Below are 57,671 nucleotides of genomic sequence, written 5' to 3'. Positions count from 1 at the left end.
TCGCGGTCGGGTCGACGTAGAGGACAATGACGACAGCCTCAGCAGCGGTCAATTGCGCCTGCTGCCAGCCGAGTACCAGGCCTATTGGGGCGACCAGGCCCTATCCCTGACCGGCGCCGAATTTTCCGTGCTCAAGGTACTGGTCCAAAGCGCCGGGGATGTGGTGAGCAAAGAGGTGCTCACCGAGAGTGCCCTGGGGCGCAAACTGATGCCCTACGACCGCTCCATCGATGTACACGTCAGCAACATTCGCAAGAAGCTCGCGGATAAAGGTGCCAGCCGCGATCTGATTATCAATATCCGCGGTGCCGGTTACATGCTCACCCAGGCCAAGCAGTAGGTAGTATCAAAATGCGCAGCCTCTTCTGGAAAATGTTTTTTGGCGCATGGATCACCGCCATGGTGATGGTGGTTGCCGCCATTTACATTACCCACTTTGGCGAGTTTGGTGACCCCCGTCAGGAGGAGCGCTGGGAGGGTCCCGCACTGTTTCGAGAGGTAATGCGCAACATGCGTATCGCCCGCCGCCACGGACCGGAGCAATTTCAGCACTGGCTCGAGCGTGCGCCCAAGAAAGTCAAACGGCGCGTTTACGCGGTGGACAGCGAGGGCAATGACCTGTTGGGGCGGCCGGTGCCACAGAGTATGGCGCCGCTGATTAACAGCCTCGACTACCGCAATCGCGAGGCCCACATGCTGGTGGACAACAAACCCACCGTGGGCTTTTTCCTGCCACTACGCACTGGTGACCCGTTGCGTATCGCCCTGGTTGCCGGGGATAGCAAAGAGGGACTATTGCTGCGATTCCTGTGGCGCAACTTCTGGCCTATGTTGCTGCTCTCCATGATCGCCTCCGGTATCGCCTGCTATTGGCTGGCCACCTACTTGAGCCGCCCCCTGGAACAGTTGCGCGCCGCCACCAAGCGGGTTGCCGCCGGTGAATTGGATTATCGGGTCGCTCCCAGCCTGCACAGCCGCAACGATGAGCTGACCGATCTGGCGCTGGACTTCGATTCCATGACCGCCCAGCTACAGGAGTCCATGTCAGAGCAGCGCCGCCTGATCAAAGACGTCTCCCACGAGTTGCGCTCTCCCCTGGCGCGATTGCAAGTGGCCTTGGCCATCGCCCGCCAAAAGCAGGTGGCGGGGCTCGATACTGAACTGGATAAAATTGGCAAAGCGGCGGACTACCTGGAGGATATTATTGCCGACGTTCTCTCTCTGCCGGTGAGCAACCAGGAGCAACGCCCACTGGACGATGTAGTGGAACTCAACAGCCTCCTTTCAGCCCTAGTTGACGACCTGCATATCGAAGCGGCGGAAAAACACCTCAGTTTTGATATGAGCACCAGTGGCGAAGAACTTCTAGTGGCCACTCGCGGCAGCTCCCTGACCGCAGCGCTGGAAAATATCCTGCGCAACGCCATCAAATACAGTCCCTCCCATGGACTGGTGCGGGTACTGGTACAGGAGTCCACCGATAGCTGCAGCATTTCCGTGATCGACTCTGGCTCCGGGGTAGACGAATCTGATCTGGAGGCAATATTCCGCCCCTTCTACCGCACAGACAGTGCCCGCACGCGCGAGAGTGGCGGTTTTGGCCTGGGGCTGGCTATCGCACAGCGCACGATACTGCACCACGGCGGCCGTATTACCGCGCGTAACCATGCCGGTGCCGGCCTCTGCGTCGAGATCCAGCTGCCGCTTATCCACCTCAGCGACGATTAAACCGCAGAGGAACTGCTATAACCTTGACTAGCGCTGGCAATTCGCCGGCGGTCGGGGTTTTGGCCCCAAAATTTGCAAAGGGCCCCGCTATGCGCTGGATACTCTATATCCTGGTATTCCTGATACTGCTGTTCCTGGCCGGCTATCTGTTTCCCCGCGAAGTCTCGCTGGAGCGCAGTATCTATATCGACAGACCGCCCCAGGCCGTATTCCCCTACATCAATAACTATCGCAAGTTCAACAGCTGGTCCCCCTGGCGGCATATCGACCCCGCCATGGAGTACCAATACAGCGGTCCAGAGACGGGGGTCGGTGCAACCATGAGCTGGCAGGGGGAAAACTCCAAAGAGGGCAGCGGAACCCAGACCATCACCGCCAGCACACCAAACTCCACAGTGCTCAACAAGCTTGATTTTGGCGATGGCAGTGAAGCCACAGCGGAGTTCAAGTTGCTGCCTAAAAACGGCGGCACTCAGGTTGTCTGGAGCTTTAACACCGACACAGGTGGGGGCCCCAGAGAGCGCTGGATGGGACTGGCCATAAAGAAAATGGTGGGCGAGTCTTATGAGCAGGGACTGGCAAAACTCAAGCAGCTGATGGAGTCCAGCGCTAAGACGGATGGAATTAAAGGAGGGGGAAATAGCGATACCAGTAATTCGGTATCCGATATTCCCTCCGATGTTGACGACGCAATGGGCGGAGGCCCCCAAGGGGTGCAATCGGAGATGCAGAACCAGCAGCAGGAAGAGGCCGGGGAAACTCCAGAAAATGAAGATCAAAAGGAGCCGCAAAAGGAAAATCAGCCATAGGCCGAAACTTTTGCCCTACCCAAAAAAAGCCCGCTCAAGGCGGGCTTTTTTTATAAAGTATCCAACAGCGACTCAAGACTTATTGCGCCGCTGTGCCGGTACCGGTGACTTGCGCAGCTTGCGCCGCTGTCGCTCCAGGGTTTGCTTTTCCCCCTGAGTCAGCGGACGTTGACCCAGTTTGGGCAGGCCGGCAGTAATACACAGGTCGTCGATTTCCCTGGGTTCCATCTCGATCCACTGGCCCACGCGCACATGGGAGGGGATAAATACACTGCCGTAGCGCACCCGCTTTAGACGGCTTACACGAACGCCCTGGGACTCCCACAGGCGACGCACCTCGCGGTTGCGCCCTTCCATCACCACGCAGTAGAACCAGCGATTTTTGCCCTCGCCGCCACTCTCGACGATATCGGTAAAGCGCGCAGGACCATCGTCCAGCAGCACACCTTTTAGCAGTCGTCGCTTCATCTCCTCGTCTACATCACCCTGGATGCGCACGAGGTATTCGCGATCGATCACCGACGAGGGGTGCATCAATTTATTGGCCAACTCGCCGCTATTGGTAAACAGCAGCAGGCCACTGGTGTTGAAATCCAGGCGACCAACGGAAATCCAGCGACCCGTTTTCAGTCGGGGCAAGCGATCGTAAACCGTAGGGCGCCCCTCCGGGTCGTGGCGTGAGCAAATCTCTCCAACTGGCTTGTTGTACAGAATTACCCGACAGCGGTTTTCCGCGCTGGAGGGCAAACCCTGACCATCAAATTCGATATGATCTTCTCCGGTAACCCGCTCGCCGAGTTCAGCTACTTTTCCGTTAACCGTCACGCGACCCGCATCAATCGCGCGTTCCATTTCACGCCGCGACCCCAGGCCGCTGCGCGCTAATACTTTTTGCAATTTTTCGCCTGCTGGCGAGGTGCCATCACTCATGGGGTGGTGTTTTCCGCTTGCACTACATCTTGGGAATCTTCATCGACATCACTGCTTCCCCGCTCCTCTTGATCGGTGGCAGCCTCAGTATCGATATCACCAAACAGGCTGCTCTTCGGCAGTGTTGCCGCAATAGGGGCTTGTGGCTCCCCGTCTTCGACATCCTGTTCAATTTCGCTTTCATGTTCTTCTTTAGGAGTTGGTTCCTTCTCGGTGGTACTCAAAGGCTCAGAAGCCTCGGGACTCTCAGGCTGCGCCTGCACCAACTCCCGTTCATCTTCCGGTGCGTCTTCCCTGATCTCTTCTTGCACCGCTTCGGGCAACTCAGTTACCGCCACTTCTTCGCTTTCGGCAATTTCTGTCTCAATCACAGACAGCTCTGCATCGACCCCTAGTTGAATATCGGCCTCCGCAGCGATTTCCTCAAGCGCAGCCGCGACTCGGGCATCCTCCGCTGCATCGACATCCTCTTGAAATTCTTCAGACTCCTGACGCTCTTCACATTCGATTGCGCCGGCCTCTGCTTCCGTTTCCTCTCTCGCCTCCTCATCCTCTGGAAGCCCCTCGCTCCTCTCAGCGGCGAGAGCAGCGGCAATTTCCTCGGGCGGCAGCCCCTCGGACTCAAGAATCTTATTCAAACTCTCGATATCGCGGATCTCAGCCAGAGTGGGCAGATCATCCAGAGTGGACAGATTGAAATAATCGAGAAAGTCCCTGGTGGTCGCGTAGAGCGAGGGCTTACCCGGTACATCGCGGTGGCCAACCACCTTGACCCAACCTCTATCCAATAGCGTCCTCACAATCTGAGAGCTGACGGCAACCCCACGGATATCCTCAATATCACCTCGGGTGACCGGTTGGCGATAGGCGATAATCGCCAGTGTTTCCAGAGTTGCGCGGGAATACCTCTGAGCTTTCTCTTCCCATAAGCGATTCACCCAGGGGGCCAGGTCTTCCGGCACTTGAAAGCGCCAGCCGCTGGCAATTTTTTTCAGTTCAAAGCCGCGTCCGGCACAACTCTCGGCAATCTCACCCAGCACATCTCGCAAAGTTGTGGCAGAGGGGCGCTCCTCCTCATCCATCAAGGACAACAACTTTTCCTCACTGAGAGGCTGTGCCGAGGCCAGCAGGGCACCCTCCAGGATTCTGCGCAGTAACTCCGGAGCGATTGTCATTTTATTGTTTCCAACTCTTCTTCTCTGGGCTCCACCTGCCCCGCAGTGAGCGGCTCTTTATCGATCAAATCACCGTCGATTAAATCGCCATCGGTTAAATCACTGTTCAGAGTGCCCTCATCACCGGATAAACGAGACATCTCCTCCAATTCTCCATTATCGAAGTCACGCTCACTTTCGTTGAACTCATCATCGCCAACTTCGTTATTGCGGCTGGCTGCGCGCACATGAATGGGACCAAAAGCCTCATTTTGCACCAGTTCTACCAGAGACTCCTTAACCAGTTCCATCACCGCGAGGAAAGTCACCACTACGCCGAGGCGTCCCTCCTCCGCAGTGAACAGACTCACAAAGGGCACAAACTGCCCGTGGCGAATCTGATCGAGTACCTGGGTCATACGCTCGCGAGTGGAGAGTTTTTCCCGCTCCACCTGGTGGCTCTCAAACATGTCGGCGCGTCGCAACACGTCTGCCAGTGCCACCAGCACTTCCTTGAGATCCACCTCGGGGTCGGGCCGGGTGATATTGCGATCCGGCCCCTCGGCACTGGCCTGATGGATATCGCGACCCATGCGCGGGATCTCATCGAGGTCCTCGGCGGCGGTCTTGAAGCGCTCGTATTCCTGCAGGCGACGAATCAGTGCAGCACGTGGGTCCTCGCCCTCCTCCTCTTCCGCCGCCGGCGGACGTGGCAACAGCATGCGCGATTTGATCTCGGCGAGCATTGCCGCCATCACCAGATACTCCGCCGCCAATTCAAAACGCATCGACGTCATCATCTCCACATAGGCCATATATTGGCGGGTGATATCTGAGACGTTAATTTCCAGAATATCCAGGTTCTGGCGGCGGATTAGATATAGCAGCAGATCCAGGGGGCCCTCGAAAGCCTCCAGGATAACTTCCAGTGCATCCGGTGGAATAAAAAGGTCCGGTGGAAGGTCGGTAAAGGCCTCACCCAATACGAGCGCGAGAGGCCCCTTGACCTCCTCACTCTCGTGGGAGTTTGGGCTTTCCGAGGGCAGGTCAGCAGAGGCGTCGGTTTCGGCAGCCGCAACATCGGCGAGTACCTGCTCCTCCACCTCAGCTAGTAGTTCTTCACTGGACACCCTGCCCCACCCTCAAAATCGCAAACGGCCGATTATACACCAGCGCGGCGCCAATCAGCCCAGTATTTCATCAGTGACACCACACCCCTGGCGAATCAGCTCAGGCTCTTCACCGGTAAGGTCGATCACAGTGGTCGCTTCCAGCCCACAAAAACCACCATCGATCACCAGCTCCACCTGATGTTCGAGGGTGTCGCGAATATCATAGGGGTCCGTCAATGGCTGTTCATCGCCAGGCATAATCAGGCTGCAGCTCATTAACGGTTCACCCACCGCCTCAATCAATGCCAGGGCGATGGGGTTATCGGGCACACGAATGCCGATTGTTTTGCGTTTGGGATGGATCAGGCGGCGCGGCACCTCAGCGGTAGCCGGCATAATAAAGGTATAGGAACCCGGAGTGTGGTTTTTCAGCAGGCGGAACATCTGATTATCCACCTTGGCATAAGTAGCCAACTCGGAAAGGTCACGACACATCAGGGTAAAGTTGTGATTTTTATCCAGCTGACGCAGGGCGCGAATCCGCTCTACCGCCAGTTTTTCCCCAAGGCGACAACCAATCGCATAGGCGGAATCGGTGGGATAAACAATCACTCCGCCACTGGTCACTATATCCGCGGCCTGACCGATCAGGCGCCCTTGAGGATTGTCCGGATGAATTTGAAAGAACTGCGCCACAAAGCCCCCAAGCTTTAATCAATTGAAACCTCTAGCGGCGGGTTCTGATACCCGCCGGGGATTTGGTGTCGACCAATATCCACACCCCCATCTCACACGGCATGGAACGTCACACCATCAGGCAGATATCGCTTCCCCCGGTCGATCCCGGTGCAGAGTGTGCCACAGATTCCACACAGGCTCGACGTCTTCGGGCAAACGCACACAGCCGAGTTCCCTCCAGGGCTGCTCCGGTTGGTGGAAGTCACTGCCCAAAGAGCTATGCATTGGAGCGTCGCCGGAATCGCCAACTGCCAACGCCATCAAACTGCGCAGTTCCCTGGTTTGCGTGGGATTCTGTCGGCCGCAGAGCAGCTCTACAGCATTGCCGCCACTGTGTTGAAACTCTGTCAGGAGGCAAAGCAATTGGGTGCGAGTGAGACCGTATTTGAGAGGGTGCGCCAGCACGGCTGTGCCACCAGCAGACTGGATGGTTTCTATGGTTTCCTGCAATTGTGGCCACTCCACACGCACATCGCCGATCTTGCCAGCACCCAAATAACGTTTGAATGCCCGTGCAGTGTCTTCAACATGCCCGGCTTCCACCAACCAGCGGGCGAAATGCGGCCGCCCCAGCACGGAATCTCCAGCAATTGCTCGCCCCCCCTCCAAGGCTCCGTGAAAGCCTCGCTTATGTAAGCGCTCAGCAATCTTCTCGGCCCGTTCCTGGCGCAGCCCCTCGCGCAGGGCGATGGCCTCACGCAAGCCTTCGGCTGCCGGGTCAACATTCAACCCGACAACATGGATGGATCGTCGCCCCCAAAGGCTGGAGAATTCGATCCCCGTTGCCACAGTGACGCCTAACTGGTCACCTACCGCCTGCGCCTCCGCCACGCCATCCACCGTATCATGGTCGGTGAGCGCCATCAGTGTCACACCCTGGGATTTCGCTCTCGACACCAGCTGTGCAGGACTTAAAATACCGTCGGATGCGGTACTGTGGCAGTGAAGGTCTACAAGGTCTGTATTCAGATCTTCTGGCTGGAAACTCAACAGCTGGCTCTCACTCTCTCTGGGGATTAAAAGTCGCAGTATCTATTATTTGGAACGATAACCCGGTGTCGCTGTCATAGCTCAACCGGTGTTTTCAGGGATAGGGCCCGGACCATAGGTCTCCCTTGGCGGCCACGAGGAACCGGAGTCTGACAGCAGTATTGTCAGTGGGGAAGAGTTTTCCTGGAAGGCCATTGTAATGTGACTTCTCAACTAACTTCCCGCGGGCATTATCACCGGAATTGAGTATGAGCGAAACGAATTCGACCACCCCAGTCTCCCAGCAAAAGCCCAAGAAGAAAGAGGGCCTGCTCGGCAACCTGCTTCTAAATATCGTTATCCCCACTCTGGTCCTGACCAAACTCTCAGGGGACGATTGGCTTGGCACCAAATGGGCACTAGTGGTCGCACTGGCCTTTCCCCTCGGCTACGGACTGCGTGACCTCATTCGCTCCGGCAAGGTCAACTTCTTCTCCGCCCTTGGGATTATCAGTATTATGCTTACCGGCGGTATCAGCCTGCTGGAACTGGACCCGCAGTATATTGCCATTAAAGAAGCCGCCATTCCTGGCCTGTTGGGTATCGCCACTGTCGCCTCCCTCTACACCCGCTGGCCACTGGTTAAGACCCTGCTGTACAACGATCAGATTCTGGATACCGATAAAATCGCACAGAGCCTCGCCAGCAAAGGTAACCAGGGTGCCTTCGACCGTACTCTGCAACAGGCCTCCTGGATGATCGCCGCCTCTTTTTTCCTATCCTCAGTACTCAATTACGTGCTAGCAAAAATTATTTTACAAAGCCCCCCGGGTACAGAGGCTTTCAACGAAGAGCTGGGTAAAATGACAGCACTCAGCTACCCAGTAATCGCACTGCCAGCCACCATTATTTTAATGCTGGTGCTCTTCTTTCTATTTTCCCGCATCGGCAAACTAACCGGGTTGAAGCTGGAAGAAGTCATGATTGCCCAATAACAAAAAACAAAATTTCCTGATTAACTAACAAGAGCAAGATTCACAATGTGGTACGCAATCATCAGTGAAGATGTTAGCGATAGTCTCCCTTTGCGCAAAAAAGCGCGCCCCGATCATCTAGCCCGACTCAACCGTCTCAAAGACGAGGGTCGCCTGCTGGTGGCAGGGCCGCACCCCACCGTTGATAGTGAGGAGCCCGGTGAGGCTGGCTTTAGCGGCAGCCTCGTTATTGCCGAGTTCCCCTCGCTGGAGGAGGCTCAAACCTGGGCCGACAGCGATCCCTATGTGACGGCTGGCGTCTACGCCTCAGTCTCCGTCAAGCCATTCAAATTAGTACTGCCCTAATAACAACAAGCACAAGCTGTATCGCAATGAAGAAAATACTGTGCGGCCTGATCGCCGCCACACTGCTCAACGCAGTCCCAGCGACCGCGGCCGCAGAAACCCGCTATATCACCGACCAGTTACATGTTCCCATGCGAGCCGGCAAAGGTAATGGGTTCCGCATTCTGCACCGCGGCCTGCCCAGCGGCACCCAGCTCAGCGTCCTCGAAGATGCCCCGCAAGAAGGTTGGACCCTCGTGCGCACCCAGGGTGGTACAGAGGGTTGGGTGAGGCGCCAATACCTGGTCTCCGAACCAGTAGCAAAACTCAAGCTGGAAGAGGCGGAAGCAAACCTCGAGCGTTTCGAAAAAATGGAAGGCAACCTCGGCGGTGAGGTTCGCCGCCTAGAGGAGGAAAACAGTCAGCTGAGCAGCGCCCTGGAGTCCGCCCAGCAGCAGAGCCAGACGCTCGCAGCTGAGTTGAAAACCCTCAAAGCCCTATCGGCAGATGCCCTGGCTCTCAATGAACGCCACCAGAAACTCCTGCATCAGCACGAGTTGCTCAAGCAGGAAAAAACCATGGCAGAAGCGGAAATCCAGCGCTTATCCGGTAGCGAAAGCCACAAATGGTATATGTATGGCGCCCTATCGGTGCTATTGGGCGCCCTGCTCGCAATGATTGCCCCTCACCTGCGTCCGCGCAAGCGCCACTCGGAGTGGGCGAACTGATTTCGCCCACTCTCACCGAAATCGCATACTATTGAGCCCCGGGGAAAGTAGTATCCACGGGCCCCACATCCAATACAAAAGCGGCGGCACCGATGGGCTGCCGTGAAACCTAAAGGACTAAGGATGATGCGTAAACTTTTTGCAATGCTACTCTGTGCTGCCCTTGCCCTCCCCGCTCTGGCCAAAAATCCACGCGTGGAACTGAAAACCGACTTGGGCGTTATTCAAATCGAGCTCTTCGCCAAAGAGGCGCCTGTCACCGTAGAAAACTTCCTCACCTATACCAACAGCGGTTTTTACAATGGGATCATCTTCCACCGAATAGTACCGGGCTTTGTTGTGCAAGGCGGCGGCTTCACTTTCGATTTCCAGAAAAAGGAAACTCAAGACCCCATCGTCAACGAATCCGCCAACGGCCTGCAAAACCTGCGCGGCACGCTCTCCATGGCCAGGACCAATGACCCGGACAGCGCCACCTCACAGTTTTTTATCAATCTGGTCGATAACACCAGGCTCGACGCGCAAGAGGACAAGCCCGGCTACGCCGTTTTTGGTCGGGTAGTCGAGGGCATGGATGTGGTGGAAAAAATGGTGGAGCAGCCTCGAGGCCTCTACCGACAGCACCCAAGCGCCCCCAATATGCCCATCCGCATCCTTGAGGCCAAACGTATTGACACCGGTGACAACGCCGTCGCCACCAACAGCAAGGGAGAATAAGCAGTGATCGCTCTCAGTGTTAATCTCAATAAAATCGCCCTGATCCGCAATTCCCGCGAAGGCAACTTTCCCGATGTCACCGCCCACGGTCGGACATGTCTGGATGCAGGCGCCCAGGGCATCACCGTGCACCCACGGCCGGATCAACGCCATATTCGTCCCCATGACGTGCGCGAACTGGCCGCCCTCTGCCGCAGTCGCCATGGTATTGAGTTCAATATTGAGGGCAATCCTTTTGCCGAACACCAGGGGGACTACCCAGGCTTAATGTCACTCGCACTGGAAACTCAGCCTGACCAGTGCACTCTGGTCCCCGACAGCAACGATCAGCTGACCTCTGACCACGGCTTCAACCTCAAGCTGGATGGGCCGCGCCTGGTCCCCCTGATCGCCAGGCTCAAGAATGCCGGCATACGCGTCAGCCTGTTTATGGACCCGGATCTGGAACAGATCAGCCTGGCTAAGGATGTGGGTGCAGATCGCATTGAACTATATACAGGCCCCTATGCGGAGGCAGCCGCCAAGCAGAGTCCCGAACTTGAAGATATCTTCAGCGCCCACTGTGCCGCCGCCGAACACGCCCACCAGTTGGGGCTGGGGGTAAATGCGGGTCACGACCTGAATCTGGTCAACCTGCCCCGCTACCGCACCCTGCCGGGATTACAGGAGGTTTCCATCGGCCACGCCCTAACCGTGGATGCCATCGGCATGGGCCTGGAAAATGCCGTTAAAGCCTATCTGAACTGCCTCGCCGGCAACAAATGAAGACACTCAATATTATTGGTGCCGGGCGCCTGGGGAAAACGCTCGGACGCCTTTGGCGACAGGCCGGAGTTTTTCAGGTTCAATCGATTCTTAATCGCAGCCTGGATAGCGCACAGGCAGCGGCCGAATTCATCGGCGCCGGGCGCGCAGTAGCAGCGCTGGAATCCATGGAGCGGGCAGACTTCTGGCTGATTGCCTGTGGCGATAGCGAGATTGCTGCAACAGCCGATCACCTCGCTGACTACCTTGGCGAGCGCGAGGGCATTGTTGCCTTCCATTGCAGCGGCGCCCTCAGCTCCCAAGTACTCGAAGGACTGCGCCCTGCCTCCCTCGCCAGTGCCCACCCGGTACACAGCTTTGCCGACCCAATGCGCTCTCTCGACAGTCTCGCTGGCAGCAGTGTTGCTCTAGAGGGCGACAGCTCTGCCACTACAGCTTTGGAGGAGGCCTTCATTACCATAGGCTGTGAGACCCTCACCATCGAAGCCCAGCACAAGCCCCTGTACCACGCCGGCTCGGTGATCGCGTGCAACTATCTCACCGTGCTGATCGACCTCAGCCTGCGCAGCTTCGCCGCGGCGGGCATCGACCGCGACAGCGCTCTCAAGTTACTGGAGCCCATTGTCCTGCAGACTGCTCAGAACAATATGGCCCTGGGGCCGGAGACATCCCTCACCGGCCCGATCGCCCGGGGTGACCTGGAAACCGTAGCCAACCAGCTAAAAAACTTAACGTCGGTATCGCCAGAACTTGCGCACCACTATCGCCAACTGGGCCTCGCCTGTGTAGAGTTGGCGCGGCGCGGCCAGCTATCCGATGAAAGCGCGGCTAAATTGATCGAACTACTGAGTGAGCCATTGCGGTGAAAGACTCCTCTGAATACCTGAAAAAAAGAGCTTTTTTCGACAGCCTGCTAACTATTTACGGGCGCAAACCGGTGCTCGAAGCACTGGAAGACCCAGACCTCCCGGTACACAAACTGCACTTGGCGAGCAGCAACCGGCGTGATCAAATGATCAGCCGCATGGAAGCCCTGGCCGAGGAGCGCCAGATAGAAACCGCCTTTTGGGATCGCAAAGGGCTCTCCCGCATCTCGAAGAATTCCCGCCAGGATCAGGGGGTGGCACTGGATCTCGCCCTACCCAACTACGGTAGTTATAAAACCTTCCTGCAAAATCACAGGAATGAGGCTAAAACCTACGAACTTTTGGCTCTGGACGGTATTACCAACCCACAGAATCTCGGCATGATTATCCGCTCTGCCTGTGCCGGCGGTGTGGATGGGATCATCCTGCCGAGGAAAGGCTGCGCACAAATAGATCCACTGGTTATTAAAGCCAGCACCGGTACCCTGTTTAAAACCCAGATCCTGCGTTGCGAAACCCTGGCAGACGCACTGACAGACTTTCGCGAGTCTGGCGCACGTATCTGTGGTCTATCCTCCCACGCCTCAATGACCCTGGCAGAGATTACCGGTAACAAGCCAACCATTTTTGTGCTGGGCAATGAAACCCACGGTGTCAGCGATACTGTCGCCAAACAGTGTAATGAGTTAGTGCGTATCCCCATGCAAAATGGTGTGGAGAGCCTCAACGTAGCAGTTACCGCCGCACTGATCAGCTTTCGCCAACAACTTTAACCAGCCATAAGGGCGCCTTTGTACAAAAGGTGTCCCGCAGACACTTCCAGCAAGCTAGATATCCACTCCTTTTCCCTCATCTAAAGGCTACCCACAGAATCTGTGGATATCTCTGAGGATAACTATTCCCTCCGCCTCGCAAAGGCCCATGGTTGCACCAGTGTGACAATCTGAGGAAAAAATGACCAGCTTTCGAAACGCTTAAAAAATCAACGAGTTACAGCGAATTACCAGAGAGGGATGAGAGACGGGCGAACCAAATAAGGGTTACTAAAGGTGAAAGACCACAGCTGTGGAAAGTGGCACGCTTGGCGGGAAAAATAGGGAAATGGGGTGCCTTGCACCCCATTTAAGCCGCGGGATTAAACGCTTATTCCCACTCAATGGTGGCCGGTGGTTTGCTCGATACGTCGTAAGCTACACGGGAGATATGCTCAATCTCATTGATTATGCGATTGGAGACTTTCTCAATCAGCTCGTAGGGCAGGTGCGCCCAGCGGGCTGTCATAAAGTCTACGGTTTCCACTGCGCGCAGTGCCACCACATATTCGTAACGGCGGCCATCCCCCACCACACCGACAGACTTCACTGGCAGGAACACCACAAACGCCTGGCTGGTTTTGTGGTACCAGTCGGCCTTGTGTAACTCCTCGATAAAAATCGCATCTGCCTCGCGCAGGATATCGGCGTACTCTCTCTTTACTTCGCCGAGAATACGCACCCCTAGGCCCGGTCCCGGGAAGGGGTGGCGGTAGACCATATCGTAGGGCAGGCCCAGCTCCAGGCCGATCTTACGCACTTCATCCTTGAACAATTCGCGCAGCGGTTCCACCAGCTCGAACTGCATGTCTTCCGGCAAGCCACCCACATTGTGGTGCGACTTAATCACATGGGCTTTGCCGGTTTTGGCGGCGGCGGATTCGATCACATCCGGGTAGATAGTGCCCTGAGCCAGGAATTTGACATTCTGTAGCTTGGAAGCCTCACGATCGAATATTTCTATAAAGGTATTACCGATAATTTTGCGCTTCGCTTCAGGCTCATCCACACCCGCCAAGCGCGAGAGGAAGTCCTCTTCCGCATCGGCGCGAACAACCCGCACGCCCATATTGTCGGCGAACATTTGCATTACCTGATCGCCTTCGTTTTTGCGCAACAAGCCGTTGTCTACAAAAACACAGGTCAGCTGATCGCCAATCGCCTTGTGCAGTAGTGCCGCCACCACAGAACTGTCGACACCACCAGAAAGACCCAGCAACACTTTGCCTTCACCTACCTGCTCGCGCACTTTGGCGATGGAGTCCTCGATAATATTGGCCGGCGTCCAGAGTTTTTCACAGCCGCAGATATCGATAACAAAGTGTTCATAGATCCGCATGCCCTGCAGGGTGTGGGTAACTTCCGGGTGGAACTGCACACCGAAGAAATTCTTCTCAGCGGAATACATACCGGCGATGGGGCAGGAATCGGTGGAAGCCATCAGCTCAAAGCCTTCCGGCATCTGCACAACCTTATCGCCGTGGCTCATCCATACATCCAGCAGCGCTTCACCGTCCTCGTTGAGGTGATCTTTGATATCGCGTAGTAAGTTGGAGCTGCCTTCGACTTTTACCTGGGCGTAGCCAAACTCGCGGATGTTACTTCCCTGTACAGCACCACCGAGTTGATGTGCCATGGTCTGCATGCCATAGCAAATGCCCAGTACCGGCACGCCCAAATTGAACACCGCTTCTGGCGCACGGGGAGAACCCTCTTCCGGTACGGACTCAGGCCCGCCGGCCAGAATAATACCTTTCGGGTTGTATTCGCGGATTTCTTCTTCGCTCATATCGAAGGCGCGAATTTCGGAGAAAACACCCAGCTCGCGCACACGGCGGGCGATCAACTGGGTGTACTGGGACCCAAAGTCGAGGATCAGGATTCGGCTGGAGTGGATATCTTGGCTCATGATTGACTCATTAACAGAATAAATAACGGCAAACGGACCTGAAAGGTCCGTTTGCGGCTTGGTACTGAAAGTTGTTCACCGAGAGGCTTAGCGTCCGCCCACAGGGTAGTTGGGTGCCTCTTTGGTAATCTGCACATCGTGCACATGGGATTCACCCATGCCGGCAGAAGTTACCCGCACAAATTCCGGACGGGTGCGCATGGTTTCAATATCCACGCTGCCGGTATAGCCCATAGCAGAGCGCAGGCCGCCCAGCATCTGGTGCACGATGGCAGACAGAGGACCTTTGTAAGGAACACGCCCTTCGATGCCTTCTGGAACCAGTTTTTCTGCACCCTTGCTGGCATCCTGGAAGTAGCGATCAGAGGAACCCTGTGTGCGTGCCATAGCGCCGAGGGAGCCCATACCACGATAGGATTTGTAAGTACGCCCTTGGTAAAGCTCCACTTCACCCGGTGCCTCTTCGGTACCGGCAAACATGGAACCCATCATTACCGAGGAGGCACCAGCGACAATTGCCTTGGAGATATCACCGGAGTAGCGGATGCCGCCATCGGCGATCATGGGCACACCGGTACCTTCGAGAGCAGCGGAAACCTCGGCAATTGCAGTGACCTGGGGCACACCGATACCCGTTACGATTCGGGTGGTGCAAATAGAACCCGGGCCAATACCGACTTTCACTGCATCCGCACCAGCTTCCACCAGTGCGCGCGCGGCATCGCCAGTTGCAATATTGCCGCCGATCACATCCACCTGGGGGTGCATCTCTTTAATGCGACGTACACGATCAATCACGTTGCGGGAATGGCCGTGGGCGGTATCCACAACCAGTACGTCAACACCGGCTTCTACCAATGCCGCCACGCGGTCATCGGTGTCCGGGCTGGTACCTACTGAGGCACCAACACGCAAGCGACCATCGGAATCTTTACAGGAGTTCGGATACTGCTCTGCCTTGTTAAAGTCTTTTACAGTAATCAGACCACGCAGCTCGAAATTATCGTTTACCACCAACACCTTCTCGATGCGGTGCTTGTGCAGCAATTCACGTACATGATCAGAGGAAGCATCTTCGTGGGCAGTTACCAGGCGCTCTTTTGGCGTCATCACACTGGCAACACTCACATCCAGGTCGGTGAGGAAGCGGACATCGCGGCTGGTGACGATACCCACCAAATCTCCCCTATCCATCACCGGAACACCGGAAATATTGTGATGGGTAGTCAGGGCGATCAATTCGCGCACAGTGGCATCCGACTCGATCGTAATCGGGTCTTTTACCACACCGGCTTCAAATTTTTTCACGGCGCGCACCGCAAGAGCCTGCTCTTCGATAGACATACTCTTGTGGATAATGCCGATGCCACCTTCCTGGGCCAGGGCAATCGCCAGGCGCGATTCCGTCACTGTATCCATAGCGGCGGAGACAATGGGAATATTCAGGGTAATGTTGCGGGACAGCTTGGTTTTAAGGCTGACATCCTTGGCAGTCACCTCGGAATAACCGGGCACAAGTAGGACGTCGTCGAAAGTGAGGGCTTCGCGCGCGATGCGCAGATTGGATTCAGACATTGTTGACACTCAAACCTCGAATAGGCGGGATTGGGTATCGGCGCGATTATACCTCTCAAGGAAAAAAGCGCAAATGACAATTTACGGAAAATCGAATTAAACGAGCAAAGCACTTTACCTAAAAGGGGGATGCTGCAATATTGCTCCGCCAGTTTTCACTTGAGAAGCACAGATGCAATCCAGCTCCGCAGCCCCCAACACCAAGCGTAGCGTCCTCTCGGTTAGCGACCTCAACCGGGAGGTGAAGCAGCTTCTGGAGGGCAGCGTACCCTTACTGTGGATCAGTGGGGAGATCTCCAATTTTACTGTGCCCAGCTCCGGCCACTGGTATTTTAGTTTGAAAGATGCCCGCGCCCAGGTGCGTTGTGCCATGTTCCGCGGACGCAACCGCAGTGTGACCTTTCGCCCACAAAACGGCCGCGAAGTACTGATCCGAGCGCGGGTGAGCCTTTACGAGGGCCGCGGTGAATTCCAGCTGATTGTGGAGCATATGGAGGAGGCCGGCTTTGGCGCCCTGATGCGCCAACTGGAACAGCTCAAGGCCAAGCTTCAAGCCGAAGGGCTGTTCGATAGCGCCCGTAAACGCACCCTGCCCTATTTACCCACCAATATTGGCATTATCACCTCCCCGACCGGCGCCGCTATTCGCGACATGATCCATGTGTTGGGACGACGTCACCCTGGAGCGCAAATTGAACTCTGGCCAGTGGCAGTACAGGGCCAGGGGGCTGCACAGCAAATAGCCGAAGCTATTGAAAAGGCGGGGCGTAGCGGTCGCCACGATTTGCTAATTGTTGGTCGCGGTGGTGGCTCACTGGAAGACCTTTGGCCCTTTAATGAAGAAGTTGTGGCGCGGGCTTTGGCGTCCTGCCCTATTCCCACAATCTCCGCCGTGGGTCACGAGACCGACACGACGGTTTCTGACCTCGCCGCCGATGTGCGTGCACCCACCCCCTCTGCGGCTGCGGAAATTGCCAGTGCAAATGCCGCTGAGTTATTTCAACGCCTGGAACACAGCAAACTTCGATTATATCGGGCCATTCAGCAGCAAATACGCCATCAACAACAGCAAGTCATGCTGAATCGAAATCGGTTGCGCCACCCGCGCGAACAACTACAGAACCGCTCGCAACGACTTGATCACCTGGAGATGCGCCTACTGGCGGCTGGGCAACAGCAAATCCAGCAGCGCCGCAGCCAACTGACAGCAACCTTGCGGGCCTTTGCCCACTGCCAACCCCAGCGACAATTGCAGGAAAAAAGCGAGCAACTTAGGCAGGCACAAAATACCTTGCAACGTGCTGCGGAGCGCCTTTTGCTGCAAAAAGCTGACAGGCTCAATCACCAGGCACAGCTACTCAACAATGTGAGCCCCTTGGCAGTTTTACAGCGGGGTTATGCCATCGCTAAGGATTCACAGGGGCGTGCCATAAAAGACAGCCGCGCACTAGAAATTAACCAGAAGATTGACGTTCAACTGGCCCGCGGTCACTTCTCTGCCAAAGTAGAGAGCATCGACTAGCAAGAAAACCCAGCAAATGGGCTGCCGGGGCACGACACTATAATCCACCTGTAGAGAGCTTCTGGAGCTATCTATGAGGTGTCGCTATAAAACTACCAGCCCTTATTGCTGGGTTTTAATATACCTTTTCGTACTAATTTTCGCGCTTGCCGGATGCTCCCCAAAAGCACCCGAGAGCATTGAGAACAAAAGTACGAATCAAGCTACTGCCACTTCTGAAAGTAGCTCTCAAGCGAATACCCAAGCAAAGGAGAGCAAAAGTCCCCCGGTTACTCCCGCAAAAGAACAACAGGTCAATTACATTGAGACCGGCGATCTCAAGGAAATTAAAAAACACGGCACCATCCGCTTTGTTAACCTGACAGGCGCTTCGGAAAATTTACTTCCCCGAGACAGCGTAGTCAGCCTGCGTGATTTCGAGCTGGGGAATAAACTTGCCAAACAATTAAAACTGGAAGCCAAATGGATAAAGGCCCCGTCCCCGGATAAAGCGGTAGAAATGTTAATTGCCGGCGAGGCCGACATTATCGCTTACAACCTGACAGTGACTGATGCCCGCAAAAAAATTATCGACTTTAGCATCCCCATTCGTAACTCCCGCCAGCAGCTCGTCACAGGAACTTCTGGACCAGACATCAGTGACCCGAGCAAGTTAAAAAATGTCGAACTGATTGTGCCGCAGGGATCGGCCAATATGGAAACGGCGCAACAATTAATCGCCAAATATCCCAATGCCAATCTCAGCGCAAGGGAATTTGTTATCCACGGTAATCGCGATGGCCTGGTAGACATGCTCAACAAGAAGAACAATTGGGTAGCGGTTCTCGAGGATTTTTCAGCAGAAGATTTGCGCAATTACCGAGATGACTTGCGCCTGGGCGCTTATGTCAGTGAGGTGCAAAACATTGCCTGGGGGATGCGTAAAGATAACAAACGCCTCAATTCCACGGTGGATAATTTTCTTACCCGCAACCTGGTAAAAGCCCAGGAAGAGCGAATCACTGATTGGAAAGGAATTAAAAAATCTGGAGTTATCCGCCTGCTGACTTACAACGGGCCCACAACCTATTTCCTATGGAAAGGCCTACTGATGGGCTTTGACTATGACTTGGCGAAAGCTTTCGCAGACAAACACAAATTACAATTGCAAATAATTGTAGTGCCCTATGAAGAGGCTCTGGCAGATTGGTTAAGAGCCGGGCGTGGGGACTTTGCCGGATCAGAGCTCAATATCACTTCTTCCTATGAGGAAAAGGGAATGGTATTTACCAAACCCTATGTGGAATCCGCAGACCAGATAGTTAGCAGTAAAGATAAACCCCCAATCCAACAAATCCAGGATCTGAACGGTCGAAAACTGACCTTACGCGCCTACTCTTCATTTATTGACACTGCAAAAACATTGCGCGATGCCGGTATCGATGTGGAAATTCAGGTAGCTCCGCCAGATATGTCTCAGTCACAAATATTTTCTTTGATTGCAGACGGACTGATTGATGCAACCATTTCCCACTCCGGACGGGCAAAAATTGAAGCCTCGGTACAGCCAAATCTTGTGCTGGGCACTCTACTCGGCGATCCCCAACCCCAGGGGTGGCTCGTATTGCGTCAGAACTGGCACCTGCTGAAAAACCTGAATAAATTTATAGAAAGCTACAGAAAAACAGCACAATATAAAAAAGATTATGCAGCCTATTTTGAGCCCAATAAACGCTTTATGCAGAGGGTGAGTAGTCGGGTAATTCCAGGCGAAAACCTCTCACCTTATGATGATCTGGTAAAAGAATCCGCTTATAAGTACGATTTTGACTGGCGCATGATCGTCGCGCAAATGTGGCAAGAGAGTAATTTTAATCCCAAAGCAGTCTCTCCTGTCGGTGCCCAGGGGTTGATGCAGGTGATGCCGGCAACTGCAGAGGAAATGGGCTTCCCTCCACCGCTGTTTGAGCCAGAACGCGGTATTAAAGCGGGAGTCAAATATATGGATTGGGTAAGAGACAGGTTTAACCCCTCCCTGCCGACAGTAAACAAACTTTGGTTCACCCTCGCCTCTTACAATGCCGGTTATGGTCACCTTCTCGATGCACAGCGCCTCGCCGAACAGCTGGGCCTAGACCCCAATGTCTGGTTCGACAATGTCGAGGTCGCCATGTTGAAGCTGGCCCAGCCTCAATACTTTAAACGTGCGCGTTATGGTTATGTACGCGGTTCCGAACCCGTACAGTATGTGCGCAATATAAGCAATCTCTATAAAGCCTATCTGGAAATGATGAGTGATGATGCCAGTGTAACAGTGCCCCGGCGTAAATTGCCGGAACCTAGTTACTGTTCTCCACAAAATACTCCAGAGGGGGTTATTCAGCAGATACCCAACTATTCCGCACCTTAGCCAACTACATGGATTCGTCAAAGGTCACAAGGTAAGCACAATTTTTCCAACAATCTTGCCGGACTCTAAAAGCCGGTGCGCCTCGACAACTTCCTCCAGGGGGAAGTGCGCAGCAATCTGGGGATGAATTTTGCCAGCTTCAATTAATGGCCAAACCTGGGACTCCAAGGCGTGGGCAATATTGGCCTTAACCCGTGTAGATCTCGGCCGCAGGGTCGATCCGGTCAGGGAAAGTCGCTTCAACATGACCGGCAACATATTCACTTCAACACTGGCTCCCTGCAAGTAGGCAATATTTACTATGCGCCCGTCGTTAGCCGCTACCTGAATATTGCGTTCAATATAGCTACCTCCCACCATATCCAGAATGACATCCGCTCCGTGGCCCGAGGTAGCTTCCTGTACTACCTGTACAAAATCCTCTTTCCGATAATTAATCGCCCGCTCTGCGCCAAGTTGCTCACAAGCTGCGCACTTTTCTGCGGAACCGGCGGTGGCAAAAACCCTGGCACCCAGCTGGTGTGCCAACTGAATAGCGGTAGTACCAATACCCGAGCTGCCACCGTGCACCAAAAAAATTTCACCACTTCGCAGCCTAGCCCGGTCGAACACATTGGCCCAAACCGTAAAAAAAGTTTCCGGTAAAGTCGCAGCCTCCACCATGGATATAGAGCCGGGTATTGGTAGACACTGCCCCTCGGGTACGGCGACAAATTCCGCGTAGCCACCACCATTAGTCAGCGCGCAGATCTTATCGCCAACTTTCCAGCGCTCAACACCATCCCCCACCGCTGCCACCCGCCCAGATACTTCAAGCCCAAGAATTGGCGAGGCGCCCGGAGGCGGTGGGTAATGGCCTTTGCGCTGAACAATATCGGGACGATTGACCCCCGCAGCGGCCACTTCAATCAACACTTCCCCAGGAGCTGGCTCAGGCTTGGGCAGGTTCGCCAGCCGCATGACTTCGGGGCCGCCATATTCCGGCAGATCTATAGCACGCATGATTCACTCCTTTAAATTCTTCACGACCCGGTTAAGCGATGGCGACAAACTCTAAATACCATCAGGGGATACTGGGCACTACTGTACCGCTAATGAGGGGAAATTACAGGTAGGTAAAAACGATTATGGCCGGGGACACTCGCCGATTTAGTGTGCAAGTGTCCCCAGCCACATAAAGTCCATTAACGTTGAGCAAGGCCCCAGTTAATGAAGAGGGTATGCCGCGCTGTTAAAGCTCGTAGAGGAACTCCACCCCCATAACACGCCCCTTGTTTAGCGGAGTAAAGCTGGCGCCAACACCTCCCATAAGTGGCGGCAACTGAGTATTATTGCCTTCCGCCATCTCATTCAGCATATTCTTGCCAAATAGTGAAACGGTATAGCTGCCATTATCCGGTGTATAGCCGATGCTGAAATCCACCATGTCCACTTCTGACAACATACCGCGGTTGTCATCAGTGTAAGGGGCTTCATCTCGGTGATTAAAATTCACACGGGAAGTCAGGGTGCCATAGGCGCCTAACTGCAGATCGTGAATAAAACCTGCTCCGTAGGTCCAGGGAGCCAGGCGAGGAATCTCAAGACCAAGATCTGTGCCATCTACAAGGCCATCCCCATTCAGATCGCCCAGTACCTTGTCGTAATCCCCATCCACATAACCGACATTGAAAGTAAACAGCAGGTTTTCACTCAACGCCGCCATCGCCTCGAACTCTGCACCACGAATAGTGGCATCGGCGGTGTTGCGGATTATCTGAGCAACCCCAGTTACCGCATCAGGAAGGTTTTCCTCGCGCTGCATATCATCAATGGTATTGTGGAAGACGGCCATATTGGTACGCAGGCGTCCATCCAGCCAATCCATTTTGGCGCCGATCTCGAAGCTGTTCTGTTCCTCCTGATCAGTTACCTGTGGTGTATAAGGCATTTTGGTTAGGGGATTAATGCCGGCATTGCGGAAATTGTAGCCGCCGCTGCGGAAACCCTTGGTCCAGAAGGTATACAACTGTGTATCATCGGAGACGGTCCACTGCAGACCCACCTTAGGTGTGAAAGCATTCCAGCTCTCACTGTCTTCAAAGTCGTAACCTACACAACCATCCAGAGAACAAAGGTTTAGGGGAATAGAGGCAATTTTTGCGTCTTTTTTCTCACTGGAATAGCGCCCCCCCAGGGTCAAGACCCAAGCCTCATTTAGGTCAATATCGGCCTGGGCAAACACGCCATAAGTACGGTGATCCTGCTCGCCGCCACCTGTCCAGTCAATTGTCCCAAAACTTAAAAGACGATTTTCCAAGTAAGTGACATCCTGGCTAAACCAGTAAATACCAGTGGTCAGGGCGGTTCGACCAAAGCGACCAGCATAGCGCAGCTCATTACTGAGCTGGCTCTGGTCCACACTGGAATCCGCATGGAAGAGCGTGATAGGCAAGGAGTCGATATCACCTACACCCCGTGCCTCATATTCCCTCCAGGCGAGAATATTGGTGATGGTGCCATCACCAAAGGCGACATCCTTGTTGAACTCGGTAATAACCTGGCTCCACTCATCTTTCTGGTAACCTTCTTCATTTTGGGCCACTTCAAAAGAGTCCTTGCCGTTATCCCAATCATCGATGCCAATTGACGCAGCAATGAGAGGGGCACTTGGAGCAAGCTTCATACCTTCCATAGTCTGAACATAGGTCGATTCATAACCACGGTTTTGCGCTACCACACCATCGGAATCCATACGGCCGTGCTCCATGCGCACCAACAGCTCCGCTGTTTCGTTCAGCTGGATACTAAAGCTAGGCCGAATAAACCAGCTATCGGAGGCACCGGCATTATCGTTGTTAGTAGCAACATTTTCGAACCAACCCCGATCATCATTGTAATAAACCGTTAAACGGCCGTTGACCCTATCGGAAATGGCACCATTAATGGAACCAGCTGCGACAGTATCGAGATCGTCTGTCGTGGATAATTTAAAACGCGTGGTAAATTCATCCGTGGGACGCGCAGTCTTTATTACCACCGCGCCACCAGTAACGTTGCGGCCAAACAGCAACCCCTGCGGGCCTCGCAACACCTCAATACCTTCCAGGTCGAACAGATCGGTCACCACACCGGCGTTCACTCCCAGATACATACCATCCACAAACACACCAACGGTGGGGTCAATAGAGGGAATGGAACTATTGATACCCAGACCACGCACGGTAAAGTTAGCGGTGTTTTTAACAGTGCCCACATCTTCCAACTGGACGTTGGGCATTTTGAAGGAAAGGCTCTGCAGATCCTTGGTGTGCAGGGCCTCTAGCTGATCTCCGGAGTAGGCGGTGGCCGCTACGGGAACCTCCTGCAGGATTTCTGCATCGGCGCGTTTACGGGCGGTAACCTGCACCTCTTCCATAAGAGTACCGACCGAACCCTCAGCGGCAAAGCTAGGGATAGCACCACTGGCCAACCAAAGAGTCGCTACTGAACAGGCGGAAAGCAGAGCGGTGTGCTGCTTGAGTTTTGACGGACTTCCCATGTTTTCTCTCCATTGTTTTATTGTTTTTATCTACAACAACGGACTTATCGCAATCGGTACTGCCTGATCTCGCCGCTCTACTCTCTCTGTGGAGATTCCGACTTTGCGAGACTCCGATCCAAGACCGCGCTGATAAAGAGACACAGAATTCGCATGTTTTCTGTGACGCAAACAGATTACAGGCTAGCCACGCCCTGTGGAAGTCTATTTATCGCGGATAACCATAAAAATAACTCAATTAGTCCGGAAAGTTCGCTCGCAAAGCGAAAACTAAAATAGGACGAAAAAACAAAGCTAAATATGCACTATTTAAGTGCGATCTTTTAATTCCCCAAAACTGTAAATCCCGCTAAAAAAGGGGGGAATCACAATGCATGCTCACCGCGTACAATTAGAAAAAAGGCACATCAGCCACTCTCTTCCGATATACAACAGCAAACCACAACCCAATACAAAAGTACCTTCACCCCCCCAATAAATAAGACCCGACACAAGACCTAGCAGTCAGCAAAATTACTCGAGTAATAAAAAGCATTAGTAAATGGTACTTATGAATATTTTGTTAAAACAGTAAGACCCTAAACACAGATTTCTCACATTTGCGAAAATCAGGGATTGACCACCAAGTCCAATCACTTAATTGCCAGAATAAACAAGTTGCTAGCGATTGATTAGCAAGCTACGAGCTACCAGTCGATAAAGTTGATCGGTAAATCCTTATCAGTTCGATATATACAATACTGCCCAGCGATATGCCCGACTCCCCGAGTAGCCTTAGTTAGGTTGGCTTATAGACTAGGACTCCCCCTTTTCCTCTAGTGCGATCACTTTGTTTATTTCTCTCGCATCCAGAGTCTCCTTTTCCAACAGAGCTTCCGCTAGAGCATCGAGTTTTTTGCGATGTTTCTGTAAAAGATTCTGAACTTCCTTCTCGATCTCACTGACCAAAGCGATCACTTCATCATCAATAATTTCAGAAGTATGTTCGCTAAAATCCTTCTGCTGTGCCATTTCCTTACCCAGAAAGATATGTTCTTCTCCGCGTCGAAAGGCCACCGGCCCCAGTTTCCGGCTCATGCCCCAATGCGTCACCATATGTTGGGCTAAACGGGTGGCCTGCTTCAGATCAGATTCTGCCCCACTGCTGACTTCATCAAATACCACCTGCTCGGCCACCCTTCCTCCCAGCATCACGCCGATACGGTCACGCAGGTAACTCACCTTCATATTGTGGTGACTTTCCGCAGGAATCTGCTCTGTTGCCCCAAGGCTGTGCCCTCTCGGGATAATGGTGGCTTTCTCCAGTGGGTCGGCATGGGGTAGCAACGTTGCGGTGAGTGCGTGGCCAGCTTCATGATAGGCAACCGTTTTTCGATCATCCTCCCCCATTATGACTTCCCGCTCTCCACCGAGTACTACTTTGTCCCTGGCCTGTAACAGACAATCCATATCCACGGCCTCCTTGTTTTGCCTGCCCGCCAGCAAAGCCGCCTCATTAATCAGGTTCTCCAGGTCCGCCCCCGCGAAGCCCGCAGTCAAAGCGGCAAGATGCTCCAGGTCAACCTCTCCGTGTAACGGGACATTTTTTGAGTGAATTCTCAGGATTTCCCTGCGAGCGGGTTTGTCCGGTAAATCCAGGGTAATTTTGCGATCGAAGCGTCCAGGGCGAAGCAGTGCCGCATCCAGCACGTCGGGGCGGTTGGTTGCGGCAATCACTACCACCGCCTCCTGGGGATCAAAACCGTCCATTTCCCCAAGAATCTGGTTGAGGGTTTGCTCACGCTCGTCGTGGCCCCCTCCAAGACCGGTGCCACGCGCTCGCCCCACCGAGTCGATCTCATCGATAAAAATGATCGCAGGAGCCTCTTTCTTAGCTTCCGCAAACATATCTCGCACCCGCGATGCCCCAACGCCAACAAACATCTCGATAAACTCTGAGCCACTGATGCTGAAAAAAGGCGCATCGCTCTCTCCAGCCAGGGCCTTAGCCATCAATGTTTTGCCCGTACCCGGAGGCCCCATTAACAGAATTCCACGGGGAATCTTGGCCCCGAGTTTGCGGTAGTGATCAGGATCTTTTAGGTAGCCGGCAATTTCCTGCAAGTCCCTCTTGGCATTGGCAAGACCGGCCACATCATCAAAGGTTACTTGGGACTCACTGCGTTCATAGCGTTTAGCAGGTGATCGGGCAAAGCTGAAGGGGCTACCGGGAGTCATTGCCCCCATACGGGCCTGCATTCGTCGCCCTAACCAGACCAGTAGCGCTATTATCAGAACCCATGGCAACAGCAGTATCGCCATCCTCTGCCAAAATCCCCCTTGGGGCGATTCCGCTTGGATTGTTACTTGCTGTTTTTCCAATAGAGGGAGTAACGCTGGATCTTGAACCGGGGGCAAAGTGGTGGTGAAGCGCTTTTCTTCTGGCTTCTCGGTTTTATCCTTTGCTCCGCTCTTCCCTTCTGGTTGGGAATTGGTGGGCCGCTTAAAGACTCCGGTAATTCGCTGCCCTTCAAAGAGGACACTGGCAATTTTCCCCCTGCTGAGAGCATCCTTGAAGTCGCTATAAGCCAAGACTTCCCTCTCTGACCCAAACTGTCCGTTCGAGCAATACTGAAAAGTAAGGATAACCAGGAATAGGAGAATGACATATAGCAACCAGCCCAATGGGCCCTGCTGAGACTGACCAGTAAAAGGGGAGCCCGGCTCCTCCGGTGACGGGTTTTTCCTTTTTTCGTCGTCATCCTCAATTGCCATAAGTTCTCGCTGTACTTGGGATAGGCTGCCCTCCTCAAGCTGCAAGGCAGACACTTTATGCTGAAACAATCAGTATAGTTCTCCGCCAACTGTGCTGAGATGTTGCGCGTATCGACTCATGAGCATCAAGCCTACCAACAGGAGAAGGCGCTCTTAAAATGCTGGACAATCCCACCTCAAGGCCAAGAGCAACTATTTTTAAAAAGGGCTTGCAAAGTCATCTCCTACACGGCAGAATTCGCGCCCTGTCGAACTCACTGAGCCCACAGCAGAGGGCGAAAAAGTTCGATAAGTTGCGGATTTTTAAAGGATTTTCCTAAAAAATCAGTTGACTTAAGCAGCTCAACTGACTATAGTTCGCATCCATAACGCGCTCGTAGCTCAGCTGGATAGAGTACCTGGCTACGAACCAGGCGGTCGGAGGTTCGAATCCTCCCGAGCGCGCCATACAGAAAGGGCCTGTAACGCAAGTTACGGGCCCTTTTTATTTTTAGCTCGCCTTTTTACCTTTACCTTCTCAGCCTTAGCCTACTAGTGACCATTCAGCTTAGCTAAGAACAGGCTAGTAGCCTCCTCAAGGAAGAAATGGACCCAGGTAACAACCCGGCCCCCCTTTCGCCTACTTCTGTTGCATACTTTTGCAGAAAGGAAGCTAACTCATAGGCTTAATTGCAGATATTTTCTTTCTGAACCACATCATATTTCTTCAATAACTCCTTATAGCGACCGCTGCTACATAGCTTGGCAAGCCCGGTATTAAAATCATCACGCACCTTCTGGTCACGGAACCCTACGCGGAAATCGGTCATTGGAACAAAAATTGGGAAAAGGTTAACCTGATCCATTTTGTGGCCCATTTTATTACTCAAGTTCTTAAATAATTCCATGTCCACAACCGCCACAACATCTTTCATCTTCCAAAATTGCGCTACAAGATCGGGAGCTGTCGGAGCCTGAATAATATTCTGGCGCTGTGTGCCATTGGGCCCATACATTTTTTCAAATTCCGGCCCCAAATCCATGGGTCCACCCTGCCAAGTGATCACCTTCTTGCCGGCAAGATCCGCAATACTATCAATTTTCATTTTGTCGGTAGCTTTGGTAATTGCGTAGTTGGCAAAACTGATCATATTGTTGGAATAAAAAAGACCATCATCCTTCTTCATCACATTTACCGCCGCCTGCACTTTACCCTGTTCAAGGGCTGGGGCCGTTTCTGCAAAGCCCATTTGTTCAAACTGCACGGCATAACCGGGAAGCGCCTCCCGTACAATATCCACTTCCAAACCACTGGTAGCCTGGTTAATCACATAGGGCGGGGCATCGCCAGCTATCGCCACTTTTAAGGGCGCACCTCCCGACTGCGCAACCGCCGAAACAAGAACGCCGAACATTAAGCCTAAAAAAGCAATAAGGGAGCGTATAAGCATAACTATCTCCAAAGCGACAGAAAAATCACCAAGACGCCCTAAGTGTTGGCATCGAATAGTGATTAATCAAGTCGCATATCTCCACTAAACGAGAAATGTCCTGCCCATCAGGCACACATCAACAGTCAATGTTTTTTGAATCAAGGGGCTTGAAAAGGGCGCACAATTCCCCAACTATAAAATTATTAAAGGGGACGAGGTTAAAACCTCGGTGAATAAACCGCTTTTCCCCCATCTATATAATTTCGAAAAACTGCAGGGTCAAACTTGCAATATGCTCGACTTACTATATACCCACGCAAAAAAAACCGGAAAGACTCAAGTAAGGAGCCAGTCAAAATGGCGTCAGATTTGGATCGCATCATTGAGTATGAAACCATGCTGCACGACACAGGCACCCGCAGCAATATTAAAATACTGGAAAAATTGTTAAGCCCAGACTTTAGAGAGGTGGGAAAATCTGGCCGAAGTTTTGACTTTAAATTGATAACCACATTGATGCAGTCAGAGAAAAAAAGTGAATGGACAATTCACAGCCAGAATTACCAATGCTTAACGCTCTCTGAATCCGTCCAATTACTGCTGTATCAATCCGCGCACCGCGACCAGCAGGGAAATTACTCTGATTTCTGCAAACGCTCCTCTATTTGGGTGCTCAACAAAGGTCGCTGGCAGATGCAATACCACCAGGGCACGCCCTGTGAGGCCTTTTCAATTAGCGAGAATATTTCAGCTAAACAATCGACAAATAACCTATGACCGCTTTCCTTGCGATTATCCTGCTCGCCCTGGCCATCTGGCTTATACCTGTTTTTTATCGCCGCTGGAGTATCCGCTACCGTCGCGCACAAGCGCTCACACAAGAGCAGTTACAGCTGCTAAAAGAAACGCTCCCGCTATATCACCATCTAAACAGCGACCTACAACAAGAACTGTGCAGTAATATCGTCCTTTTTCTTAATGACAAAGAATTTGTCGGTTGTGACGGCTTACAAGTCAATGAAAAAATGAGAGTCGCCATCGCCGCCCATGCCTGCTTGCTGTTGTTGGGCCGCAAAAATGATTGCTATCCCAATCTCTATACCATACTCCTGTACCCGGATACCTATGTTGCCCATGAAACCCACAGGGAAGGCTATATAGAAACCGCCAGACGTAGTGCACGGGAAGGTGAAGCACATTACCGCGGACCAGTGGTTCTCTCCTGGGGAGATCTGGCGGAAGACCTAGAGCATCCCCAGCGAGGCCACAATGTTGCCCTGCACGAGTTTGCCCACAAAGTAGATGAAGAGGACGGCTACTTTGATGGCCGCCCACTTTTTGAAAAATCCGGTGATGGTGCTAACTGGGCCCAAGTAATGAGCCGGGAGTTTCATCGTTTGCGGCAAAGAGCGGAATTTGGTCAACTTCCCGGCGATAGCCCCTCCGTACTGGATTTATACGGAGCCCAATCTCCAGCTGAATTTTTTGCCGTAGCGACTGAAAGTTTTTATACAACCCCCAAAGCCATGCGTTCACTACATCCAGAACTTTACAATGAACTGAGCCATTTCTACCGGTTAGACCCAGCAAGCCTGGTCGGTGGCAATGGGAGAGTCAATCCAGGATTATGAATCATCCATTTTCAACTCTATATTGAAGCGCGATTTGACATTGACAGCTTATTGACTGCGACCAATACCAAGAAAATCTCACTACAAATGAATCCAGGAAATTGTAATGCAAGAAATTGAGAAAGCGCTCGAATTTATTATTGAAATAGAGAAGCTCAAAGATGTACAACGAAAAACGAGACCAGTGGGGTTAAAGCGCTACGAAAATTCCGCGGAACACAGCTGGCATGTCTGCCTATGCGCTTTAATTTTGAAAGATTATTCAAACGACCCATTAAATATAGATCGGGTAATAAAAATGCTTCTTATACATGATCTTGGGGAGATTGATGCTGGGGATACCATAATCTATTCAAGTGAAACAGGCGAGAAAAAAGCGAAAGAAAAGCAAGGGTTGCAACGCCTAGCTTCACTGTTACCTGGAAATATGAATATAGAGTTGGTGAATCTATGGGAGGAATTCGAATCAGGAGAAACCGCTGATGCCCGCTTTGCAAAAGCCATTGATCGTATTCCGCCCCTACTTCATAACATTTATGGCGGGGGACACAGCTGGAAGCAGTATGGCATCACCAAGGAACAAGTATTTTCTTTAAACGCACGTATTGGAATGGGAAGTGAAGTACTTTGGTCTGAAATTAGAAGCAAACTAGAGGGGGCAGTTAAAGATGGCATTCTCAAGTAGGAGCTGATCTAGACTGATTCAGCCTCATAAAAATTGGGTAGTGAACTTCCACTCGAAAAAACGATCAGTCACCTAAGCCTGTTCTACAATCAATAATATTGAAAAATTTCTCCCTTATCCCCTCCGATGTCTTGATAAATTCCAGCGCATCAGGAATTAATATCGTGCCAAAAGTAATCGCACCACTCCTCGGCATCTTCAGCCTTTTTTTGTTTCACGCAGCATCGGCTACTTCGCCTACCAGGTGCCAGCCTCAATTTAACCATCAAGATGACAAGGTTGCTCAATACAACCGGTGCACCTTGATTGATTATCAGCCAAGTGCTAAAGCCGGATCAGCGACGATCGCAATGAATCAGGATCTTAAAGGCTCTTGTGTTTATACCACTGCGGTCCAATGTGGTGATCAAGATATACGGATGCGGGATATTGCCGCGATTGATTTTAAGGTTAATGTCCCTGCAGGTAGATGCAGTCCGACGGAGTGGATCGCCGTATACATGTTTCCCTGGTGTGGACGACTGGGGGGGTGTTGGGATGGTGGAGAACGTGAGGTGGACTTTGTAGAAACTAAAGGCCCCAATGGCCCCGGCGGCTTCGCTTCTAACTGGGGAGACCGCCCCAAGCAGGCAGGCTGGGTTAATCAACAGGGTGCTATAAGAGTAAACAATGGTACTAAGCAGCATATTACGTTCACTTCCAGTCAGGTTCTCTCGGGGCCGAATAACGGTACCTACCAATGGGATATTCGAGTATGTGATGCTACAGAGACAAGATGTGACAGTTCCAACCAACTCTGGCATGCCTACCGCGAGAAAGGTCCTACAGTTTTTGACAAATCGATGATGATTGTTATCGACAATTGGGGAGTCAATGGTCCTCCCAAGAAAGGCTGTACTTTAGAAATTACAGATATGGTAATCACCAAACACTCGAGGTCTTCTGAAGAATAGAAGAGACCTCAACTGAAAATGCCAAATTTTCGATAGCAGGGGAAATTTTAGCTATCAAAATTTATTATTACGATGGGATTACTAAACATTAAAAAACTAAGGCCTGAAAATTCCCAGCACACTCCCTAAATGGCACGATAGTCTAACCAAGAAACCTTCACTGTATCGACCAATAATACCCAACCCTAACCGTAAATAATACTTACCAATTTGAAGCCACACTTCATAGATTCACCATCAAGACCAGTGACTTGAGGTGAATTTAAAAGTAAGCTTCTCCGATGAGCTAACCCACCTAGCGGCAAGGGTTGTTTATAGAAAACCTGCTGCAGCTTCCACCAAAATTTCAAAAGCTAAAAAAAGGGGTTTCAGCCATTCGAATTAAATTCCCCACAGCAAGATAGCAACGAAGGAAAACCATCTCTATAAACAACCAATAAATACAAACCATCAACTTGGAGATAAAAAATTGAGATACCCTGCAATAGATATCACTAGAGGTATTTTAGTGGTTATTATGGCTCTCGATCATACTCGAGATTTTTGGACCTCTACTCAATTTGACCCTCTTGATCTATCACAATCGTCTGTTGCACTATTTTTAACTCGATGGATTACACATATTTGTGCCCCAGGTTTTATATTCCTAACTGGGCTGAGTGCGTATTTTCATGGTAAAAAACTGAATTCCAAACAGGAACTCGCCAGATTTTTAATGGTAAGGGGTATGGTATTGATCCTGCTTGAGCTTACCCTGATAAATCTTTCCTGGCAGTTTGACTACAATTTTGCTTTTGTCCAGGTTATATGGGCTCTGGGAGTATCGATGATACTTCTTGCAGGCCTTATATACCTTCCTAAAAAGTTAACTATTGCGTCCTGCCTGGCTTTAATCGGACTGCATGGTTATATAAACGACGATTACATTCGCCAGCTGCTGGGAAATTATGAGTGGATTTGGATATTGGCGCATGTTCGCAGTGGGTTTAAGCTATTTGAATTTGATACGGGTATTTTTGCCGCTTACAACATAATCCCCCTATTTGCCTTAATGTATTTAGGGTATGCCTCTGGTTCTCTTTATGAAGTAGAAACCAAGCAGAGAGTGCGCCTGCTATTGATAGCTGCTACCGGACTAGCAACCCTGTTTGTCGGATCGAGGATTCTAAGTTTTGGAGATCCAAGCCCCTGGAATTCCGACGGAAGCATTCTTAGCCTTATAAACACTTCCAAGTATCCAATGTCATTCAGCTACATTGTCATGACGATGAGTATAGTCCTACTAACAATGGCTCTTGTAGAAAATAGAAAAAACAGAATGTTAGATGTATTTCTGATGTACGGCCAGGCATCGCTATTCTTCTATCTCTTACATGTACCGATTATCAACTTATCTGCACATCTTTGGACATATATGGAGTTTGGAGTTGCAATTAATTTCTTCAACGGTTCTAAGGTTTGGCCAGAGGGCTACGAACCAAATTTAATGAGAACCTATCTCTATTGGATTGCATTGATTGCAATTCTGTATTATCCATGCAAAAAATACTTGCAAAAGAAGAAAGAGAGTGACTCAGCCATTTACTCATATCTATAGTACTTGTATACATTGACATCACAGGCTGGCTAAATGACTGGGTCAACTTATGATCCAGTCATAGATTACCTTTAAAACGAAGTAAACAATCCAAGTTATTAACCGCCAAGTCGAAAGTAACCCATCATATACTTATTGATAACTTTTAATAACTACCACTAATTTCAAATTAATAATCTTTCTTCCACTGTAATTCCACACTACCAGAACCACTATCACCTTGGTCAGCCGTTTTAAACTCAAGATTAAGATTATCGCGAATTTCTATCTGCATCTCGGCCTGCCAGGGGCTTAAGGGGTCGGTACTGCGCTGTAACTCCACATAGATCCGGTTGGTGATGTATTTACCCAAACTAAGGGCATACTCATCCCCCTCATCTCCTTCAGCTCGCTCGATATTGAGGGTGTCTAAACGCAATAATTCACGGGTTTTAGCCACAGGATCCAGAGATGCACGGCCAGTTTGCAGGCTTCGTATTACGCTGACCAAACGCACAGCTTGCAGCGGAGAAATATCTGAAAGCGACTTGCCGAAAAGCAGTTGCGCTAAGATTTCATCCTGGGAGGCCGAAGGGTCGGAGCTAAAGTTAATATCCAGGTCGGAGGTATTGCCGGAGATCGTTGCGGTAATCTCTCCACCACTGTGTTCATATACCCCCTCGACATTAACGGCAACCTCATTATTTTCGAAGCGTATCTCCCCTTCTTGTAAATCAAATTTCTTGCCGAGTAAATCGAAACTGCCCCGCACAATGGTCAATTTACCTGAGGCCTCAGGCTTGGCTGCAGTCCCTTGAATATTTACCTGGCCACGCAATTGGGAATTGAGCCCCAGGCCGCGCACGTAGGATTGCTGATCCAAAATTACTTCTACAGCTAAACCTAATTTGCTGAGTAGTGGCGGAGTGCGTTCCATCTGCTCGCCATCTACTTGAACTTCCGTCACCTGTATTTCCGGCACAGTACTACCGATCCACTGTTCAATTTGTACAGATAAAGGACGCAAAGTGAAGCGACCTGCAACCTGAGCATTCTCCGCTGTACCGGTCAGAGTCGCCTGCCCGCTAATAGCACCGCGCACCGCAGGTGTGTTCAGTAAATGGGCCCGTTTTAGATTCAGGCTGAGATCCATCCTCGCCGGGGCCTGTCCGGGGAAAAATATGACCCCGCCCAGGTTTATACTGCCACCATCGACAACAGTGGCGCTCCCCCTCTCAATACGCCACTCCTGTGGTGTCAGGCGCGCATAAAAATCAATATTGGCGATACGGGTATGGCTGGGACGGTGTTCATAGCTGGCCCCACTCAGTTCTATCGCGCCATTAAGGCGGGGATTGCCCAAAGTGCCGGTACCATCAGCAGAAAAGCTCAGCAACCCTCGCAAAACATTTACCCTGGGGTCCATAAATTCCGCAACCACCGACAAGTCCGCAGTACCACCACTTACCAATTGCAGAGGTACTTCGCTCATCGGCTCGGTTGGGTTATCGGCGAACAGTCGCTCAACGATCGGCGCAATCTGCAGCTTGGCGCTACTATCTATCGCACGCCGATTGTCGTGATCAGCCACCAGTGACAGCTGTAACTCCCCACCCTCGGTATGCCATTCCAGGGCCATAGAGAGCGGTTGTACCTGAACCTTCCCCTTCTCCCTACCAGGCATATAGCCGCTGAGGCGAAGATCACCCTCAAGTTCGGGCTGCTGAGGACTGCCGGTTACACTTGCGTGCAGGATGACTTCACCTTGATTGGGCATATTGAATGGCACCTCCTGGGAGAGGTCCTCCAGGGAGGCCCGGCCCTGAATTTGTAAGTCCAGGCGCTGCTCATTAAGGCTGCCGTGGGCCCACAATTGATTGCGCCCCGCCCATAAAAATTCCAAGCCTTCGACAACCAAACTCTTGTCGGCATAATCCAAGGTTCCCTGTAATTTCCAGGGCTCATAGCGATAGCCTCCCTGGGCCAGCACACTAGCTCGCACCTCTGGATTGGTCAGTGCTCCGTTAATTTCGCCATCCAGGCTCAGCTCACCTTCAAGAGTATTGGGTAGTGGCAACCCAACCACTTCCACCAAACTCAGGGGCAAGTTGCGCACATTCACCCCCACTTGGAGCCGATCTTTCTTTGGTTCGACTACTCCCTGTGCCTCTACCAGTACAACGCCCTGCCGCCCCAGACGCTGAGCTTCCTCGGCCAAGGCCGTCAGACGACTCTCGCTCTGTGCGGGCTGTACGGCTCCCTTCTCAATTCCTGGAATAATCACTGGCGACTGAGGCCCGCGAAACTGCCTCGAGCCAAAATAGTTCAAGGTGCCGTTGGCAAAGAGCTCCAAGCGCAAACCCTGCAGATCAATTTTTTCCAGATCTCCACTGGCATCGCCTTTCAAGTTATAGCGATATTCTTGAACCAAGCCATCAGATTCCAGGCTGGCATTCAGGCGTGGATTGGACCAGGGGCCCTCCACACCGACCTGCCCCTGCAGGCTCAGAGTTACCCCCTGCGCAGAAGTCAGGCCCAGATCTTCATAGGGATGGAGGTTTCGAATATCCAGTTTGAGCTGTAAATTTAGCGCTTTCGCCTCGATATCCACAGTGCCACCGCCGAGGACATTCAGCTTTTCGCCCGCCAAGCTCAGGTCTGTAATTGTTAGTCCCTGCAAGTTGCCATCGATCTTGGCCGACAGCTCATTGTGTAAATCCCGATAGACGGTAACAGCGCTCAGGACCCCTTCAAAATTGGGTTTATCCCAAGGCCCTTTGACTCGCGCCTGCAACTGATGCAGGGTGCCGGAAAAGTCATTTGGAATATTTATGTTCTCTGTTTGCGGCAGGGAGGACAGCAGCCGACGTATCTCTTCAACGCCAAGCTCTTGCGCTGCCACATCCAAATCCAGAGTTTTATTTTCAGTATCGATAGTGCCCGCTGTGCGAATCTCTGCACCGGCAAACTCCAGTTGTAAAGACTCTAGCTGGATAACACCCTGGGTAGTATTCACTCCTCCCACCAGGTTCAGGGGCTGATCCCGGTAGCTGCTGTTAAGTTTTACCTGACCGGAGATATTAGGCCGTGCCAATGCTCCGCTAAGGGTGACTTCGGCACTGAGCCATCCGCTACTCAGTACATCCTGCCATGGACGAGAAAGAGTGATCGGCAAGCGATTGAGGTGGAGCTCAGCATTAATATCATTGGCACTGACATTGCCAGACAAGGTGCTGCGCCGGCCATCTACTTGCAACCAGATACCCTCGGTGTATAAACGCCAGGGGAAAAGGTCAATTTGTACGCTACCCGTCAATCCTAATTGATGCTGGGAAAGTGGGGAGGAAAGAGATTCAATATCTACAAATAACTGCTTATCACGGCGACGCAGAGAAATTTTACCGTGCGCATCCAGGGCCTGCCCTTGCGGTAATTGCAACTGACGGCCAACAAAACCCTGAGCCTTCTCACTGGCAGAAAAATCCAGAACAAATCGGCCCGGTTGTTGTTCGCGCCCCTCGGCAATAAATTGCAGTTCCCCACCATTTATTTCGCGAATTTCCAATTGCAGCTGGGTGGGCTGCCCCTCCCATCGATACAGGGTATTGCCAAATACCGAGACCGTGGGAATATCGGGTACCTTGCTACTGATTAACTGCAGGCGCTCAAGTTTTAATTCTCCCAGGCGAAAACTCGGTAACAGGGTTTCCCAACTGCTAGCGATGCCACTATCACTTTCGTCCACAACTTGGACTGCATCTTCTTCCGCTCGTGCCAAGGATTTAAGTAGCTCATCCAGTACATCGAGGTTAAACAGAAAGTCATTAGCGGCGATGCGCTCAATATTGATGGGATTGCGGGAAAAACTCTGTAGTTTGAATTCTAACCGTTCTCCATCGGCTAGGGTGTTGCTATCAAAATTGATCCGCAAGCGTTCAAAAAACCAGGCCCCAAGGCGCTCACTGGCTATTCCTTCGGCTTCGATAGTAAGGCCGTCTATCGCCTGCTCTGCACCATAAAAAGCTGTGCGGGTTAGATTGACCCTACCTTGCTCAGTGCCAAGAAAATAGAACAGTGTAAGCAGAATAAATAGCAACAAGCCCGTGATTACTGCCCCCCCTGCTCTGAGGGAGCGCCACAAGCCTAGAAGAAAAGCACCAAAGGCACGAAGTAAGCCCAGAATAAACCCTCTCAATTTGGACATCAAAAGGCCTGCCCCAAACTGACATATACCTGGTAGTGATCATCTACACCGTCACGCCTGTCCAGGGGAAACGCCAAATCAAAGCGAATGGGCGCAAAGGAGGTGTTGTAACGGACTCCAAAACCCGCCCCCCAAAAGAGGTTGGAAAAGTTGGGCCGCGGGTTTTCATAAGCGTTGCCCCCATCGAGAAAAAAAACTCCACCCCATGTTTCACTAAAGCGGAAGCGTCCTTCAATTGAAACTTCGCTGAGACCGCGGCCACCAATCGCATCGGACAAGCTTTCTTGGCCATCTTCATTAATTTCCAAGAGTCTCGGCCCCAACTCCTGGTAGCCGTAACCGCGCACCGAACCACCGCCGCCGGCATAAAAGCGCTCATCCGCAGGCAACTCCAAATTGGGTGCGCCGGTAATGGCCCCCGCTTTGATACGCAGCGCCAGAGTTGGCTCATAGCGCGCTGATTCCGCAGTTTTATAAGCGGTTAACTGCAGGATATTTTTGACAAAGGAAGTACTGTTATTTTTGAGATCAATATAAGGCTTTACTTCCAGTGCTGAGGTGGCGCCGCGTCGAGCATCCAGAGGCTTATCTGTGGTGTTTAATTTAAATCCGAGGGGAAATGCCAACAAATGGTAATTTTCATCCGGGTCTCCATCCTCCACAGCACCATCCACTTTCTCATCCACGCGACTGAACTTCAGTTCAGCCCCTGCACTGATTGTGCGGTGCTTACTCAACTTACGTGACACCAACCCTTTTAGAGTCAAGGCCCTGGAAGTGTAGGAATCCACATCTTCACCAGTCAAACCCACACTACTCGTAAAGCGCTGCTTATCATTGAAAAAACGCGGGATACTGAGTTTGCTCTCCAAGGATTGCTTCACCTTGTTCACCTTGCTGGATATCTCCAGCTTCTCACCACGGTGAAATATGTTGCGGTGCTCCCAGCTGGCGGAAACTCCGGCGCCCTCATCAGAGGTGTAACCCACCCCCAGAGTCACCGTGCGATGATTGCGTTCCTGTACAATAAAATTTATATCAACAAGACCGCCGTATGGCTCAGATACCTGACTGGTAACATTGGTGACCAGATTGGTACGCAGCAGACGCAATTGAGCCGCATCCAGCTTGCTGCGGCTAAAACAGTCTCCGGGATTGATATTCAATTTATCCCGTAGGTAATCCTCCTCTACCGAAGTCGCACCGAGAATCTGTACATCCCCCACCATCACCTCCGGGCTCGGCGCCACTCGATATTCCAGTCGTGCGGCGGCCTCCTGGTGAATCACTGTGGCCTGGTAGGTGACATCCACATTAAGCAGGCAGGCATTATTATTGAGATACTGGGTAATAGTCTGCACACCCTCAAGCACCTCATTTGCACGCAGTGGGTCGCCAACCCCAATCGGCAACCCTGGAAATCCCGCCCTTAAGCCGGCGGGCATATTGATATCCAGGCTTTTTATTAAATAGCGTGGGCCGGGTATCACCTGGTAATTTATTTCTCGGCCCCCTACAGATTCACGCACAATAGCATCGTAGTAACCCTCGGAGCGAAGGAGTTTTTCTAGGTTGCCGCGCTCGTAGTGAGCGATATCACGCGGGGCTTCGTAACTTTCGAGGGCGCTGCTATTTTTGCGCAGTTCTTCAAGCTCTTTTCGCAGGGTGGCCCGTAATTTTTTGTCCCCTTGTACAGAAAGAGTAAAATTGGGCAGGTTGGAAAAAAAAGGAATGTTCACCGCCTGCGCTTGCGGCGGGGGAAGCAGAACAAAAGCGACTAACAGAGATGCACAGAGAATTCGCAAAATTTTATCCGTTGTCCACAGCGGTTACTCCGCCAACTACTGGGAGTCCATTCCCTTAACATCTGAATTTGCCCCGGACAACTAATGCCCAGGTAAAATTTGTCGACACAAACAATTCATAGCCTGGGGTATTTTATGGTCGCTCACAAAATACCGACGTAAGCATGCGGACCTGCTGGCTTTTTCTCAGGTTCGTGCCGGACCTAAAATCTATAAATGATTTATGGCTGGGTGCTGGAACTAGGGCTGCCAAGCAGGGGGTTACAATCCTTGATGATAACCCGCCCCTTTAGGATATTACCCTTTGAATACTCAGTGAAAATACACTGGTTGGTACTGGGGTCGTAATTCTCAACCCATAGATTATCCTCTTTCCAAGTGGCGCCAATATGACGGAAGCCCTCGGGCACAGAAATACTCATCACGCCGCCAAAGCGCTTCACAAAGACTTGCTCGTAGTGGAAGTAATACGCCAGCCACCCGGCGAGGAAGAAAACTGCGGCCGCAATGGCGCCAATTTTAAGGCTTCCCATACGGCTACCGATAAAGAGAGAGAGAATAACCAGGGCAATAACCGCTGCCCAGTAGAGATATGTAACCATACTTGTTCTTCGCCGTGAATTTATTAGTTTTACTAGAGGGCAAGAGTAGCGCAGAACCGACACAAACAAAATGACGACCGCCTACGTACCCTTCCCCAGTGCCAATACCCATAGCACCCCAAAAACTCAGGAGCCTTATTCTTCTATCATTTCAGGAAGATTTTCGAACAGTGCCAGTGCCTCTGGATTAGCGAGAGCTTCCTTGTTCTTAACCGCCTGACCATGCACCACATTGCGTACCGCCAACTCGACAATTTTTCCGCTAATAGTTCGCGGAATATCGGCCACCTGAATCACTTTAGCCGGCACATGGCGTGGGGTAGTATTGGCGCGAATGGTGGAGCGGATTTTCTGCACCAGATCCTCATCCAGCTCAACCCCTTCACGCAGCACCACAAACAGCACTACTCGCACATCATCATGCCACTGCTGGCCGATACAGATGCTGTCGAGCACCTCTTCTACTTTCTCTACCTGGCGATAGATTTCAGCGGTGCCGATACGCACACCACCGGGATTCAGTACTGCATCGGAGCGACCGTAAATGATCACGCCATCATGGGCGGTGATCTCCGCATAATCCCCATGCGCCCAAACACCCGGCCAGTTTTCAAAGTAAGCGCTGTTATATTTCTTTCCATCGGGATCATTCCAGAAACCAATTGGCATACAGGGGAAAGACTTGGCACACACCAGCTCTCCCTTCTCCTCTATTACCGACTGCCCTTCATCATCCCAAACTTCCACGGCCATACCCAGACCGCGACATTGTAACTCTCCCGCATAGACCGGCAGGGTTGGATTACCCAGGGCAAAGCAGGACACAATATCGGTGCCACCGGAGATAGAGGATAGACACAGGTCTTCCTTAATATCCCGATATACATAGCGGAAGCCTTCGTGAGCCAGGGGCGACCCTGTCGATAAAACCGCGCGCAACCGCTGCAGCTTATGACTCTCACGGGGCTTACAGCCGCTCTTCTCCAATGCAGCAAGATACTTGGCGCTGGTACCGAATACACTGATACCCTCTTCATCTGCCATATCCCACAGGCTCTCTGCCTGTGGGTAGAAAGGTGAACCGTCAAACAAGATCAGGGTGGCGCCGCAGGCCAGGCCGCTTACCAGCCAATTCCACATCATCCAACCACATGTGGTGAAGTAAAATAGCGTATCCTCGCGACGCAGATCGCAGTGCAGGCGATGCTCCTTAAGGTGTTGCAGCAAAGTGCCGCCCACGCCGTGCACTATACACTTGGGCACCCCGGTGGTACCGGAGGAGTACATGATGTAGAGGGGGTGATCGAAAGCGGTCTGGACAAAAGAGAGTTCGCGCTCGGGCGCCGCTGCTTCAAAGTCCTGCAATATGACTGCTTTCTCCAGAGGGTCCGCCAGCAAAACCTGGCTGGTTTCCTCCTGAGAGCGGGCAACCGGTACTACTACCAGTTTCTCGATGGAATCGATCCGGGCAATGATTTCACGCAGGCGCGGCAGGGAATCGATCACCTTGCCGTTATAGAAATAACCTTCGCAGGCAAACAGTACTTTTGGCCCCACCTGACCGAAACGGTCAAATACCCCATTGATACCAAAATCCGGTGAACAGGAAGTCCAAATCGCCCCGAGGCTGGTGGCTGCTAACATGGCCACTACGGTATCGATCACATTCGGCATAAAGCCAGCGATCCGATCCCCTTTGCAAATCCCTTGATCCGCCAGGGCTGCGGCAAGGCGTTCTACCCGACTGTGCAGCTGCGCATAACTGAGCTGGCGTCGGCTGCCGTTTTCCAGGCGCTCAACCAAGGCCGGCTTATCGTCGCGGAAACGCAGAAGATTCTCGGCAAAGTTGAGGCGGGCACCAGGGAACCACTCTGCGCCCGGCATACTGTCACGGCCCAATACCTCTTCACCACGCGTACTGGCTTGCACCTCGGAAAAATCCCATAAGTCGCTCCAAAAGGTTTCCCTCTCCTTTACAGACCACTGATAGAGCGCGCTGTAGTCTTGTAGCTGCAGCTGGTGCCTTTCGTTGATCAGGCGGCGGAACTCATCCATCTGGGTAGCGGCAATGGCCTCGGGGCTCGGTTGCCAGAGGGGTTGTGTATTGTCCTTCATTTCAGCAGGCCTTATGGGTTCATTATTCTCGGTGTTTCTACACCCACTTACTGGGCGAAAGCGGCAATCATGCCTTGCCCTACAACTTTAAACTATTTTAATCTTTCGAAGGTTTATTAAATAAACCTTAACCTTTCCTGAAACCTTACCGGGAACCCGGTTATCAGTCTGGAGCCCCAGTGAGTGCCACTATAAAACAGCTCCGTGCCTTCGTAGCCGTTGCGCGCAGCCACAGCCTGGCTCAGGCCAGCGCACAACTACATACCTCCCAGCCGGCGCTGTCGGTGGCTATTCGCAATCTGGAAGACGCCACCGGGGGGCCGCTGTTCAGTCGCGATAGCCGTCAACTCGTGCTGACCCCTGAGGGCCGTGAATTCCTAACCCGCGCAGAGCAACTGCTTAACAACTGGGACCAATCTCTTGATGCCATTCAGCAGCGCTTTCGCCTCAATCGTGGGCAGTTGTTATTGGCGGTAATCCCGGCCTTCGCCCTAAATCGCCTACCCGAATTATTGGCCAGCTTTCATCGGGACAATCCCCAGATCAACATTGTGCTGGAAGATATTGTGATGGAGGGCGTCGTACAGTCAGTGCAAGAGGGACGCGCAGAACTGGGCATCAGTTTTCGCCCGGAGGATCTCGGCGGCTTGGATTTTTTCCCCCTGGAGCGGGATCGCTTTATCGCGGTTACTCCTCCGCAGCACCCTCTGTCCAGCAAAGAGGCGCTGCGCTGGAGCGACCTGGCGGCATACCCGTTTATTTCTATGAACAGGGGATCTGCTGTGCGCCGTTGGACAGAGCAGGCCTTTGCAAACTGTGGCAAGGTGGCCCGCTACCTGTGTGAAGCCAATCAGCTCAGTACTATCGGGCAATTGATTCGAGCCAATATGGGCGTAAGTGCGGTACCGAGCCTGTGCGAAGGACAGATGCTCGAGTACGGATTGCACTGCCATCCTCTTTCCGCTCCTGTTGTATATCAGGAGGTCGGTATATTGATGAAAAGCCGCGGCACGCTTTCGGCTGCGGCCAGCGCTTTTCTGCAAAGTATTCAACAAGATCCTGGATAATTACCGAAATAATTTTTTCAGTGCGGGCAAAACGCCCGCACTGAAAACAGCCTTATTGACTAGTAGCCCGCAACATCCAGGCAGTTTTTTCATGCACCTGCATGCGATCAGACACCAGTGCAAGGGTGGATTCATCCTCCCCTTTTTGCGCAGACTTTAATACTTCCCGGCAAGTCTTAATGACCCTCTCGTGGCCTTCGGTTAATATTTTAACCATATCCTCGGCTGCAGGAATTTCTACCACTTCCTCAATTGAGCTCAATTGAGCAAATGCCTGGTAAGTGCCTGGGGCGGGAACTCCCAAGGTTCTGATACGCTCGGCGATATCATCAACCGCTGCTGCAAGCTCCGTATACTGTTCCTCAAACATCAGATGTAATTCACGAAACAGCGGGCCTGTGACATTCCAGTGAAAATTGTGCGTTTGCAGGTATAGGGTATAGCTGTCTGCCAATAAGTGCTTGAGGCCACCAGCTATTTTTTCCCGGTCACTTTCACTAATACCAATGTCAATTTTCTTCATAACAACGCGCCCCTCGTGTATAAGAGTTGGGTTTTTGTAAAAAAGTCAATGTATTGAAAAAGATACAAATATTGAGCCTATGAAAGCCAAGACACAAAATTCAACATCTATAAATACACAGCTTTCAATTACACATTAACAATATCAGAAAGATGTGTCACGCCCCTCTTCGGAATTAGAAACTATTTCTCAAAAAAACCACAAAAAAAATATCCGACACTCTGATAAATTTAAAAAATTATTATTTATTGCAGAGTTGCGCCAACTTCTAAACAGAACAAACCGGACAATTCTCAGACTTATTTAGCTTTAGTGTCCGCATAGCCAGGGTCTCACCCTCGATTAAATACAATTGACCGAGGCTGGATGCCGGCAAACTGAGTAAAATTTTCAATGCTTCCAAAGCTTGAATACTACCAACAATACCCAAAACCGGACCAACCACCCCCATCGTTGAGCAATTAGGAATATCTTCCTGTTGTTGGGGTGGGAACAGACAGGCGTAACAGGGATTTTTATTCTTAGAAAAATCAAAACTAATCAGCTGTCCGGAAAAGCCCTGAGCCGAAGCCATCACTACTGGCCGTCCGATTTCGTGACAGGCTTGATTTATCAGGTAGCGTATCTTCAGGTTATCCGTGCAATCCAGTACCAGATCCACTTGTGCAACATGATCTCTAAGCCAGGTTTCATCAGCCATTTGAGGATGCGCATAAATTCGAATATTGGGATTTGCTGCGGTTAACTGCTGTGCCGCCACCTGTGCCTTGGATTTACCTTGGTGATTGGTTTTGTACAATACCTGTCTCTGCAAATTGGAAAGATCAATATGATCGCCATCTACTAGGTGCAACTCACCGACACCTGCTGCGGCAAGGTAAAGTGCTGCCGGACTACCCAAGCCTCCGAGACCAATGATCAGTACCCGTGCCGCCGCCAATTTTTCCTGTCCTTCTTCCCCCACCTGAGACAGCATCACCTGGCGACTGTAGCGCTGTAGCTCCTTGCTGGTTAGCATGGCTCGGCCTCCGTACACTTGCTTTCCAGTAAGGTATTCAATTCGGCAACCGCCCACTTATAATTTTCCGCCTTGGTAATAGCACTGGCCACAGCGACACTGCCCACACCAGTAGCAATAACCTCTGGTGCGCGCTGTAGATTAATACCGCCAATCGCAACCAGCGGGTAATTAGGTAGAAGTGCAACCATTCGCGCAAGCTTCTCTACCCCTTGTAACTGATCAGACATATCCTTGGTATTGGTGGGGTAAATAGCGCCGATCGCCAGATAACTGGGGCGATATCGATAAGCCAACAATAATTCGAAGAAACCGTGGGTACTGATACCCAGTTTTAGACCCGCAGATTGGATCGCAGCAAGATCCGCCTCTTGTAAATCCTCTTGCCCTAAATGAACACCATAAGCACCGCATTCAATCGCCACTTGCCAGTAATCATTAATAAACAGGCGCAAATTATAAGCCCTACCGATAGCGACGGCGCACTTAATTTGCTCACGTAGATCCTCACAGGGCGTTTTTATTCGCAGCTGTAAGGTACGCACACCCTGTTCAGCGAGGCATTGCAACCACTCCACAGTATCCACTACCGGATATAAACCCAAAGCCTGGGAATCGGTGGTAGCAAATCCTTGAACGAATGGCTGGGTAGAGTTAAGGCCATAATCTTGCGCCCGCTCTTCACCTGCTACCAGTATCTCAGGGAAATCCGCCAACTCTAGCGGCCAGCCACAGTGCCCTACGGGGCTGGCACCAGTGCCGATATGGGAATTCTCCCCAAGGCGTAAACCACGCTGTACATAGGCCTTACCAACGACGCAGGCATCTCTCAAGGGATAACCGAGGGCACAGCAAGCGGCAATAGCAGAGGATAAAGTGCAGCCGGTTCCGTGGGTATTATTACCCGGTACTTGCCTTCCAATAAACCAGTCGGCCTTATCGCCATCCCAAAACAAGTCAGAAACCTCACCCGGCCGCAATAGTGTGTGGCCACCGGTCACCAAAACCGCAGTACCTGCCAAAGAATACAGCTGTCGCGCAGCCTCCAAAATAGATTTCGCATCCGTGGTACTCGTCCGGGTAAGCCACTCCAATTCATGTAAGTTGGGGGTCACCAGATCACACTGTGGCAATAACTGAGCCAATACTTGCGCGGTAATATCACCCTCAGTGAGTCCTGCTCCACTGGTGGCAACGGCAACCGGATCGTAAATGATGGTAACCGGTTGTATCGTTTTTAGTTTGCGTAAGAAATTGGCTACCACTAAGACTTGATCGGCATTGGCCAGTAGACCAATTTTAATCACTGCGGGGAATAAGTCCCGCTGTAAAGTCTGCAGCTGGGAATCCAGCACCCCTATAGAAACTGCATTAATCGCAGTGACTTCCACGGTATTTTGTGCGGTATTGGCAGTGATAGCACTGCAACCGTGGCAGCCAAGGTCGGCAAAAGTCAGCAAGTCCGCCTGTATACCGGCGCCGCCCCCAGAATCACTGCCAGCAATAGTCCAGGCGATGGGTTTTTCCGTTAGAAATTGATCTCGCATAAACATCCTATTCTTGCAGCATACTCTCTGCCTGCTGCCAGAATGGCATATCCAGGGTGGGGGTACTGGGGCTGGCAGTTTGTCGCCTGAGCATCAGGCCCGAATTAAAGGCGATGCGCCCAGATTCTACGGCCAACTTAAAAGCCTGTGCCATCCGTACAGGATCTTGTGCTTTGGCAATAGCAGTATTTAGTAATACCGCATCAAACCCCATCTCCAGAGCTTCAGTAGCCTGTGATGGCGCACCGATGCCAGCATCAATAATTAGCGGAACATCGCTCAAGCGATCACGCAGTGTTTGCAGATTATACTTATTGAGAAGCCCCTGCCCGGTGCCAATCGGCGCACCCCAGGGCATCAATACCTCACAGCCCACATCCAAAAGCTTGCGGCATAAGACCAAATCATCAGTGCAGTAAGGCAAGACTTTAAAGCCGAGTTGAACTAACTCTCTCGCCGCCTCTACCAAACCAAAGGGGTCAGGTTGCAAGTTGTAATCATCGCCAATGACTTCCAGCTTGATCCAATCTGTCTGGAAAATCTCCTGGGACATTTTTGCCAGCTCTATCGCTTCACGGGAAGATTTACAGCCGGCAGTATTCGGTAATAACTGACAACCAAATTCGCGAATATAATTCCAAAAACTATTATCCCGCTGCTGCGCTGGATTCTGTCGACGCAGAGACAGGGTAATAATTTCTGATGCTGAGGCCTGCACCGATTGACGCATAATTGCAGGGGATGGATATAGAGCCGTTCCTACCAGAAGCCGGCTACTAAATGTTTTTCCATAGAGCGTTAATAGATCACTCATCTTTTCTAACCCCCTACTACTGGCGCAACAATATCGAGGCTATCGCCGTTATTAATCTGGGTGTTACCATATTCCGAACGGGCGACAAAACTACCGTTAACCGCAACGGCAAATGTTTCCCCGCAATAACCAAGCTCCAGTAAAAGTGCGGCGAGTTTTATGGAAAACTCGAGGCTGTGAGTTTCCCCATTGATTAATACCTGCATCAAACCACCTGTAACAATTGTTGCGTTACTTGATTCACGACCTGCTCTACCATCGCCGGCGCTAAAAGATAGCCGTGGCGGTAGAGACCGTTTACCCGAACCAGCCCATCCTCATTGTGTATATATGGCATATTGTCCATAGTTGCAGGACGACAATTCACTCGGGTCTCCACAATACGAGCCTCGGCAAATGCCGGGTTAAGGGAGTAAAGTGCAGAGGAGAGCTCCATACTAGAGCGTACCGAAATTGGAGACCGATCTTCGCTCTCAATTTCTGTAGCACCAATCACAGTGAGACCATCACTGCGAGGCACGGCGTAGAGTTTGTAGCGTGGATGAAGCAGACGCACTGGGCGATGTAAAACCACTTCCCGGGACTCCACCACCATCACCTCACCACGGACACCGCGCAAACCCTCAATCTGCCCCTTGGCACCTAGGCCACGACAATCGATTACACAGTCAAATTGCTCTTCTCCTGAAGCAAGAGAAATTTGTCCCGCTTCACAACTCACTTTGCTGTGTTCTCTTAAATTTACACCTTGCTGGCGTAAAATGCTGAGCACTATGGGTAACAGGCACTGATTATTGATATCCGCCTCGCCGCGCAGGTAAAGGCCCTGCTCAAAGCTTTGTAGGGCAGGCTCCAACTCAACCAGTGCATTGGCATCCAGCAGTTGCACCTGCCCCCTCGCGGATTCGCCCAACTTACCCTGCAACTCCCTCAGGAATTGCAATAACTCACTCCTGTCCTTGCCGTGAGCCACCAGTATCGAGCCCGCTCTACGGTACTCCACTTTGCGTCCACTCTGCTGCTCCAGCTGCCTGGACCAGTCAGACCAAAGCTCGAGGCTTTGCAGCCCCAACAAATAAACCCGTTTATCACTGTGCACCAACTCCGACAGTGGAGAGATCATCCCCGCCGCCGTCCAGCAGGCACCGCCTTCCGATGCCGACAAATCGCCGGCCTCAAATAATGTGATATCCAGGTCTCGCCGACTGAGCCGCCAGGCGAGTAGCCGCCCCAAAAGACCGCCACCGGCAATAGCTATTCTGGCTTTGGTTTTGCCTGTCACAGATCACCTATCTTCACAAAATCAAATAGATACCGGCGATAGCAAACTCCCTTTACTCCACCGCATGCATTTCAAGGTTGGGGGGAGCTATCCTCCCCCTTAATCGCATCAGCCTTTGTGATAAATCTCGCTGCCCATATCCTTAAATTTAATCGACATCTCCTCCATTCCCCGCTCTGCTTCCTGTTTGGCTGCGTAATCACGCACATCTTGAGTAATTTTCATTGAGCAGAATTTAGGTCCACACATAGAACAGAAGTGCGCTACTTTGCCCGATTCTTTTGGCAGAGTTTCATCGTGATAAGCTCTTGCCCGCTCCGGGTCTAAACCGAGGTTAAACTGATCTTCCCAGCGAAATTCAAAACGGGCCTTGGACAACGCATCATCACGCTTCTGCGCGCGCGGATGTCCTTTGGCAAGATCCGCAGCGTGCGCGGCAATCTTGTAAGCCATCAAGCCCTCTTTAACATCTTCTTTATTGGGGAGACCCAGATGCTCTTTAGGCGTGACATAGCAGAGCATGGCGCAACCATAGGTGCCGATTAATGCTGCACCTATGCCAGAGGTGATGTGGTCATAACCGGGTGCAATATCCGTAGTCAATGGGCCGAGGGTATAGAAAGGCGCACCGTGGCAGTGCTTCAGCTGCTCATCCATGTTTTCTTTGATCTTGTGGATAGCCACATGCCCAGGTCCTTCGATCATGGTCTGCACATCGTGCTTCCAGGCAACTTCTGTGAGCTCACCAAGGGTATGCAATTCACCGAACTGTGCCTCATCATTGGCATCGGCGATGGAACCTGGGCGCAGGCCATCACCGAGACTAAAGCTCACATCGTAAGCTTTCATGATTTCACAGATTTCTTCGAAGTGGGAATAGAGGAAATTCTCTTTATGGTGTGCCAGACACCATTTGGCCATAATAGAACCGCCACGGGAGACAATACCGGTCATCCGCTTTGCTGTAAGCGGTACATAACGCAATAGCACACCAGCATGGATGGTGAAATAATCCACCCCCTGCTCTGCCTGTTCAATCAAAGTGTCCCGAAAAACATCCCAGTTCAGGTCTTCGGCAATACCGTTCACTTTTTCCAGCGCTTGATAAATCGGTACTGTGCCAATAGGCACCGGAGAATTTCGCAAAATCCATTCACGGGTTTCATGGATATTGGCGCCAGTGGAGAGATCCATTACGGTATCGGCACCCCACTTGGTAGACCAAACCAGCTTTTCCACCTCCTCTTCAATGGAAGAGGTCACTGCAGAATTGCCAATATTCGCATTCACCTTACACAGGAAGTTACGCCCGATAATCATCGGCTCCACTTCCAGGTGATTGATATTCGCGGGAATAATCGCCCGGCCTTCGGCGACTTCCCTGCGAACAAACTCGGGAGTGATTTGCTCGGGAATAAAAATACCATCGCGCGCCTTTTGATAATGACTTTCACTCATTTCCGAAGCGAGTTTGGCGCGCCCCATATTTTCACGAACAGCGACAAACTCCATCTCCGACGTGATGATGCCGCGACGGGCATAGTGCATTTGCGATACATTATTTCCCGATTTGGCCCGACGCGGGCTGGGAAGATTTTCAAAACGGATATGATCCAGCCCTTGGTCTGCCATACGCTTCTGACTGTAGGCGGCCTGGCGGGAATCCAGCTGCTCTGTATCTCCTCGAGCCTCTACCCATCCCTGACGCAACTTGGGTAGCCCCTGGCGCACATCGACTTTGAAATCAGGTTCAGAATAGGGCCCAGATGTATCGTATACGGTGAGTGGCTCATTGGGCTCCAGAAGGGGATTATCTGCATCTCCACCTACCACGCTATCCCCCAGGCAGATTTGGCGAGCACCAACCTGAATATCCGGTGTTTCCCCAGGTAAATACACCTTACGTGAATTGGGAAAAGATTGAACCGTAAGGTTCTCAAGAAATGCTTTAGCAGAATCGCGACTGGCAGCGCGGGTGGATTTTCCGGCTTTGCCGGATTGTTCAATGATCTCGGACATGCGTAACCTTAAAGCTTGGGAATTTAAAGGTCGCAGCGTCCAGGGCACACGCAAAGAGAAAAGCCACCAAAATGTAATAAAACAGGCGACTTCAGATCTTGTTCCCTACGCGGGGGTTACCCCGATCAGGTTCAACGGATCTCGCAATAGCGATCTCAGCCCACAGGCACTCCGACAAGTAGAGCGCAGTATAGTGGAAGCTCTAGAATATGAACAGATGGTCTATCTCCGCTTTTGGCATTTATCAAAGAGCATTCTCCATGGGGATTACAACCAAGAAATTATCAATGTTCTAGACGACAAGAATTCAACATACTTCAACTTATTAAAACCTGACTAATCGGTCTCCACTGTTCGCTCCGCGACTCTCCCCCCTTCAACCTAAACTGCACGGGTTCACCGATCCAGTTTCAAAACAATAATGATCTACGACGAAAGTCGGTGTGGGAGAAAATACAATGTGGAATAGATATGGAGTTATAACAACACTCGTTTTAAGTGTTATGTCGATACCGACAGCTTTAGCTGCCCCTTCCAAATCCGTTGCCGCCGGTGACAGTATTACCATGGCGTTCGGAGCAGACTGTACCCGTAACAAGTATTTCTGGGATCTATTTTGCCTCCTCGGAGGAGATCAACCAGAACATTCCTGGTTTGATGGTGATAAAGACTATATAGAGAGTATCTACGATAGGTACAAAATCATTTCACCCGATATGGCTGCGAATAAGAATGCTGCAGAGTCAGGGGCAGAGATGCGGGGGGGAAAGAAAAATTTCGCCGTTCAGGCTGATCGAATCTTATCCCAATCCAATATCGCCGACCACGTAGAAGTTATCCTTGGAGGGAACGATATTTGTAACCGGGATTGTGCCGACCCCGCTCACTGTGATGATCCTTTATATACCGATAATGAATGGCGCTCAGCGGTTAAAGCAGGCTTGGACAAACTGGTCGACGGCCTTCCCAATGGGTCTACCGTTCTTTTAGGCTCAGTGCCAAGGGTGCAAGATCTGCGTGCAGCTGGCTTAGCTAAGCAGTCAGTCGACTCCCGGGTAAACTGTGAAAATGTTTGGTCAACTTTTGGGATTTGCAAAATAGCCACAAATGGCGGTACTTTGAATGGAGAGGACTATACCACTCGCTATAACGCAATTACTGCAGCTCAACGGCGCTACAATGCAATTCTCGTTGAGGAGGCGGAAAGCTATAATGGTACCAATGGTGTTGAAGTAATAGCCGAGTATACTGGTGAAGATGAGGTAAATGCCGGCACCTTCCTGTTTGGTAAAGATGATATTGGTGGTGGAGACTGTTTCCATCCCAGTATTAAGGGCCAAAATATCGTTGCCGATCTACTTTGGCAGGGTAATACAGATAAATAACTAGTTGTCCATTCGGTGAACATTGGGCCCTCCTGAAAACTTCCTCAGTGGGCCCATAACTATTTACCAACCTCAAGCGATTGTTTCTCAGTTTGCATCCTTTTCAAAATAACCCTGCTCTTCAACAACATATTGTATTCGTTGCGGCAACCCCTTCCGCATAAAAGCCACATCGATAATCTGACCGCTAGCAAGGGCCTCCCATAGAGTATTTTGACCACTATGTACCCAGCTATCATTGACTCTCATTAGGACATCATTCTCTTGAAAACCCAGGGCGGTGAAGAACTCATTACCCGTGATGCCTTCGAGCCGCATCAGGTGGTATCCCTCTACCTCCAATTCGGCTTCGATAAACTTGGCCTCCAGAGCTTCCCGCTGCTCCAACTGTTTACTCAGCCAGGATTGCCCTAGAGTAAGAACCCCTGAAGAACCTATCAACTTACGGGTACCGGGCCCCAAAGGCTGCTCGATACGTCGTTTTAATTCAGCACTCTGTTCGTGGGAGTATGTCAGTAAACTATCTGTGCCTTCCTTTCCTTTCAAAGGTAACTTTTCCAGACCTGCTTTGCTTTCAATAACGACATAGCTTGGGTGAATACGTAGCAATGAGGCACCGGCTAACAATTCTTGCCCTACATTGTAATATTTAGCGGCGGTTTCTTTTACTTCGATCAATGCCTTTGATTTGCTCTTAGTACTCGATTCGCTAACCCCCAGTAAAATAAGTGGCAAATTGGTGACGGGTAGATCTCGGTCATCAATAGTCTCACCATCTTTCCAAACATGTGTCTCTTTTGGATTTATGCCCATTGACCGCAGCTCTTTCTCTACCCAATAGGCATATTGCTCAAATCTACGTGGCCCTTTCAGATATAGGCCGTTAATAAAAATAACAGGTACATTTTTAAGCCCAAGACTTAGCGCCCAGTCCCTATTTTCGATTACAGCTTGTTTAGGAGCGTCACTAGACAAACACAATTCGAACTTCTGAGCATCTAATTCCAATTGTTTGATTAACTGTGGATAGGTATCCCCATCAATCTCTGGTGTTAGTACATATAAAGCATCATGGTACTCCCAAAACCTACCTTGATCATCTGCACAGCGTGCTGCCATAGCTGCTTTTATGCCTTCCTTGTGAAACTTAAGAGGAAAATCAAAGTATGCCTGGTTAACCCACCCCTTATAGGTCGACATAAGGCGTCGTAAAGTAGGTTGAATAGCTTTACAGTGAGGGGACTGAAAGGAACAGAAGACCGTTAAAGTAACAGGAGCCTCATCGTTACCTCGAATAGATTGATCAGAAGTGGGCAAGTTGATTCTAGGCGGTTCAGGAGCATTCAAAAGAATTTCAACTTTTTTACCAGATACATTTTTACCGTTTTTTTTATCTATCCAGGCATTGAGCTTGTTCAGGCGTAACTCATATTCCTGCTCTGCAATATCATACAAAGCCAACTCTAAAGTGCTATCTAGCTCCTGAAGAGTAATTGTCCGCCCATCAATCCTTGCAGCTAATCCAGAGGAGTTGTTTTGCTTAGAGGTTGCTGTTATGCCATCTCCCTTTTTCATACATCCAACCGCGATATAACTAAGAGAAATCAGAACTACCAGCCGGAATAGAAGTTTTAACTGCCACATGGATAACCCTTTCTCTTTCTTTTTATATACCGATCCTAACAAGCTATTAGCAGGCAACCTAATAAATAAAGGATAAGCGCCAAAATCCCTCAAAAATTGCGACCTTAGTTTGTCCCTGTCAGTAATTTCATTAAAAAGGAACAGTTTGACAAAATGACTATATTACCTCCTATTCTTGATAACACCTCCGACTAGCGTCTTCGCTTATTTGATAAAAAGTCGAATTTCATGCCTAGGAAATATCTATGAATAACACTCCAATAAATGTTTCAGAACTGATGGTTTCCTGCCTTGAGAATGAAGGGGTTGAATTTATATTTGGAATTCCCGGAGAAGAGAATATCCACTTTGTCGATGCTACAAATGGCTCTCGTTTACGATTTATCCTTGCCCGTTCGGAACAGGCAGCCGCTTTTATGGCAGACATGTATGGGCGAGTTACAGGTAAAGCGGGCGTCTGCTGTGCAACCCTTGGTCCGGGAGCCATCAATCTGCTACTGGGAGTGGCTGATGCCAATGCCGATAGTACCCCCCTCGTAGCAATTAGTGCCCAGGCCGGTATCGACAGGCTTTATAAAGAAACTCATCAATATATTGATCTAGTGAAGATGTTTGAGCCCGTCACTAAGTCATCAAAGATGATCATAAATCCTGAGGCCACCTCCGAACTGTTACGTGCAGCATTCAAAACCTCCCAAGAAGAGCGGCCGGGAGCCTGTTACTTATGTGTTCCAGAAGACATAGCAGCTATGGCGGTTTCTACTAATAAGCATCCACTGCCTGTTAACACCATGCAGAACCCCGCCCCACCTATGGATAAAATCAAGAATGCAGCAAAGATATTAAACCATGCACAAAGGCCTGTTGTACTTGTTGGTCATGGAGCAGCCCGAGCTAATGCCCAGGAAGCTTTGATTCAATTCTCCGAGGCTCTAAATGTAGCAGTAGCCAGCACATTCCATGGAAAGGGCACCATGCCAGAAAATCATCCAAACTCACTGGGGGTTATGGGTTTTATGGTTCACGACTATGCCAATTTTGGCTTTGATACGGCCGACGTTGTTGTTTGTGTAGGCTATGAACTCCAGGAGATGCCACCAGCACGTATCAACCCAAAGGCAGATAAACAAATTATTTATATCCATAATTTTCCGGCGGAAGTCGATGCCAACTTCAATATTGCTCAAGGTATAGAAGGAGATATATCCCTTTCTCTAAAAGAGTTAACCAAACATGTAAAACCCAAGCCAAATCTGACTAGTGAAGATTACAAAATACAAAAATTATTAACCAAAGAAATTGACAGTGGTAAGATTTCTAATGCCTGCCCAATGAAACCCCAAAGGGTTGTTGCAGATATTCGGGAGGCCATGGAGGCAGATGATATCGTGCTCACCGATACCGGTGCGGTGAAGATGTGGATGGCACGGCTCTATCCTGCCTACAAGTCTAATACCTGTCTAATTTCCAACGGGCTCGCCACCATGGCCTTTGCCTTACCCGGCGCCATTGGTGTCAAGCTCGCCTATCCTGAGCGCAGGGTGCTCGCGGTGATGGGTGACGGCAGCTTTATGATGAACTCTCAAGAAATTGAAACCGCAATCCGTGAGAGCATTCCTATTGTTATTTTAATTTTTGTTGATAGCAGCTATGGTCTCATCAAGTGGAAAATGGATCTGGAACTCAAGCATCACAGCCATGTCGATTTCCAAAACCCGGATTTTGTTAAATATGCTGAAAGTTTTGGCGCAACGGCTTATTTAATCGAAGAAAGCGATCAACTCTTACCAACACTGAAACAAGCCCTAGCTTCACATACAGTTTCTGTGATTGCCTGTCCTGTTGATTATTCTGAAAATGATAAGTTAACAGCTCACCTGGGAGAGCTCGTGGAGTACTTTTGAATACCGACTTTTTATTTTTAAGGCTTTAAACAAAAAATGAGAAGTGTTGATTTCTATTCTCAATTTCAACATAGAAAATCCATACAAATTTTTCTAAGCTAAATTTCATTTACAAAAAAATCTTATCAAGGAACTTAATTCACAAAGTAGGACAAATTGACCTCCGCAATTCTCAAATGTGCCTCCTCCAAAACAAGACAGGGCCGCTAGTGCAGCCCTGTAAGTATCAAAGTCGCTCTCAGAAACCAAACATTCGTCAAGCTGAGATAACTTAGTTAATAGTGCATTTAAACTGCCAGGAGCTAGTAATGCTAGTGCCTGAGCTACCTTCCGGTGCCGGGACTGTGACTCTAACCTTTACGTATTCAGAACCTTGCTTTGCATCATCTGGAACATTGACTGTGATAGAAAGTACAGTAGGGAAAAAGGCACTGGTATTACCAACTGCACTGGTCTTTGGATCCACCTTACATTTATCTGATTCAATTTCAATCTTCGTATTCAAAGGCAAAGGCCCGTTGTACTTGTCAGATAGATAGAAAGAAAGTCTGCTCGACTCCCCTACTGAAGTTTCAATTTCAGGTTCATAAGAATAATCACCCTCTACTGTGCGAAATATTCCGTAGGGTTGATTTCCCGCCAACAGAACCGTCACCTGTCCACGTACATGAACCAGCTCTTTAGAGCAGGTTCCCTCTGCTTCGGCAGCGTCGGAACAAAGAACACCGTTATAAATACCATTACCTTGATCGTAGACCTGATTGTTATTCAAATCCGCAGACCAATCTTCATCACCAGCCACTTCTGGACAACCATCGAGATAGCAACTTCCAGCATTGCCCTTGTTACCAAACGCACCGTCTTCGTTGTGGTCCAAAAATGCTTCCGGTAAATCTTCAAAATCTTCACCTGTGTCAAATCGCCCATTACTATTCGCATCAACAAATGTCTCTTGTCCCAGTGCATATGCCAGAATGGAAGACCTCGCACCATAGGGCTGTCCCAAACTCACCGGACAAGGGGCTCCTCTACTAGGTACACCAGGAACGGGACAATCCGTGTTCTCAATCGTTCGAAGCGAGCTCATTTGACCATTGTCATCAAGGAATTTATAACTCGCTGGCTTGCGGGGGTTTTGGCTAGTCCAATCTACAGAGCAATTACCATCAACAGTAGTACAAGACCCAGTTATGCGTCCGTACTCAGTTGTAAAAGTGATTGCAGTACCATCTGGAATGGAGTTGTTAAAGAAATCTCCAGCCCTAACGGTGATTGTCGAGGTTGCACCGTCATAGCTGTCACCGCCCGGGTTTAAGATGCTAGCAGCCACAGAAAATGAATTCTGATCCGGTATACCTACAGAGATGACTAGCTCATCAGACACGGTAGAAATGGACTTTCCATCAGGAACAGTAACCGAAGCGATTACCCGAACCGGCATAGCTACGGTACCGGAAGAGACTAACACACTCACTTCACCCGCTGAATTGGTCGTCCCGAAGTTGCTGACAAGACTCGCATCCCCCGTCTCAGTCGCCAAAGAGAAGTTGACTTTAGCCCCACTAATTGGCAAATCATCTTTACTTAAGACCTTAAAATACAACGTTGACGTCTCCTTACCCCCACTACCCCGGATAGAGATAATCTTTGGTTCTGCGCTGACAAACTCAATGGAACCCAGTTCAGGAGGCATCACATATAGCTGACCCTTGGCCGATATGCTTGGATAAGCCGCCAATGAAGCAGTGACGCTGTCTTGACCTTCGCATCCCTTAGCCGTATAGGTCGAAGTTGCCTTACCTTCTGTTGTAGTAATCGGAGAGTCAAGAGTAGCAACGGCTGGCTGGCTCAAGCTGCAAGTACTAGAAAATACTACTTCCATCCGCTTAGAATAGAGATCGCCATTAGGACCTTGTACAAAGACACTGATTGGTGTACTACCCTTGGAAGACAGATTTTGAGTCAGAATCTCCAGATTACCCGGCACAAACTGTTTGTTGCTATTCAAATAACCAAGCTGCAGAGAAGGCTCTGCGACACTAAATCTTAGAGGCAAATAAGGCTCTTGGTCTGTACTAATATTCTCGTAGGCAACAACAATCTCTCCAGCACTACCAACTTCTTGTCCTTCGACATCCAACTCAAGGGATGCAACGCCACTATCATTGGTCTTTACTATTCCACTCTTAGGTGTCAACACGCCCAAGGTTGTTGTGACAGTTACGTTAGCAGAAGCAACAGGATCACCATTGTCACGCTTTAATGTCACCTGAACGCTTACTGGCTTTTCTGGGTTAGGATTTGCAACCAGCTCATCGGTATCCAAATCACGCAGCTCTACATTAATGCTATAAGAGGAATCCGCTTCTGATGAAGTTGGATCCTGGGCAGAACTCCCGTCATCGCTTCCACCACTTCCACCACTTCCACCACCACAGGCAGCCAGTGAAACTGCAATGGTCAGCAATAGAAACCATCGCGAAATTGATTGGTACAGCGTAAGAATGTGCATCTAACTATCCTTCAATATCTTTAGCGCCCAATGGCAACAGCCTTTGTTGTCCAACTGGGAATGTACAGTCTTCCTCGACACGGCTGAATACGTCTTTAGCTATCATCTACCACTCATACGAGTGAGAAGCCTTAAGATACATCTGTCGTGTTTTGCATAAGAGCAGCTAAAAAAACTCTTCAACACACAAGAAAAGGCAACGGGCGACTATCCTGAATCACTGTAATAAAATCAAGTTCTTTATGCCTATACTGTACGACTGTTCCACAAAAATATAATCAGGATGAGATTTAGGTCAAAAAAAATCTCATAAAAACACCGAGCTCAAACTTAAACATCAGTATGTGTAAATCACGAAGCTATTTTCATTAATCATCAATCATCCAACAAAATTATTAAGAGAATAAATTTGGCTGGAACCTTTTCTATTTTCGGCTTTTATTATTTTATTAACTATTTTTCCGCACATAAAAAAAGGGCCACCCAGTGGGTGGCCCTTTCGGATTAGAAGCCTGACGATGACCTACTCTCACATGGGGAGACCCCACACTACCATCGGCGATGTTGCGTTTCACTTCTGAGTTCGGCAAGGGATCAGGTGGTTCCACAACTCTATTGTCGTCAGGCAAACTGGCTTGGGTTGGCGTTGGTCTTATA

General features: G+C 50.7%; 43 protein-coding genes, 1 tRNA gene, 1 rRNA gene, 1 pseudogene and 1 riboswitch (1 of these 47 running past the window's edge). Of the genes and pseudogenes, 21 read left to right on the top strand and 25 right to left on the bottom strand.

Features of this window, described 5'->3' with window-relative positions:
• The 3 genes from LC073_RS16400 to LC073_RS16390 form a co-directional block, all read left to right on the top strand.
• Nucleotides 1–340: the 3' end of a response regulator transcription factor gene (locus LC073_RS16400; RefSeq protein ID WP_226648399.1), read on the top strand. 365 nt of this gene lie to the left of the window's left edge; 340 of the gene's 705 nt are visible here — the last part of the coding sequence; the start codon falls outside the window, past its left edge; its stop codon occupies nucleotides 338–340.
• An 11-nt stretch (nucleotides 341–351) separates the two neighbouring features.
• Nucleotides 352–1,728, top strand: a complete 1,377-nt coding sequence (locus tag LC073_RS16395; RefSeq protein WP_226648398.1) for an ATP-binding protein — start codon at nucleotides 352–354, stop codon at nucleotides 1,726–1,728.
• A gap of 89 nt (nucleotides 1,729–1,817) precedes the next feature.
• Nucleotides 1,818–2,537 (top strand): SRPBCC family protein, encoded by a 720-nt coding sequence (locus LC073_RS16390; protein WP_226648397.1) that lies wholly within the window; start codon nucleotides 1,818–1,820, stop codon nucleotides 2,535–2,537.
• 72 nt (nucleotides 2,538–2,609) lie between these two features.
• On the opposite strand, the gene rluB is transcribed toward LC073_RS16390, so the two are convergent.
• The 5 genes and pseudogenes from rluB to LC073_RS16365 all read right to left on the bottom strand — a co-directional run bounded on the left by rluB (nucleotide 2,610) and on the right by LC073_RS16365 (nucleotide 7,461).
• Complete coding sequence (gene rluB / locus LC073_RS16385; RefSeq protein ID WP_226648396.1) at nucleotides 2,610–3,467, bottom strand: 23S rRNA pseudouridine(2605) synthase RluB; 858 nt, start codon at nucleotides 3,465–3,467, stop codon at nucleotides 2,610–2,612.
• On the bottom strand, nucleotides 3,464–4,642 hold the full coding sequence (scpB, locus tag LC073_RS16380; protein WP_226648395.1) for an SMC-Scp complex subunit ScpB: 1,179 nt from the start codon (nucleotides 4,640–4,642) through the stop codon (nucleotides 3,464–3,466). The genes rluB and scpB overlap by 4 nt, the downstream gene beginning before the upstream one ends.
• Before the next feature lie 209 nt (nucleotides 4,643–4,851).
• Nucleotides 4,852–5,751 (bottom strand): annotated as a pseudogene (locus LC073_RS16375) (segregation and condensation protein A); the annotation flags it as partial.
• Between the two features lie 54 nt (nucleotides 5,752–5,805).
• Nucleotides 5,806–6,429, bottom strand: a complete 624-nt coding sequence (locus LC073_RS16370; protein ID WP_226648394.1) for an L-threonylcarbamoyladenylate synthase — start codon at nucleotides 6,427–6,429, stop codon at nucleotides 5,806–5,808.
• Between the two features lie 117 nt (nucleotides 6,430–6,546).
• Entirely contained in the window at nucleotides 6,547–7,461 is a 915-nt protein-coding gene (locus LC073_RS16365; RefSeq protein ID WP_226648393.1) for a PHP domain-containing protein, read from the bottom strand.
• A gap of 248 nt (nucleotides 7,462–7,709) precedes the next feature.
• On the opposite strand from LC073_RS16365, the gene LC073_RS16360 reads away from it, so the two are divergent.
• The 7 genes from LC073_RS16360 to rlmB all read left to right on the top strand — a co-directional run bounded on the left by LC073_RS16360 (nucleotide 7,710) and on the right by rlmB (nucleotide 12,608).
• Nucleotides 7,710–8,435 (top strand): VC0807 family protein, encoded by a 726-nt coding sequence (locus LC073_RS16360; RefSeq protein WP_226648392.1) that lies wholly within the window; start codon nucleotides 7,710–7,712, stop codon nucleotides 8,433–8,435.
• Between the two features lie 45 nt (nucleotides 8,436–8,480).
• Nucleotides 8,481–8,780: a YciI family protein gene (locus tag LC073_RS16355; protein ID WP_226648391.1), complete on the top strand. Its 300-nt coding sequence runs from the start codon at nucleotides 8,481–8,483 to the stop codon at nucleotides 8,778–8,780.
• A 26-nt stretch (nucleotides 8,781–8,806) separates the two neighbouring features.
• Entirely contained in the window at nucleotides 8,807–9,487 is a 681-nt protein-coding gene (locus tag LC073_RS16350; RefSeq protein ID WP_226648390.1) for a TIGR04211 family SH3 domain-containing protein, read from the top strand.
• A 123-nt stretch (nucleotides 9,488–9,610) separates the two neighbouring features.
• Nucleotides 9,611–10,204 carry a peptidylprolyl isomerase gene (locus LC073_RS16345; RefSeq protein WP_319004734.1) on the top strand — a complete coding sequence of 198 codons (594 nt, stop codon included), beginning with the start codon at nucleotides 9,611–9,613 and terminating at the stop codon, nucleotides 10,202–10,204.
• 3 nt (nucleotides 10,205–10,207) lie between these two features.
• Nucleotides 10,208–10,969, top strand: coding sequence for a pyridoxine 5'-phosphate synthase (locus LC073_RS16340; protein WP_226648388.1), 762 nt, complete (start codon nucleotides 10,208–10,210; stop codon nucleotides 10,967–10,969).
• The gene (locus LC073_RS16335) at nucleotides 10,966–11,835 is read left to right on the top strand and encodes a Rossmann-like and DUF2520 domain-containing protein (protein WP_226648387.1); all 870 of its coding nucleotides are present in this window, start codon (nucleotides 10,966–10,968) and stop codon (nucleotides 11,833–11,835) included. Before LC073_RS16340 ends, LC073_RS16335 begins: the two co-directional genes overlap by 4 nt.
• Nucleotides 11,832–12,608, top strand: a complete 777-nt coding sequence (rlmB, locus tag LC073_RS16330) for a 23S rRNA (guanosine(2251)-2'-O)-methyltransferase RlmB (RefSeq protein ID WP_226648386.1) — start codon at nucleotides 11,832–11,834, stop codon at nucleotides 12,606–12,608. Before LC073_RS16335 ends, rlmB begins: the two co-directional genes overlap by 4 nt.
• A gap of 370 nt (nucleotides 12,609–12,978) precedes the next feature.
• Here the strand turns inward: rlmB and guaA are convergent, their stop codons facing one another.
• A complete protein-coding gene (guaA, locus tag LC073_RS16325) occupies nucleotides 12,979–14,556 on the bottom strand; it encodes a glutamine-hydrolyzing GMP synthase (protein ID WP_226648385.1) in 1,578 nt (525 codons plus the stop codon).
• Nucleotides 14,557–14,643: 87 nt separating this feature from the next.
• Nucleotides 14,644–16,131 carry an IMP dehydrogenase gene (gene guaB, locus LC073_RS16320; RefSeq protein ID WP_226648384.1) on the bottom strand — a complete coding sequence of 496 codons (1,488 nt, stop codon included), beginning with the start codon at nucleotides 16,129–16,131 and terminating at the stop codon, nucleotides 14,644–14,646.
• 172 nt (nucleotides 16,132–16,303) lie between these two features.
• Here guaB and xseA point away from each other — a divergent pair, with 172 nt between their 5' ends.
• A complete protein-coding gene (gene xseA, locus LC073_RS16315; protein WP_226648383.1) occupies nucleotides 16,304–17,653 on the top strand; it encodes an exodeoxyribonuclease VII large subunit in 1,350 nt (449 codons plus the stop codon).
• 73 nt (nucleotides 17,654–17,726) lie between these two features.
• Nucleotides 17,727–20,042, top strand: a complete 2,316-nt coding sequence (locus LC073_RS16310; RefSeq protein ID WP_226648382.1) for a transporter substrate-binding domain-containing protein — start codon at nucleotides 17,727–17,729, stop codon at nucleotides 20,040–20,042.
• Nucleotides 20,043–20,066: 24 nt separating this feature from the next.
• Here LC073_RS16310 and LC073_RS16305 read toward each other — a convergent pair whose 3' ends face one another.
• From LC073_RS16305 to ftsH, 3 genes are all read right to left on the bottom strand, one after another.
• Nucleotides 20,067–21,044, bottom strand: a complete 978-nt coding sequence (locus LC073_RS16305; protein ID WP_226648381.1) for an NAD(P)H-quinone oxidoreductase — start codon at nucleotides 21,042–21,044, stop codon at nucleotides 20,067–20,069.
• 229 nt (nucleotides 21,045–21,273) lie between these two features.
• A complete protein-coding gene (locus LC073_RS16300; RefSeq protein WP_226648380.1) occupies nucleotides 21,274–23,562 on the bottom strand; it encodes a TonB-dependent receptor in 2,289 nt (762 codons plus the stop codon).
• 795 nt (nucleotides 23,563–24,357) lie between these two features.
• The gene (ftsH, locus tag LC073_RS16295) at nucleotides 24,358–26,385 is read right to left on the bottom strand and encodes an ATP-dependent zinc metalloprotease FtsH (protein ID WP_226648379.1); all 2,028 of its coding nucleotides are present in this window, start codon (nucleotides 26,383–26,385) and stop codon (nucleotides 24,358–24,360) included.
• A 301-nt stretch (nucleotides 26,386–26,686) separates the two neighbouring features.
• Here ftsH and LC073_RS16290 point away from each other — a divergent pair.
• A tRNA-Arg gene (locus LC073_RS16290) sits at nucleotides 26,687–26,763 on the top strand.
• 218 nt (nucleotides 26,764–26,981) lie between these two features.
• Here the strand turns inward: LC073_RS16290 and LC073_RS16285 are convergent.
• Nucleotides 26,982–27,710 (bottom strand): substrate-binding periplasmic protein, encoded by a 729-nt coding sequence (locus LC073_RS16285; protein ID WP_226648451.1) that lies wholly within the window; start codon nucleotides 27,708–27,710, stop codon nucleotides 26,982–26,984.
• A 375-nt stretch (nucleotides 27,711–28,085) separates the two neighbouring features.
• Here LC073_RS16285 and LC073_RS16280 point away from each other — a divergent pair, with 375 nt between their 5' ends.
• From LC073_RS16280 to LC073_RS16260, 5 genes are all read left to right on the top strand, one after another.
• Nucleotides 28,086–28,505 (top strand): DUF4440 domain-containing protein, encoded by a 420-nt coding sequence (locus LC073_RS16280; RefSeq protein ID WP_226648378.1) that lies wholly within the window; start codon nucleotides 28,086–28,088, stop codon nucleotides 28,503–28,505.
• A complete protein-coding gene (locus LC073_RS16275; protein WP_226648377.1) occupies nucleotides 28,502–29,359 on the top strand; it encodes a zinc-dependent peptidase in 858 nt (285 codons plus the stop codon). The genes LC073_RS16280 and LC073_RS16275 overlap by 4 nt, the downstream gene beginning before the upstream one ends.
• Nucleotides 29,360–29,465: 106 nt before the next feature.
• Nucleotides 29,466–30,044, top strand: coding sequence for an HD domain-containing protein (locus LC073_RS16270; RefSeq protein ID WP_226648376.1), 579 nt, complete (start codon nucleotides 29,466–29,468; stop codon nucleotides 30,042–30,044).
• A 350-nt stretch (nucleotides 30,045–30,394) separates the two neighbouring features.
• Nucleotides 30,395–30,997 carry a hypothetical protein gene (locus LC073_RS16265; RefSeq protein ID WP_226648375.1) on the top strand — a complete coding sequence of 201 codons (603 nt, stop codon included), beginning with the start codon at nucleotides 30,395–30,397 and terminating at the stop codon, nucleotides 30,995–30,997.
• A gap of 469 nt (nucleotides 30,998–31,466) precedes the next feature.
• The gene (locus LC073_RS16260; protein WP_226648374.1) at nucleotides 31,467–32,594 is read left to right on the top strand and encodes a DUF1624 domain-containing protein; all 1,128 of its coding nucleotides are present in this window, start codon (nucleotides 31,467–31,469) and stop codon (nucleotides 32,592–32,594) included.
• A 169-nt stretch (nucleotides 32,595–32,763) separates the two neighbouring features.
• On the opposite strand, the gene LC073_RS16255 is transcribed toward LC073_RS16260, so the two are convergent.
• From LC073_RS16255 to LC073_RS16240, 4 genes are all read right to left on the bottom strand, one after another.
• On the bottom strand, nucleotides 32,764–36,777 hold the full coding sequence (locus LC073_RS16255) for a translocation/assembly module TamB domain-containing protein (protein WP_226648373.1): 4,014 nt from the start codon (nucleotides 36,775–36,777) through the stop codon (nucleotides 32,764–32,766).
• Nucleotides 36,777–38,516 carry an autotransporter assembly complex protein TamA gene (locus LC073_RS16250; RefSeq protein ID WP_226648372.1) on the bottom strand — a complete coding sequence of 580 codons (1,740 nt, stop codon included), beginning with the start codon at nucleotides 38,514–38,516 and terminating at the stop codon, nucleotides 36,777–36,779. The genes LC073_RS16255 and LC073_RS16250 overlap by 1 nt, the downstream gene beginning before the upstream one ends.
• Before the next feature lie 287 nt (nucleotides 38,517–38,803).
• Entirely contained in the window at nucleotides 38,804–39,184 is a 381-nt protein-coding gene (locus LC073_RS16245; protein WP_226648371.1) for a hypothetical protein, read from the bottom strand.
• Between the two features lie 135 nt (nucleotides 39,185–39,319).
• A complete protein-coding gene (locus tag LC073_RS16240; RefSeq protein ID WP_226648370.1) occupies nucleotides 39,320–41,299 on the bottom strand; it encodes an acetoacetate--CoA ligase in 1,980 nt (659 codons plus the stop codon).
• 179 nt (nucleotides 41,300–41,478) lie between these two features.
• Between LC073_RS16240 and LC073_RS16235 the strand changes: the two genes are divergently transcribed.
• A complete protein-coding gene (locus LC073_RS16235; protein WP_226648369.1) occupies nucleotides 41,479–42,366 on the top strand; it encodes a LysR family transcriptional regulator in 888 nt (295 codons plus the stop codon).
• 52 nt (nucleotides 42,367–42,418) lie between these two features.
• Here LC073_RS16235 and LC073_RS16230 read toward each other — a convergent pair whose 3' ends face one another.
• The 7 genes from LC073_RS16230 to thiC form a co-directional block, all read right to left on the bottom strand.
• The gene (locus LC073_RS16230) at nucleotides 42,419–42,889 is read right to left on the bottom strand and encodes a Dps family protein (protein WP_226648368.1); all 471 of its coding nucleotides are present in this window, start codon (nucleotides 42,887–42,889) and stop codon (nucleotides 42,419–42,421) included.
• A gap of 268 nt (nucleotides 42,890–43,157) precedes the next feature.
• Nucleotides 43,158–43,907, bottom strand: coding sequence for a HesA/MoeB/ThiF family protein (locus LC073_RS16225; protein WP_226648367.1), 750 nt, complete (start codon nucleotides 43,905–43,907; stop codon nucleotides 43,158–43,160).
• Nucleotides 43,901–45,454 carry a thiamine phosphate synthase gene (gene thiE, locus LC073_RS16220; protein ID WP_226648366.1) on the bottom strand — a complete coding sequence of 518 codons (1,554 nt, stop codon included), beginning with the start codon at nucleotides 45,452–45,454 and terminating at the stop codon, nucleotides 43,901–43,903. The genes LC073_RS16225 and thiE overlap by 7 nt, the downstream gene beginning before the upstream one ends.
• 7 nt (nucleotides 45,455–45,461) lie before the next feature.
• Entirely contained in the window at nucleotides 45,462–46,268 is an 807-nt protein-coding gene (locus LC073_RS16215) for a thiazole synthase (RefSeq protein WP_226648365.1), read from the bottom strand.
• A 5-nt stretch (nucleotides 46,269–46,273) separates the two neighbouring features.
• Nucleotides 46,274–46,474, bottom strand: a complete 201-nt coding sequence (gene thiS / locus LC073_RS16210; RefSeq protein WP_226648364.1) for a sulfur carrier protein ThiS — start codon at nucleotides 46,472–46,474, stop codon at nucleotides 46,274–46,276.
• Nucleotides 46,474–47,550: a glycine oxidase ThiO gene (thiO, locus tag LC073_RS16205; protein WP_226648363.1), complete on the bottom strand. Its 1,077-nt coding sequence runs from the start codon at nucleotides 47,548–47,550 to the stop codon at nucleotides 46,474–46,476. Before thiO ends, thiS begins: the two co-directional genes overlap by 1 nt.
• Before the next feature lie 108 nt (nucleotides 47,551–47,658).
• Nucleotides 47,659–49,569 carry a phosphomethylpyrimidine synthase ThiC gene (gene thiC, locus LC073_RS16200; protein ID WP_226648362.1) on the bottom strand — a complete coding sequence of 637 codons (1,911 nt, stop codon included), beginning with the start codon at nucleotides 49,567–49,569 and terminating at the stop codon, nucleotides 47,659–47,661.
• Between the two features lie 85 nt (nucleotides 49,570–49,654).
• Nucleotides 49,655–49,753: riboswitch (TPP riboswitch) on the bottom strand.
• Nucleotides 49,754–50,012: 259 nt separating this feature from the next.
• Between thiC and LC073_RS16195 the strand changes: the two genes are divergently transcribed.
• A complete protein-coding gene (locus LC073_RS16195; protein ID WP_226648361.1) occupies nucleotides 50,013–50,954 on the top strand; it encodes an SGNH/GDSL hydrolase family protein in 942 nt (313 codons plus the stop codon).
• Between the two features lie 87 nt (nucleotides 50,955–51,041).
• Here the strand turns inward: LC073_RS16195 and LC073_RS16190 are convergent, their stop codons facing one another.
• Nucleotides 51,042–52,598 (bottom strand): thioredoxin domain-containing protein, encoded by a 1,557-nt coding sequence (locus LC073_RS16190; protein WP_226648360.1) that lies wholly within the window; start codon nucleotides 52,596–52,598, stop codon nucleotides 51,042–51,044.
• Nucleotides 52,599–52,843: 245 nt separating this feature from the next.
• Here LC073_RS16190 and LC073_RS16185 point away from each other — a divergent pair, with 245 nt between their 5' ends.
• Nucleotides 52,844–54,502, top strand: coding sequence for an acetolactate synthase large subunit (locus LC073_RS16185; RefSeq protein WP_226648359.1), 1,659 nt, complete (start codon nucleotides 52,844–52,846; stop codon nucleotides 54,500–54,502).
• Between the two features lie 271 nt (nucleotides 54,503–54,773).
• Here the strand turns inward: LC073_RS16185 and LC073_RS16180 are convergent, their stop codons facing one another.
• Together LC073_RS16180 and rrf are read right to left on the bottom strand one after the other, a co-directional pair.
• Entirely contained in the window at nucleotides 54,774–57,014 is a 2,241-nt protein-coding gene (locus tag LC073_RS16180) for an Ig-like domain-containing protein (protein ID WP_226648358.1), read from the bottom strand.
• Between the two features lie 510 nt (nucleotides 57,015–57,524).
• Nucleotides 57,525–57,640, bottom strand: a 5S ribosomal RNA gene (rrf, locus tag LC073_RS16175).
• Between the last annotated feature and the right edge of the window lie 31 nt (nucleotides 57,641–57,671).

This window comes from Microbulbifer variabilis, from assembly GCF_020524905.1.
In the GTDB taxonomy this organism is placed as follows: Bacteria; Pseudomonadota; Gammaproteobacteria; order Pseudomonadales; family Cellvibrionaceae; genus Microbulbifer; species Microbulbifer variabilis_A.
This window is presented reverse-complemented; position numbering and strand designations above follow the sequence as displayed.

What these genes read in the sequence shown, in the direction of transcription:
- LC073_RS16390 (WP_226648397.1), top strand. Translation starts at nt 1,818, where the DNA reads ATGCGCTGGATACTCTATATCCTGGTATTCCTGATACTGCTGTTCCTG.
- guaA (WP_226648385.1), bottom strand. Translation starts at nt 14,556, where the DNA reads ATGAGCCAAGATATCCACTCCAGCCGAATCCTGATCCTCGACTTTGGG.
- LC073_RS16280 (WP_226648378.1), top strand. Translation starts at nt 28,086, where the DNA reads ATGGCGTCAGATTTGGATCGCATCATTGAGTATGAAACCATGCTGCAC.
- LC073_RS16345 (WP_319004734.1), top strand. Translation starts at nt 9,611, where the DNA reads ATGATGCGTAAACTTTTTGCAATGCTACTCTGTGCTGCCCTTGCCCTC.
- LC073_RS16310 (WP_226648382.1), top strand. Translation starts at nt 17,727, where the DNA reads ATGAGGTGTCGCTATAAAACTACCAGCCCTTATTGCTGGGTTTTAATA.
- LC073_RS16360 (WP_226648392.1), top strand. Translation starts at nt 7,710, where the DNA reads ATGAGCGAAACGAATTCGACCACCCCAGTCTCCCAGCAAAAGCCCAAG.
- scpB (WP_226648395.1), bottom strand. Translation starts at nt 4,642, where the DNA reads ATGACAATCGCTCCGGAGTTACTGCGCAGAATCCTGGAGGGTGCCCTG.
- thiE (WP_226648366.1), bottom strand. Translation starts at nt 45,454, where the DNA reads ATGCGAGATCAATTTCTAACGGAAAAACCCATCGCCTGGACTATTGCT.
- LC073_RS16395 (WP_226648398.1), top strand. Translation starts at nt 352, where the DNA reads ATGCGCAGCCTCTTCTGGAAAATGTTTTTTGGCGCATGGATCACCGCC.
- LC073_RS16355 (WP_226648391.1), top strand. Translation starts at nt 8,481, where the DNA reads ATGTGGTACGCAATCATCAGTGAAGATGTTAGCGATAGTCTCCCTTTG.
- LC073_RS16300 (WP_226648380.1), bottom strand. Translation starts at nt 23,562, where the DNA reads ATGGGAAGTCCGTCAAAACTCAAGCAGCACACCGCTCTGCTTTCCGCC.
- LC073_RS16255 (WP_226648373.1), bottom strand. Translation starts at nt 36,777, where the DNA reads ATGTCCAAATTGAGAGGGTTTATTCTGGGCTTACTTCGTGCCTTTGGT.
- LC073_RS16245 (WP_226648371.1), bottom strand. Translation starts at nt 39,184, where the DNA reads ATGGTTACATATCTCTACTGGGCAGCGGTTATTGCCCTGGTTATTCTC.
- rluB (WP_226648396.1), bottom strand. Translation starts at nt 3,467, where the DNA reads ATGAGTGATGGCACCTCGCCAGCAGGCGAAAAATTGCAAAAAGTATTA.
- LC073_RS16275 (WP_226648377.1), top strand. Translation starts at nt 28,502, where the DNA reads ATGACCGCTTTCCTTGCGATTATCCTGCTCGCCCTGGCCATCTGGCTT.
- LC073_RS16215 (WP_226648365.1), bottom strand. Translation starts at nt 46,268, where the DNA reads ATGAGTGATCTATTAACGCTCTATGGAAAAACATTTAGTAGCCGGCTT.
- thiC (WP_226648362.1), bottom strand. Translation starts at nt 49,569, where the DNA reads ATGTCCGAGATCATTGAACAATCCGGCAAAGCCGGAAAATCCACCCGC.
- xseA (WP_226648383.1), top strand. Translation starts at nt 16,304, where the DNA reads ATGCAATCCAGCTCCGCAGCCCCCAACACCAAGCGTAGCGTCCTCTCG.
- LC073_RS16265 (WP_226648375.1), top strand. Translation starts at nt 30,395, where the DNA reads ATGAATCAGGATCTTAAAGGCTCTTGTGTTTATACCACTGCGGTCCAA.
- LC073_RS16230 (WP_226648368.1), bottom strand. Translation starts at nt 42,889, where the DNA reads ATGAAGAAAATTGACATTGGTATTAGTGAAAGTGACCGGGAAAAAATA.
- thiS (WP_226648364.1), bottom strand. Translation starts at nt 46,474, where the DNA reads ATGCAGGTATTAATCAATGGGGAAACTCACAGCCTCGAGTTTTCCATA.
- LC073_RS16285 (WP_226648451.1), bottom strand. Translation starts at nt 27,710, where the DNA reads ATGTTCGGCGTTCTTGTTTCGGCGGTTGCGCAGTCGGGAGGTGCGCCC.
- LC073_RS16185 (WP_226648359.1), top strand. Translation starts at nt 52,844, where the DNA reads ATGAATAACACTCCAATAAATGTTTCAGAACTGATGGTTTCCTGCCTT.
- LC073_RS16350 (WP_226648390.1), top strand. Translation starts at nt 8,807, where the DNA reads ATGAAGAAAATACTGTGCGGCCTGATCGCCGCCACACTGCTCAACGCA.
- LC073_RS16225 (WP_226648367.1), bottom strand. Translation starts at nt 43,907, where the DNA reads ATGCTAACCAGCAAGGAGCTACAGCGCTACAGTCGCCAGGTGATGCTG.
- LC073_RS16335 (WP_226648387.1), top strand. Translation starts at nt 10,966, where the DNA reads ATGAAGACACTCAATATTATTGGTGCCGGGCGCCTGGGGAAAACGCTC.
- LC073_RS16305 (WP_226648381.1), bottom strand. Translation starts at nt 21,044, where the DNA reads ATGCGTGCTATAGATCTGCCGGAATATGGCGGCCCCGAAGTCATGCGG.
- guaB (WP_226648384.1), bottom strand. Translation starts at nt 16,131, where the DNA reads ATGTCTGAATCCAATCTGCGCATCGCGCGCGAAGCCCTCACTTTCGAC.
- LC073_RS16190 (WP_226648360.1), bottom strand. Translation starts at nt 52,598, where the DNA reads ATGTGGCAGTTAAAACTTCTATTCCGGCTGGTAGTTCTGATTTCTCTT.
- LC073_RS16240 (WP_226648370.1), bottom strand. Translation starts at nt 41,299, where the DNA reads ATGAAGGACAATACACAACCCCTCTGGCAACCGAGCCCCGAGGCCATT.
- LC073_RS16270 (WP_226648376.1), top strand. Translation starts at nt 29,466, where the DNA reads ATGCAAGAAATTGAGAAAGCGCTCGAATTTATTATTGAAATAGAGAAG.
- LC073_RS16180 (WP_226648358.1), bottom strand. Translation starts at nt 57,014, where the DNA reads ATGCACATTCTTACGCTGTACCAATCAATTTCGCGATGGTTTCTATTG.